Origin of the sequence: Oceanicaulis sp., from assembly GCA_040112665.1 — a bacterium.
Classification (GTDB): Bacteria; Pseudomonadota; Alphaproteobacteria; order Caulobacterales; family Maricaulaceae; genus Oceanicaulis.
Window position 1 is genome coordinate 2,166,589 of sequence record CP157796.1, and the last position, 55,566, is coordinate 2,222,154.

53 protein-coding genes and 4 tRNA genes (1 of these 57 only partly in view) are annotated in these 55,566 nt (G+C 67.4%); 31 read left to right on the forward strand and 26 right to left on the reverse strand.

What is annotated here, in order from left to right; translation table 11 throughout:
• Positions 1-94 precede the first annotated feature (94 nt).
• From ABL308_10560 to ABL308_10590, 7 genes are all read left to right on the forward strand, one after another.
• The gene (locus tag ABL308_10560) at positions 95-1,261 is read left to right on the forward strand and encodes an acyl-CoA dehydrogenase family protein (GenBank protein XBQ15399.1); all 1,167 of its coding nucleotides are present in this window, start codon (positions 95-97) and stop codon (positions 1,259-1,261) included.
• Positions 1,261-1,752 carry a hypothetical protein gene (locus ABL308_10565; GenBank protein XBQ15400.1) on the forward strand — a complete coding sequence of 164 codons (492 nt, stop codon included), beginning with the start codon at positions 1,261-1,263 and terminating at the stop codon, positions 1,750-1,752. The genes ABL308_10560 and ABL308_10565 overlap by 1 nt, the downstream gene beginning before the upstream one ends.
• On the forward strand, positions 1,749-2,957 hold the full coding sequence (locus ABL308_10570; GenBank protein ID XBQ15401.1) for an acetyl-CoA C-acetyltransferase: 1,209 nt from the start codon (positions 1,749-1,751) through the stop codon (positions 2,955-2,957). The genes ABL308_10565 and ABL308_10570 overlap by 4 nt, the downstream gene beginning before the upstream one ends.
• Before the next feature lie 24 nt (positions 2,958-2,981).
• Positions 2,982-5,174 (forward strand): 3-hydroxyacyl-CoA dehydrogenase NAD-binding domain-containing protein, encoded by a 2,193-nt coding sequence (locus tag ABL308_10575; GenBank protein ID XBQ15402.1) that lies wholly within the window; start codon positions 2,982-2,984, stop codon positions 5,172-5,174.
• Positions 5,175-5,519: 345 nt separating this feature from the next.
• Positions 5,520-6,056, forward strand: a complete 537-nt coding sequence (locus tag ABL308_10580) for a DUF4142 domain-containing protein (GenBank protein XBQ15403.1) — start codon at positions 5,520-5,522, stop codon at positions 6,054-6,056.
• Between the two features lie 274 nt (positions 6,057-6,330).
• On the forward strand, positions 6,331-6,798 hold the full coding sequence (locus ABL308_10585) for a hypothetical protein (protein XBQ15404.1): 468 nt from the start codon (positions 6,331-6,333) through the stop codon (positions 6,796-6,798).
• 451 nt (positions 6,799-7,249) lie between these two features.
• Positions 7,250-8,140 carry a LysR family transcriptional regulator gene (locus tag ABL308_10590; GenBank protein ID XBQ15405.1) on the forward strand — a complete coding sequence of 297 codons (891 nt, stop codon included), beginning with the start codon at positions 7,250-7,252 and terminating at the stop codon, positions 8,138-8,140.
• Here ABL308_10590 and pufC read toward each other — a convergent pair.
• From pufC to pufL, 3 genes are read right to left on the reverse strand one after another with little or no spacing between them, the layout of a single operon-like run.
• Positions 8,124-9,254: a photosynthetic reaction center cytochrome PufC gene (gene pufC, locus ABL308_10595; GenBank protein XBQ15406.1), complete on the reverse strand. Its 1,131-nt coding sequence runs from the start codon at positions 9,252-9,254 to the stop codon at positions 8,124-8,126. The genes ABL308_10590 and pufC overlap by 17 nt on opposite strands.
• A complete protein-coding gene (gene pufM / locus ABL308_10600) occupies positions 9,251-10,231 on the reverse strand; it encodes a photosynthetic reaction center subunit M (protein XBQ15407.1) in 981 nt (326 codons plus the stop codon). Before pufM ends, pufC begins: the two co-directional genes overlap by 4 nt.
• Positions 10,231-11,097: a photosynthetic reaction center subunit L gene (gene pufL / locus ABL308_10605; protein XBQ15408.1), complete on the reverse strand. Its 867-nt coding sequence runs from the start codon at positions 11,095-11,097 to the stop codon at positions 10,231-10,233. Before pufL ends, pufM begins: the two co-directional genes overlap by 1 nt.
• 218 nt (positions 11,098-11,315) lie before the next feature.
• On the opposite strand from pufL, the gene puhA reads away from it, so the two are divergent.
• From puhA to puhC, 3 genes are read left to right on the forward strand one after another with little or no spacing between them, the layout of a single operon-like run.
• Positions 11,316-12,089: a photosynthetic reaction center subunit H gene (gene puhA, locus ABL308_10610; GenBank protein ID XBQ15409.1), complete on the forward strand. Its 774-nt coding sequence runs from the start codon at positions 11,316-11,318 to the stop codon at positions 12,087-12,089.
• Positions 12,086-12,715: a photosynthetic complex putative assembly protein PuhB gene (puhB, locus tag ABL308_10615; GenBank protein ID XBQ15410.1), complete on the forward strand. Its 630-nt coding sequence runs from the start codon at positions 12,086-12,088 to the stop codon at positions 12,713-12,715. The genes puhA and puhB overlap by 4 nt, the downstream gene beginning before the upstream one ends.
• A 14-nt stretch (positions 12,716-12,729) precedes the next feature.
• Positions 12,730-13,161, forward strand: a complete 432-nt coding sequence (gene puhC, locus ABL308_10620; protein ID XBQ15411.1) for a photosynthetic complex assembly protein PuhC — start codon at positions 12,730-12,732, stop codon at positions 13,159-13,161.
• A gap of 167 nt (positions 13,162-13,328) precedes the next feature.
• On the opposite strand, the gene ABL308_10625 is transcribed toward puhC, so the two are convergent.
• Positions 13,329-13,413, reverse strand: a tRNA-Arg gene (locus ABL308_10625).
• 159 nt (positions 13,414-13,572) lie between these two features.
• Between ABL308_10625 and ABL308_10630 the strand changes: the two genes are divergently transcribed.
• The gene (locus ABL308_10630; protein ID XBQ15412.1) at positions 13,573-14,760 is read left to right on the forward strand and encodes a site-specific integrase; all 1,188 of its coding nucleotides are present in this window, start codon (positions 13,573-13,575) and stop codon (positions 14,758-14,760) included.
• An 8-nt stretch (positions 14,761-14,768) separates the two neighbouring features.
• On the opposite strand, the gene ABL308_10635 is transcribed toward ABL308_10630, so the two are convergent.
• From ABL308_10635 to ABL308_10665, 7 genes are all read right to left on the reverse strand, one after another.
• Positions 14,769-14,990, reverse strand: coding sequence for a type I restriction-modification enzyme R subunit C-terminal domain-containing protein (locus ABL308_10635; protein ID XBQ17733.1), 222 nt, complete (start codon positions 14,988-14,990; stop codon positions 14,769-14,771).
• A 29-nt stretch (positions 14,991-15,019) separates the two neighbouring features.
• The gene (locus tag ABL308_10640) at positions 15,020-15,856 is read right to left on the reverse strand and encodes a NotI family restriction endonuclease (protein ID XBQ15413.1); all 837 of its coding nucleotides are present in this window, start codon (positions 15,854-15,856) and stop codon (positions 15,020-15,022) included.
• Between the two features lie 16 nt (positions 15,857-15,872).
• On the reverse strand, positions 15,873-17,009 hold the full coding sequence (locus ABL308_10645) for a DNA cytosine methyltransferase (protein XBQ15414.1): 1,137 nt from the start codon (positions 17,007-17,009) through the stop codon (positions 15,873-15,875).
• A 674-nt stretch (positions 17,010-17,683) separates the two neighbouring features.
• Positions 17,684-18,664, reverse strand: coding sequence for a metallophosphoesterase (locus ABL308_10650; protein ID XBQ15415.1), 981 nt, complete (start codon positions 18,662-18,664; stop codon positions 17,684-17,686).
• Positions 18,665-18,697: 33 nt separating this feature from the next.
• Positions 18,698-18,901, reverse strand: coding sequence for a hypothetical protein (locus ABL308_10655; GenBank protein XBQ15416.1), 204 nt, complete (start codon positions 18,899-18,901; stop codon positions 18,698-18,700).
• 112 nt (positions 18,902-19,013) lie between these two features.
• Positions 19,014-19,472 (reverse strand): helix-turn-helix transcriptional regulator, encoded by a 459-nt coding sequence (locus ABL308_10660; protein XBQ15417.1) that lies wholly within the window; start codon positions 19,470-19,472, stop codon positions 19,014-19,016.
• A 481-nt stretch (positions 19,473-19,953) separates the two neighbouring features.
• On the reverse strand, positions 19,954-21,213 hold the full coding sequence (locus ABL308_10665; protein ID XBQ15418.1) for a hypothetical protein: 1,260 nt from the start codon (positions 21,211-21,213) through the stop codon (positions 19,954-19,956).
• Between the two features lie 201 nt (positions 21,214-21,414).
• On the opposite strand from ABL308_10665, the gene ABL308_10670 reads away from it, so the two are divergent.
• Positions 21,415-21,609 carry a helix-turn-helix domain-containing protein gene (locus ABL308_10670; protein ID XBQ15419.1) on the forward strand — a complete coding sequence of 65 codons (195 nt, stop codon included), beginning with the start codon at positions 21,415-21,417 and terminating at the stop codon, positions 21,607-21,609.
• Between the two features lie 282 nt (positions 21,610-21,891).
• On the opposite strand, the gene ABL308_10675 is transcribed toward ABL308_10670, so the two are convergent.
• The 3 genes from ABL308_10675 to ABL308_10685 all read right to left on the reverse strand — a co-directional run bounded on the left by ABL308_10675 (position 21,892) and on the right by ABL308_10685 (position 25,626).
• Positions 21,892-21,968, reverse strand: a tRNA-Arg gene (locus ABL308_10675).
• 101 nt (positions 21,969-22,069) lie between these two features.
• Entirely contained in the window at positions 22,070-23,077 is a 1,008-nt protein-coding gene (locus tag ABL308_10680; GenBank protein XBQ15420.1) for a P1 family peptidase, read from the reverse strand.
• 110 nt (positions 23,078-23,187) lie between these two features.
• The gene (locus tag ABL308_10685) at positions 23,188-25,626 is read right to left on the reverse strand and encodes a TonB-dependent receptor (protein XBQ15421.1); all 2,439 of its coding nucleotides are present in this window, start codon (positions 25,624-25,626) and stop codon (positions 23,188-23,190) included.
• A 197-nt stretch (positions 25,627-25,823) separates the two neighbouring features.
• Between ABL308_10685 and ABL308_10690 the strand changes: the two genes are divergently transcribed.
• Both ABL308_10690 and ggt read left to right on the forward strand, forming a co-directional pair.
• Positions 25,824-26,741 carry a LysR substrate-binding domain-containing protein gene (locus ABL308_10690; protein XBQ15422.1) on the forward strand — a complete coding sequence of 306 codons (918 nt, stop codon included), beginning with the start codon at positions 25,824-25,826 and terminating at the stop codon, positions 26,739-26,741.
• Between the two features lie 29 nt (positions 26,742-26,770).
• Positions 26,771-28,525 carry a gamma-glutamyltransferase gene (ggt, locus tag ABL308_10695; protein ID XBQ15423.1) on the forward strand — a complete coding sequence of 585 codons (1,755 nt, stop codon included), beginning with the start codon at positions 26,771-26,773 and terminating at the stop codon, positions 28,523-28,525.
• Between the two features lie 34 nt (positions 28,526-28,559).
• Here the strand turns inward: ggt and ABL308_10700 are convergent, their stop codons facing one another.
• Together ABL308_10700 and ABL308_10705 are read right to left on the reverse strand one after the other, a co-directional pair.
• Complete coding sequence (locus ABL308_10700; protein XBQ15424.1) at positions 28,560-29,051, reverse strand: hypothetical protein; 492 nt, start codon at positions 29,049-29,051, stop codon at positions 28,560-28,562.
• 70 nt (positions 29,052-29,121) lie between these two features.
• Positions 29,122-29,595, reverse strand: coding sequence for a hypothetical protein (locus tag ABL308_10705; GenBank protein ID XBQ15425.1), 474 nt, complete (start codon positions 29,593-29,595; stop codon positions 29,122-29,124).
• A 128-nt stretch (positions 29,596-29,723) separates the two neighbouring features.
• Here ABL308_10705 and ABL308_10710 point away from each other — a divergent pair, with 128 nt between their 5' ends.
• A complete protein-coding gene (locus ABL308_10710) occupies positions 29,724-30,950 on the forward strand; it encodes a DUF445 domain-containing protein (GenBank protein ID XBQ15426.1) in 1,227 nt (408 codons plus the stop codon).
• Positions 30,951-31,421: 471 nt separating this feature from the next.
• Here the strand turns inward: ABL308_10710 and ABL308_10715 are convergent, their stop codons facing one another.
• The 4 genes from ABL308_10715 to ABL308_10730 all read right to left on the reverse strand — a co-directional run bounded on the left by ABL308_10715 (position 31,422) and on the right by ABL308_10730 (position 36,560).
• Positions 31,422-31,742 (reverse strand): heavy metal-binding domain-containing protein, encoded by a 321-nt coding sequence (locus ABL308_10715; protein XBQ15427.1) that lies wholly within the window; start codon positions 31,740-31,742, stop codon positions 31,422-31,424.
• A 125-nt stretch (positions 31,743-31,867) separates the two neighbouring features.
• Complete coding sequence (locus ABL308_10720) at positions 31,868-32,314, reverse strand: hypothetical protein (GenBank protein XBQ15428.1); 447 nt, start codon at positions 32,312-32,314, stop codon at positions 31,868-31,870.
• A gap of 176 nt (positions 32,315-32,490) precedes the next feature.
• Positions 32,491-34,629 carry a methylmalonyl-CoA mutase gene (gene scpA / locus ABL308_10725; GenBank protein ID XBQ17734.1) on the reverse strand — a complete coding sequence of 713 codons (2,139 nt, stop codon included), beginning with the start codon at positions 34,627-34,629 and terminating at the stop codon, positions 32,491-32,493.
• On the reverse strand, positions 34,626-36,560 hold the full coding sequence (locus ABL308_10730; GenBank protein XBQ15429.1) for a methylmalonyl-CoA mutase subunit beta: 1,935 nt from the start codon (positions 36,558-36,560) through the stop codon (positions 34,626-34,628). Before ABL308_10730 ends, scpA begins: the two co-directional genes overlap by 4 nt.
• A gap of 136 nt (positions 36,561-36,696) precedes the next feature.
• Here ABL308_10730 and ABL308_10735 point away from each other — a divergent pair, with 136 nt between their 5' ends.
• Genes ABL308_10735 through ABL308_10745 form a run of 3 tightly spaced genes read left to right on the forward strand, consistent with a single transcriptional unit; the run spans position 36,697 to position 39,281 of the window.
• Positions 36,697-37,800 (forward strand): DUF2793 domain-containing protein, encoded by a 1,104-nt coding sequence (locus ABL308_10735; GenBank protein XBQ15430.1) that lies wholly within the window; start codon positions 36,697-36,699, stop codon positions 37,798-37,800.
• On the forward strand, positions 37,800-39,005 hold the full coding sequence (locus ABL308_10740; protein ID XBQ15431.1) for a hypothetical protein: 1,206 nt from the start codon (positions 37,800-37,802) through the stop codon (positions 39,003-39,005). Before ABL308_10735 ends, ABL308_10740 begins: the two co-directional genes overlap by 1 nt.
• Positions 39,006-39,014: 9 nt before the next feature.
• On the forward strand, positions 39,015-39,281 hold the full coding sequence (locus tag ABL308_10745; GenBank protein XBQ15432.1) for a hypothetical protein: 267 nt from the start codon (positions 39,015-39,017) through the stop codon (positions 39,279-39,281).
• Between the two features lie 25 nt (positions 39,282-39,306).
• On the opposite strand, the gene ABL308_10750 is transcribed toward ABL308_10745, so the two are convergent.
• Positions 39,307-39,381 (reverse strand) — tRNA-Thr (locus ABL308_10750).
• A 115-nt stretch (positions 39,382-39,496) separates the two neighbouring features.
• Between ABL308_10750 and ABL308_10755 the strand changes: the two genes are divergently transcribed.
• From ABL308_10755 to ABL308_10800, 10 genes are all read left to right on the forward strand, one after another.
• Positions 39,497-39,637 (forward strand): hypothetical protein, encoded by a 141-nt coding sequence (locus tag ABL308_10755; GenBank protein ID XBQ15433.1) that lies wholly within the window; start codon positions 39,497-39,499, stop codon positions 39,635-39,637.
• A gap of 92 nt (positions 39,638-39,729) precedes the next feature.
• A complete protein-coding gene (gene murA, locus ABL308_10760; protein XBQ15434.1) occupies positions 39,730-41,004 on the forward strand; it encodes a UDP-N-acetylglucosamine 1-carboxyvinyltransferase in 1,275 nt (424 codons plus the stop codon).
• Positions 41,005-41,481 carry a DUF2948 family protein gene (locus ABL308_10765; protein XBQ15435.1) on the forward strand — a complete coding sequence of 159 codons (477 nt, stop codon included), beginning with the start codon at positions 41,005-41,007 and terminating at the stop codon, positions 41,479-41,481.
• Entirely contained in the window at positions 41,478-41,951 is a 474-nt protein-coding gene (locus ABL308_10770) for a UPF0262 family protein (GenBank protein XBQ15436.1), read from the forward strand. Before ABL308_10765 ends, ABL308_10770 begins: the two co-directional genes overlap by 4 nt.
• Positions 41,948-42,376, forward strand: a complete 429-nt coding sequence (locus tag ABL308_10775) for a low molecular weight phosphatase family protein (protein XBQ15437.1) — start codon at positions 41,948-41,950, stop codon at positions 42,374-42,376. Before ABL308_10770 ends, ABL308_10775 begins: the two co-directional genes overlap by 4 nt.
• Before the next feature lie 131 nt (positions 42,377-42,507).
• Positions 42,508-42,726, forward strand: coding sequence for a translation initiation factor IF-1 (infA, locus tag ABL308_10780; GenBank protein XBQ15438.1), 219 nt, complete (start codon positions 42,508-42,510; stop codon positions 42,724-42,726).
• A 1-nt stretch (position 42,727) separates the two neighbouring features.
• The gene (locus tag ABL308_10785; protein ID XBQ15439.1) at positions 42,728-43,312 is read left to right on the forward strand and encodes a Maf family nucleotide pyrophosphatase; all 585 of its coding nucleotides are present in this window, start codon (positions 42,728-42,730) and stop codon (positions 43,310-43,312) included.
• Positions 43,309-44,376, forward strand: coding sequence for a ribonuclease E/G (locus ABL308_10790; GenBank protein XBQ15440.1), 1,068 nt, complete (start codon positions 43,309-43,311; stop codon positions 44,374-44,376). The genes ABL308_10785 and ABL308_10790 overlap by 4 nt, the downstream gene beginning before the upstream one ends.
• Positions 44,373-44,573: a DNA gyrase inhibitor YacG gene (gene yacG / locus ABL308_10795; GenBank protein ID XBQ15441.1), complete on the forward strand. Its 201-nt coding sequence runs from the start codon at positions 44,373-44,375 to the stop codon at positions 44,571-44,573. Before ABL308_10790 ends, yacG begins: the two co-directional genes overlap by 4 nt.
• Before the next feature lie 87 nt (positions 44,574-44,660).
• A complete protein-coding gene (locus ABL308_10800) occupies positions 44,661-45,914 on the forward strand; it encodes an alginate export family protein (protein ID XBQ15442.1) in 1,254 nt (417 codons plus the stop codon).
• Positions 45,915-46,097: 183 nt separating this feature from the next.
• Here ABL308_10800 and ABL308_10805 read toward each other — a convergent pair whose 3' ends face one another.
• Positions 46,098-48,761: a TonB-dependent receptor gene (locus tag ABL308_10805; protein XBQ15443.1), complete on the reverse strand. Its 2,664-nt coding sequence runs from the start codon at positions 48,759-48,761 to the stop codon at positions 46,098-46,100.
• A gap of 232 nt (positions 48,762-48,993) precedes the next feature.
• Between ABL308_10805 and ABL308_10810 the strand changes: the two genes are divergently transcribed.
• Both ABL308_10810 and ABL308_10815 read left to right on the forward strand, forming a co-directional pair.
• Positions 48,994-49,069 (forward strand) — tRNA-Phe (locus ABL308_10810).
• A 447-nt stretch (positions 49,070-49,516) separates the two neighbouring features.
• Positions 49,517-50,428, forward strand: a complete 912-nt coding sequence (locus ABL308_10815; protein XBQ15444.1) for a hydrogen peroxide-inducible genes activator — start codon at positions 49,517-49,519, stop codon at positions 50,426-50,428.
• A 15-nt stretch (positions 50,429-50,443) separates the two neighbouring features.
• On the opposite strand, the gene ABL308_10820 is transcribed toward ABL308_10815, so the two are convergent.
• From ABL308_10820 to ABL308_10835, 4 genes are all read right to left on the reverse strand, one after another.
• The gene (locus tag ABL308_10820; GenBank protein XBQ15445.1) at positions 50,444-52,321 is read right to left on the reverse strand and encodes a pyrroloquinoline quinone-dependent dehydrogenase; all 1,878 of its coding nucleotides are present in this window, start codon (positions 52,319-52,321) and stop codon (positions 50,444-50,446) included.
• Positions 52,318-52,656: a hypothetical protein gene (locus ABL308_10825; GenBank protein ID XBQ15446.1), complete on the reverse strand. Its 339-nt coding sequence runs from the start codon at positions 52,654-52,656 to the stop codon at positions 52,318-52,320. The genes ABL308_10820 and ABL308_10825 overlap by 4 nt, the downstream gene beginning before the upstream one ends.
• 98 nt (positions 52,657-52,754) lie before the next feature.
• The gene (locus ABL308_10830; protein ID XBQ15447.1) at positions 52,755-53,525 is read right to left on the reverse strand and encodes a hypothetical protein; all 771 of its coding nucleotides are present in this window, start codon (positions 53,523-53,525) and stop codon (positions 52,755-52,757) included.
• 34 nt (positions 53,526-53,559) lie between these two features.
• Entirely contained in the window at positions 53,560-55,176 is a 1,617-nt protein-coding gene (locus ABL308_10835; protein XBQ15448.1) for a peptidoglycan-binding protein, read from the reverse strand.
• 191 nt (positions 55,177-55,367) lie between these two features.
• Here ABL308_10835 and ABL308_10840 point away from each other — a divergent pair, with 191 nt between their 5' ends.
• Positions 55,368-55,566, forward strand: the 5' portion of a protein-coding gene (locus tag ABL308_10840) for a DUF308 domain-containing protein (GenBank protein ID XBQ15449.1). The gene runs 362 nt beyond the window's last position; only the first 199 of its 561 coding nucleotides appear in the window; it begins with the start codon at positions 55,368-55,370; the stop codon falls past the right edge of the window.

Here is a 55,566-nt window from a genome sequence, read left to right on the forward strand (position 1 = left end):
TCCTCCCCTGCTTGCGGGGGAGGTGGTCCCGAAGGGACCGGAGGGGGCGGCGCCTGCCGCCAGGCGATAACAAGAATTTCGGAGGAGACCGATCATGACCGCTCAGGTCCTCAACGTGCCCAAGCCCGAATGGCTGGACCAGGAAGACGTGAACATTTTCGAGGGCGCGGTGCGCGGCTTCGTGGAGAAGGAATGCCTGCCCCATTCCGAGCGCTGGGAGAAGGAAGGCGTGGTCGACCGCGAGGTCTGGACCAAGGCGGGCGAGGCCGGCCTTCTGTGCCCGGCCTGCCCTGAAGAGTACGGCGGGGCCGGCGGCGACTGGCGGCACGACTACGTGTTTCACATGGTCACCTCCGAGCTCGGCGTGGAAGGCTGGGGCGCGAGCCTGCACAACTCCATCGTTGCGCCGTATGTCTGGCACTACGGCAGCGAGGAGCAGAAAAAGAAGATCCTGCCCAAGCTCGTCAGCGGCGAATATGTCGGCGCGATCGCCATGTCCGAACCCGGCGCGGGCTCGGACCTTCAGGGCGTGAAGACCACAGCGGTCAAGGACGGCAACGGCTACCGCATCAACGGCTCGAAGACCTTCATCACCAACGGCGGCACGGCGAACTTCATCGTGGTGGTCGCCAAGACCGACCCCAAGGCCGGCGCGAAGGGCACCTCGCTGTTCCTGATCGAGACCGACGGGCTGGAGGGCTTCCGGCGCGGGCGCAATCTCGACAAGGTCGGCATGAAGTCCCAGGACACCGCCGAGCTGTTCTTCGAGGACATGTGGGTGCCCTCCGACGCGCTTTTAGGTCCCGAGGAAGGCCGCGGCTTCATCCAGCTGATGGAGCAGCTGCCCCAGGAACGCCTGCAGATCGCGGTGCAGGGCGTGGGCATGATGAAGCGCGCGCTCGCCGAAACGATCGCCTACGTCAAGGAGCGCAAGGCCTTCGGCAAGGCGGTGATCGAGTTCCAGAACACCCAGTTCAAGCTCGCTGAACTCAAGACCAAGGCGACCATCGCCGAGGTGTTCTGCCAGCACTGCTCGGACCTTCTGATCCAGGGCCGGCTCGACGCGGCGACCGCCTCGATGGCGAAATACTGGGTCACCGATATCCAGTGCGAGCTGATCGACGAATGCGTGCAGCTGCACGGCGGCTACGGCTACATGAACGAGTACCCGATCGCGCGCATGTTCCGCGACGCCCGCGTCCAGCGGATCTACGGCGGCACGAACGAGATCATGAAGCTGCTCATCGCGCGGACGCTGTGATGCGGTTCGCCCTTATCCTTCTGGCGGGCGCGGCGCTGGCGGCGTGTTCGGCCGAGGCGCCCGAAGCCCCGTCCGAACCCGTGGCCGAACCGGCGCAGGCTGAAACGCCTGCCGAAACGCCCGCCGAAGAGACGCCTGCGGACGAAGCGCCCGCGCCTGCGCCCGAAGCTGACGCCCGCGCGTATTTCGAACAGACCTTCTCGGGCCGCTGGGGCATGGACGCCTCCTGCGCCGAGGAAGGCATGTTCCGCCTCTCGCCGGCCGATCTCGACCTTTACGAACGCGCCTGCGAGGTGGTGAACCTGACCCGCGAGGGGGACATGATCGCCGCCCGCACGCAATGCATCGTCGAAGGCCAGCCCCAGGCCGAAAACACCCACGTGCTCACACCCGTCTCCGAGGACACCATCACCGTCTCGGACGGGCATTACGAATGGACCCGCCACGCCTGCGGGCCGGTGGAAGCCGAAACACAGGGAGCCCCCCAATGACCGACGCCTATATCTACGACGCCTGCCGCACCCCGCGCGGCAAGGGCAAGAAGAACGGCACGCTGCACGAGATCACGGCGCTGCAGCTCGCCACCCAGCAGCTCGAGGCGATCCGCGAGCGCAACAATCTGGACACCTCCGTCGTCGACGACGTGATCCTGGGCTGCGTGTCGCCGGTGGGCGAGCAGGGCGCGAACATCGCGCGCGCCGCGGCGATCAACGCGCGCTACGCCGAGAGCGTGTCGGGCTTCCAGGTGAACCGGTTCTGCGCTTCGGGCCTTGAGGCCACCAACCTCGCTGCGGCGAAAGTCATGTCCGGCGAGGCCGACATGGCGATCGGCGGCGGCGTCGAGGCGATGAGCCGGGTGCCCATGGGCTCCGACGGCGGCGCGATGGTGGTCGATCCCGAAATGGCCTTCGACCATTACTTCGTGCCCCAGGGCGTGTCGGCTGACCTGATCGCGTCGAAATACGGCTATAGCCGCGACGACGTGGACGCCTATGCGGTGGAATCCCAGAACCGCGCCGAGCGCGCCTGGAAAGAGGGCCGGTTCTCCAAATCGGTCGTGCCGGTGAAGAACCAGCTGGGCCTCACCCAGCTCGATCATGACGAGCACATGCGCCCCGGCACCGACATGCAGTCGCTGGCGAGCCTGAAGCCGAGCTTCAAGGATCTCTCCGCCTTCGTGGGCCTCGATAAGGTCGCGATCCAGAAATACCCCGATGTCGAGCGCATCAACTTCGTCCACCACGCCGGCAACTCGTCGGGCATCGTGGACGGCGCGGCGGCGATCCTGATCGGCACCAAGGAGATGGGCGAGAAGCTGGGCCTCAAGCCCCGCGCGCGCATCCGGGCGATGGCCTCGATCGGGTCTGAACCCACCATCATGCTGACCGGCCCCGCGCCCAGCGCGCGCAAGGCGCTGAAGAAGGCCGGCATGAGCCCCGAGGACATCGATCTTTACGAGATGAACGAGGCCTTCGCCGCGGTCGTCCTGCGCTTCATGGAAGATCTCGGCGTCCCGCACGACAAGACCAACGTCAACGGCGGCGCGATCGCGCTGGGCCACCCTCTGGGCGCTACGGGAGCGATGATCCTGGGGACCGTCCTCGACGAGCTCGAGCGCACCGGCAAGGGCACGGGCCTGGCCACGCTGTGCGTCGGCGGCGGCATGGGCACGGCCACCATCATCGAGCGCGTTTAAGCCGAGCGATTTGAGGACAGAGATATGACCTACACCCACTTCAAATTCGACGTCGACGGCGACGGGATCGCGCTGATCACCTTCGACAGCCCGAACGTCTCGATGAACGTGCTGTCGAACGCCGTCATGGGCGAGATCGACGACATCGTGAACAAGATCGCCTCCGACGGGGCGATCAAGGGCGCGGTGATCACGTCCGGCAAGAAAGCCTTCTGCGCGGGCGCGGACCTCAGCGAGCTGGGCGGCGGCATGGCCGAGCTGTCCGGCCTGTCCGAGGAGGAGGCGAAGGCCAAGCTCTTCGAGACCGCCTATCGTCTGAACCAGACGCTGCGCAATCTCGAGACCTGCGGCAAGCCGATCGCGGCGGCGATCAACGGCCTGGCGCTGGGCGGCGGCTTCGAGGTGACGCTCGCGTGCCATTACCGCGTCATGGCCAGCGACACCGGCGCCAAGCTGGGCCTGCCTGAATCCCTGGTTGGCGTTCTGCCCGGCGGCGGCGGCACCCAGCGCCTGCCGCGCCTGATCGGCGTGATGAACGCCGCCCCGATCATGCTGCAGGGCAAGCAGTTCGACGCCGACAGCGCCAAGGCGCAGGGCGTGGTGCACGAGGTCGCTCCGGCGTCGGAGATCGTCGCCAAGGCCAAGGAGCTGGTCAAAGCCGACCCGATGGGCGGCAAGCAGCCCTGGGATCAGGACAAGTTCAAGATCCCCGGCGGCGGCCCGTTCCACCCCGCCGGCATGCAGGTCTTCGCCGGCGCTTCGCCGATGCTGCTGAAAGAGACCTACGGCAACTATCCGGCTCAGCGTTACATCCTGTCTTGCGTCTACGAGGGCCTGCAGGTCCCGATGGACGCCGCGCTCAGGATCGAGAGCCGGTATTTCACCAAGCTGCTGATGCGGCCTGAAAGCCGGAACATGATCCGCTCGCTCTTCCTGTCCAAGCAGGCGCTTGAAAAGGGCGCCCGCCGGCCGGCCGGTCAGGAGAAGAAGGAACTCAGGAAGATCGGCGTCATCGGCGCAGGCTTCATGGGCGCTGGCGTCGCCACCGTGTCGGCCCAGGCCGGGCTTGAAGTGGTCCTCATCGACAAGGACCAGGAAAGCGCGGACAAGGGCAAGCAGCACGTCGCCGACCACTTCGCCAAGGGCGTGAAGAAGGGCAAGGTGACCGAGGAGGCCGCCAGGGCGAAGACCGATCTCGTCACCGCGACGACGGATTACAGCCTGCTCAAGGACGTCGATCTCGTCGTCGAGGCGGTGTTCGAGAACTCAGAGCTCAAGCACAAGATCACGCAGATGGCCGAAGAGCATCTGCCCGAGACCGCCGTGTTCGGCTCGAACACCTCGACCATTCCGATCACCTCGCTGGCCGAGGCCTCGAAGCGTCCGGAGAACTTCATCGGCATCCACTTCTTCTCGCCGGTCGAGAAGATGATGCTGGTCGAGCTGATCGTGGGCGAGAAGACGGGCGATGCGGCGATCTCGCTGGCGCTCGACTTCGTGGGCAAGATCAAGAAGACCCCGATCGTGGTCGCCGACACGCGCGGCTTCTACGCGAACCGTTGCGTCATGCGCTATATCGAGCAGGGCATGTACATGCTCACCGAGGGCGTCAAACCCGCCCTGATCGAGAACGGCGCGAAGATGGCCGGCATGCCGGTGGGCCCGCTTTCCCTTCAGGACGAGGTCGCGATCGATCTCGGCTACAAGGTGCTGCAGCAGACCAAGAAGGACCTCGGCGACAAGTTCGAGGACACCCCGAACGCCACCGTCATCGAGAAGATGTACGAGCTCGGCCGCTACGGGCGGAAGAACGCCAAGGGCTTCTACGTCTACGGCGAGGACGGCAAGCGGCTCTGGGACGAGCTCGACCAGTTCGCGCCCGGCGGGAAGCTGGCCGAAGACCAGCCCACGGTCGCCGAGATCAAGGACCGCATCCTCTACGCCCAGGCCATCGAGGCCGCGCGCACCATGGAGGAGAACATCGTCGCCGATCCGCGCGAAGCCGATGTCGGCTCGATCCTGGCCTGGGGCTTCGCGCCCTATACCGGCGGGGTGCTGAGCTTCATCGACACCGTGGGCGCGGCGAAGTTCGTGGCCCGGGCCGACGAGCTGAAAGCCAAATACGGCAAGCCCTTCGAAGTCCCGCAGCTCCTGCGCGACATGGCCGCCAAGAACGAAACCTTCTACGGCCGCTTCAAGCCGGCGAAGGCGGCCTAGGGCTCACGCTCTACGGCAGAACGAAGAGCCCCGGCGTGCGATGAGCGCGCCGGGGTTTTTTGTTTTCAGACGGCTGCAGAGACTTCCTTCCCTCCCCTTGATGGGGAGGGTCCGCCCGCAGGGCGGGGGTGGGGTGATGATCGTAGAGCGCCATCCTCTGCAGACGCAGGCGCTCCCCCACCCGTCTCGGCGCTGCGCGCCGATCCACCCTCCCCGCAGAGGGGGAGGGAACACGCGGAGGTCGGCCGCTGCTATAGCATCTGCCTCCCTCCCTCACGGAACATCGCCGCACGCCTGCGTGTTCGCTGAGCAGAGTCCCCCCTCAGCGATCAAAGGAGTTCCCTCATGGCGGAACGACACACAGGCCCGATGAACTTCGTGGACAAGGCGATGGACAAGATCGGCGGCATGCTCGGCAAGACCAAGGCGAGCGGGACCGACGACGCCGGCGAGTTCGTCGAGAACGCCGCGATCGGCAACGCCTACGAGCTCAAGGCCGCCCATATCGCCAAGCAGCGCACGCAGAACCAGCAGGTGCGCGAGTTCGCCGAGCAGATGATCGCCGACCACGAGCACGCCAAAAACGAGCTTCAGTCCACGCTCACCACCCATCCCGACGCGCCGAACACGCCCGACGGGCTGGACAGCCGCCGCGAGCAGATGGTCGAGCATCTTGAAAAGGCGCCCGACGAGGAATTCGACGCGCGCTACGCCGAGCAGCAGGACCTCGCCCACCAGGAGACGGTGAAGCTGTTTGAAAGCTACGCCGATGAGGGCGGCCATGCCGGTCTGAAGCGCTTCGCCGCCCAGATGCTGCCCACCCTGCGCGAGCACTTGGAAAAAGCGCAGGCCCTGCGCAGCCGCCTCGACGGCGCGCACTAGCGCCGAGCGCCTTACTCCCTCCCCTTGATGGGGAGGGTGTCAGGCGAAGCCTGACGGGTGGGGTGAGGATCGTAGAGCGCTGAAACCTGCAGACCTTGGCGCTCCCCCACCCGACCCGGACCTACGGTCCGGCCCACCCTCCCCACAGAGGGGGAGGGAATTAGCCCGGCGGACTCCGCCGCCGGAAACGCACGAAGAAACCCTCGGCGAGCCGGAACCCCGAGCGGCGCGAACGGGTTGATCTTTCAAGCAGACGCGGAAGGAGAGCGACCCGATGGCTTCGCACCGCAGCACTTCGAACGCCCCCGCCGACGATCAGGCCTTTCAGGAAATCTTCGACGAGGACAAGGCGGCGAACGACGCCGAGATCGGCCGTCCGGACCGCGACAAGGAAGACGAGCGCGTCCAGCCCGTCGACCAGGCGCTGACCGGCGCGCGCGGCGAACGCTTCGGCGTGGAGGTCCGCGCCGAGGGCTCCGATCCGGGCCGCCAGGACGAGGACGAACGCCGCGAACGCGCCGCCGAAGAGGCCGCCGAGGACGACGTCCCGGTGCCCAACGGCCCGGCGAGCGACACGCCGCGCAAGCCCACCGACACCGACGTCAAGCACACGCCCGGCCAGACCGCGCCGAAGTCGGACAATAAATCCGGCGACGACGGCACGATGAGCGAGGAGGAGCGGCTCGACGAGGCGATGAAGGAGACCTTTCCCGCCTCCGACCCGCCGCCGACCCAGCCCTAGCGGGCCGGTTTCAGAAGTAAAAACAAGACCGAACGGGGTCCTGTGCAGACAGGGCCCCGTTTTCGTTTTGCAGAGCCGTTCATTTGTGTTAATAAAACATTGAAAAGACGGACCGGCGAAGCCTCGTGTCTTTGCGGTGTCCCCGTGTCTTTAAACAGACCGGGCGTGGGCGCCCTCGTGCGCCGCGACACGTCCGTATGCCGCCCCCGCCTCGCGGGGGAGCCGCCCCGCGCCGCCAGCTCGGGGCCCCGGAAAGACCGCAGTAGAGGCGCGATCACAGCGCAAGCGGCCCTTCCGAGAACAGGGCGACCGCCCGCCGACCGGCCCCCCGCAGCCGGAGCGGGCGGCCCGCCCGCGGCGCGGCGTTTCACAAATCAGTCGACGAAAAGCCGCAGCGCGTCTAGGAACGCCGGTCATACCGGTCATTCCGACCCTCCACGCCCCGGACGCCATGGACCGCATCGACGCGTTTCGCCTTTTCGCCGCCGTCGCCGAGCTCGAGAGCTTCACCCGGGCCGCCGACCGGCTCGGCCTGACGCCGGGCGCCGCGTCCAAGCAGATCGCCGCGCTGGAAGACCGCATGCAGGCGCGCCTGCTCGAACGCACCACGCGCTCTGTCCGGCTGACGGACGCTGGCCGGGCGCTGCTCGACCGGGTGCGGCCCTGGCTTCACGAATACGAGGCGATCGAGAACGGTCTGGTCTCGGCCCAGGCCGCAGCCGCGGGCGTGCTGCGCGTCTCGGCCTCGGTGGATTTCGGCGCGAACCGGCTGATCGAGCCGGTCACCGCCTTCATGGACAAATGGCCCCAGGTGGAGGTTCGCCTCGAACTCGCCGACCGCATGGTCGATCTCGTCGACGAGGGTTACGACCTTGCGGTGCGCATCGGCCATCTCACCGATTCAAGCCTGATCGCGAAGAAGCTCGCCGACGCGCCGCTGACCCTCATCGCGAGCCCGGACTATCTCGCTCGCCACGGCGCGCCGTCCCATCCGTCCGAGTTGTCGCGTCACGCCTGCATCGTGGATCGCAACAAGCCTGCGCCCAATCTCTGGCGCTTCTCGAACGGCGTGGAGACGGTCGAGGCGAAGATCACCGGCCGGCTGAGCCTGAACGGCGCGCGCGCGGCGGTCGCTGCGGCGTGTGCGGGGGCGGGGATCGCCTGCCCGCCGGGCTGGGCGGCGAAGGAGTCCATCGAAGCGGGCCGCTGCGTGCCGGTGCTGGAAGGCTGGGCGCCCGATCATCGCGATCTGTGGGCGGTCTTCCCCTCGAACCGCTATCTCGCCCATAGGGTGAGGCTGTTCGTCGATCACCTGGCCGACTGGTTCAAGGACGGGCTCTAGGCGGCCGGGCGGTCTCGGGCTCGGGGGTTTCGCCGACCAGGCCTGGAAACAGCGAAAGCATCGGCACGCCGCCCAGCGGCTTTCGCTCGCCGACATGGCAGGACATGCAATTTGCCTTGAACGGATCGCCGACAGGGCCGAGCCGGTCTTCAGGCAGGATGTCGGCCAGCGGCTCGATATGGTCGCGATTGATCCGCCGGGTCTGGTGGATGGCGTGGAAGGCGTCCACCCGGTAGGGCGTGCTCTGCTCCCAGTCGTAGAAGGCGCGGGTGTTGTGGCAGAAGGTGCAGTTCTGCCCCAAAGCGTCCGACATCTGCATCATCAGAAGGTAGGTGTTCTCAGCGCGGGTGAAGACCGGGCCTTCCTCGGGCGGCAGCTCAGGCTCGCGCTCAGGCGGGACGATCGCGTCGCGCGCCTGAAGCCCCGCGGCGCGATCGTCCTCGAGCAGGAACAGCTCGAACGCCTCGCGCGGGAAGAAATCCCGGATCGTCGTCGCGGTGCGGATCCAGGGCGGGGGCTCCTGATACCAGCGCTCCTCGGGGCCGGGCCAGTCGCCGGCCTTGTACCAGCCGTACTCGGGCACGTTCTGACCGCGATGGCAGGTGAAGCAGGTCACCCCTTGCGGCCGGATATGGTCCTCCTCGGCGTTGAGTTCCCGGACCATCTTCATCATCTCGCGCGCCACGTCGAACTGGTAGGGCGGCTCGGCGTCGAAATCGGGCAGGCCGTTCGCCGCCTCGGCGTGACAGAAGGTGCAGCCCTCGTTCGGCGCGACCCAGCGGGTGATGGCGACCTGAAGCCGGTCGAACTGGGCCCGGTCGAGATCGCCCAGGACCTGCACGTCGTCATAGACCTCGCCGGCGGTGACGCCTGCGTCCTCGACCAGGGGCGGAACAGGAAACTCCAGCTCGTTCAGAGGGTCGGGCCGCCGGGTGCGGGCGTTCAGCGTGTACATCGAGATCGCCGCGGGGCCGAGCTCCTCGCTCACCCAGGCTTCGTTGGACATGGGCGGGCTGTCCCAGTCCGGCAGCAGGAGCACGGCCAGAAGCCCGCCGCCGCCGAAGAGCGCCACGAGGGTGAAGAACAGGCGCTTGCCCTGGGGATCGCGTTTCATGGGTCCAGCGTCCCCTGTTCTGCGCCCTCGGGCGGAACCAGATCGGGGTACATCTCCGGATAGGTCGGCGCGAGGCCCCATTTCACGCCCCACTCGTACCAATTGTCGACCACCGTGCCGGTCAGAAGGATGCCGATGCCGCCGGTGATCGGGGTGAGGATGGCGAACCAGTAGATCCAGCGATGGATGGACTCGAAATTGGCGTTGAAGCCCATGGTCCAGCGCCAGAACAGCGCGCCGCGCTCGGTCGCCGTGCCGCGATCGGCGATCTCCTCGGCCTCGCGCTCGGCGCCGAAGCGGGCGGTCGCCAGGATCGTGCCGCCATGCATCGCCCAGAGCAAAACCGAGCCGTACAGGAAGACGATGGAGAGGCAGTGGAACGGGTTATAGTAGAAATTCCCGTAAAGCACTGAAATCGTTGCGGTCCAGTTGAGGTGCGGGATGATGCCGAAGGGCGGCGCCTCTTCCCAGCTGCCCATGATCAGCGGCCTGAACAGCCCGATGCACAGAAACAGCCAGATCGCAGAGGCGAACGCCCAGCTGACATGCGTGCCCATGCCCAGCGCCTTGGCGCGGGTGTAGATGCGCGCCCACCAGCACAGCACCGAGATCGTCAGGGTGAACCCGGCCCATTGCCACCAGCCGCCCTCGTTGAGCGGACGCAGGTGGAGCCCCGGCCCGGTGGGCGGATCGAGCCTGTGCCAGCCCATGCCGCGGATGAAGGCGATGAGGTTCCAGTCCGCCTGGGCCCAGAAATTGAAGCCCATGATGCAGATCGAGATCGTGCCGAAGATCAGCGCCGCCCAGCCCCACCAGCCGAAATAGGACCGGCCGATCTGCGGATCGCCGATCCAGCCCAGCCAGGCGGAGAAATACGGCCCGAGAAATCCGAAGCGCTCGCGGCCGGGCACCGGGATCGGCTTGTCGACCGGGCCGCGCATCTGGATCTGGGTGTAGAGCGAGCGGAAACGGGCCATCAGGCGTTCTCCATCTCGCGCGACAGGCCGGGCAGGCCGAGCTCGTCCCAGAAGGGCAGCTGCAGATACCAGTCGTACCAGTACGGCCATCCGCCCGACCAGAACGGCCCGGCGATCAGCATGCACAGCGCGCTCCACAGCCCGGCGTTGATCGCGCAGATCCAGCCCAGCCGGTGAATGCCCAGCGGGCCGATCGAATAGAAGATGATGTCGCGGAAATACTGGTTCTCGTGCTCGCCGAATTTCGCGGTCTCGCGCACGGGATTGTTGACCGTGGACAGGATCACCCCGCCGTGCATGGCCAGGATCAGCGTCGTTCCGAAGAAGAACGACACCGCGATCATGTGCGCCGGATTGTAATGAAAGTGCAGGCCCTGATAGCCGACGTTCGACACCCAATCGAGATGGGCGAATATCCCGTAGGGAAAGCCGTGCCCCCACGCGCCCAGCAGCACCGGCCGGATCACGGTGAGGGTGGAATACGCGAAGATCGCCGCGCTGAACGCGAACGGCACGTGAAGCCCCATGCCCAGCTTGCGCGCGATCTCCACCTGTCTCAGCGCCCAGGAGATGAAGGCGCCGTGCGCGCAGATCGTCACGATGATCCAGGACCCGCCGTCGTAGAAGGGCGCCCAGCCCAGCCCGTAGCTGAGCGGGGGCGGCGCGACGGTCATCTGCCAGACGTTCCACACGCCGGTTTCCGCGATGTCCAGAAACAGGCAGGTCACCCCGACGATCGTGAACAGGATCGTCGTGACGCCGAAAAAGCCGACATAAAAAGGTCCGACCCAGAAGTCGAACGGCGTGCCGCGCACCAGGCCGCCTCCGGCGGCGCGGTATCGCGGCTCGTACGTGAGAAGAGCCATCGCCCCGTCCAGTCAGTTGACACGCCGGACGTAAAGCGTGGGTGACGGACAGGGTTCCTGAATATCTTCGATTTTCTATGGAACGTTCTGGAAAATCGAGAGGGAAACTCTGGCAGTCGTCTGAAAACGCTTGCGAAACAATACCCGTAAAAAATCTGGAACAATCCCCGTTGTCAGAGAGTTCTGACATTGCGTGATATGCGCCATAGGGGCTTTTTATGGAACCGACTCCTGCTTATTCCGGATTCGACGGCGCGATGGCCGCGCTTTTGATCTTTGCGGTCTTCTTTTTCTGGCTGGTGTTCTTTCACCTAAGACCCCAGGACAAACGGGAAGGCTATCCCACGATCCGGCCCGACGGCTCGGTGCCGTTCAGGCAGGGCAAGGGGTTGTTTCCCATGCCCAAGGCCAAGGAAATCCGCCGCCCGCACGGCCAGCCCACGGTCGTCACGCCGCGTTCCGCCTCTCAGGCCGGCCCCCAGCCCGAGGTCATGCCCGAACGAAACGGCAAGCCGCTCCATCCCAGGGTGGACGGCCTGCTCGAAGGGATCGGCCCGGCCGCCTGGTCTGAACGCGAGGACGTCGCCGATCTCAACAAGGAGGGCGATCCCAAGCTCGCCTCCATGTTGCGCGAACCGGAGTATTCCATCCTTGAAGGCTGCCCCGATCCGCGCGGCTGGCCGGTGCAGGGCGGCGATCAGGTGCGGGCCGGGGCCGTGCGCGACATCTGGTTCAACCGCGCGGAATTCTTCCCGCGCTATATGGAAGTGGAGTCCGAGGCCGGCGACTATCTGCTGCCGATCTTTTTCGCCGTCATCGACAGCGAGCTCGAGCTCGTGATCGTGCGCGACATGCCCGGCGAGCGGCTGTCGAACGCCCCGTTCCGCCGCCATGACGACCGGATCACCCTGCTTGAAGAAGACAAGGTCAACGCCTTCTTCGCGGGCGGCCGGTTCTACGGCAATTCGCCGCGCGGAAAGGACGTCGCATGAGCCGGGTCAGCGAAACCGAAGCGTGCGAGGCTCTGCCCGGACCGCTTCCCGAAGGCGAACGCGTGCTCTGGGCGGCGCGGCCGCCTTTCGGCGGCCTTATGCGGCATCTGTTCAAGGGGCGCTGGCTCGCCGGGATCGTCGGCGTGCTGGCGGTCTGGCCGGTGCTCGCCGCGCTCGACGCGGGCTATCCGCTCGCCCGGGCGCTGACCGCCGTGGTGCTGTTCCTGCCGGTCGCCGCGCCCGTGGCCGTGCTGTTGTGGATCTCCGCCAGGCTCGCGGCGCGGCACACGCTCTACGTGGCGACCGACCGGCGGGTGATCCTTCATGTCGGCTATGTCTTCACCCGCACGATCAACCTGCCGCTGACCGAGGTGAGGGACCTTGCGGTGAGAGTGCGCGAGGACGGGCTCGCCGATCTCCAGCTCACCGTCGACCGCACGGCGCCGATCGGATACGCGGCGCTGTTTCCGCATGTGCGGCTTGAGAAGATATTCAGCCCCACCCCGGTGCTGCGCTGCATTCCCGACGGCGAACAGGCCGCCGCCGCGCTCGCCGAGGCGCTGATGCGCGCCCGGCCGGGCTTCGTGGCCGGCGGCGCGGAACGCCCCGCAGCCGAGGCGGCCTGAGCGGGGAGGAGACCATGGATCACGCCGAAGACGACTATCAGATCACGCCCGGCGCGCTGATCGCGGTGGGGCTTCTGGCGCTGGGCGCGATCCTCGTGGCGGTCCTCTCGCCCAGCGCGCTCGGCCCGCCTCAGGCCGAGGCGCTGAACCAGCGCCTCGTCGCGGTCGAGGACACCGTGCAGGACGGCATGGTGCTGCGCGATGCGCAGACCGGCGCGGTGCTGGCCGAGCTGGTGATCGAGGGCGATCTGTTCGCGATGACCGCGCTGCGTTCGGTCACGGGCCGGGTCGGCGCACGGCCCGAAAGCGGCGGGTTCACGGTTCTGGTGATCGAACAGCCCGACGGCACGGGCTTCATCCGCGATCCCGCCACCGGCCGCACCATGCCGCTCTCAGGCTTCGGGCCGGACAACGCCGAGGCGCTGCTGGCGCTGGTGGACGGGTAGGGCTGCCTCACGCTTGCGCGGGCCGCCGGCTCACCGCGCCTCGATGAGCGCCGCCGCCGCTGCGAGATACAGCGCTGCGGTCAGACGGCCCGGCAGCGTCCGCATAGGGTCGGGACGGGCCCATACCCGACCGTATTTGGTCCAACGTTTTTCGTAAACTGAAGTTATGGCGCGCCGGGGAAGATTCGAACTCCCGACCCCCAGATTCGTAGTCTGGTGAAATCTCCTACGTACTCTTTCTTCGATCTACGCACATATGCGCCAACCCTCTGATCGGTATTGGCTTTTCCCGCCCCATCGGTACTTTCGATCTCGTTCGGATGCGCGAGTTTTCGCTCCGAACTGCTTCCACGGTGCTTCCACGAAGCTTCCGGGACGCATGTCAGAGGCCCGAAAGAACAGGAGGGGAACATGTCGAACAAGCTGAAACTCACCAACACCAACGTCCGCGCGCTCGCTACGACCGGACAGGACTACAAGGTTTGGGACACCGAGGTCTCAGGGCTTCATGTCCGCGTCACCAAGGCCGGGTCGAAGTCCTTCGCCTTTTTCTACCGCACGGCGGATGGTCGTCAGCGTTCAATCCGGATCGGCAAGACCACGATGACCGTCACCGAGGCCCGTGAGCGTGCCCGTGCACTGCGTGTTCAGGTGGATCAAGGCGAGGACCCGTCTCAAGAGCGCAAGGGGCGTCTCACCGCGCCGACGATGGCGGACCTGTGGGACGCGTATCTTGAGCAGCACGCCAAGCCCAACAAGAAACCCCGGAGCATCGCCGAGGACGAGCGTCTGTGGCGCATGCACCTTTCGCCCCGTTTCGCCAAGGAGAAGGTGGCCAACGTGAGCGTGGCCGAGGTCCGGACCATGATGTCCAAGATGCGCGACACCCCCGGAGCCGCCAATCGCTCGTTTGCGCTCCTGTCTATGATGTTCACCTTCGCGATCCAGAACGAATGGCGCGAGACCAACCCGTGCCGTGCGGTCAAGAAGTACCCGGAGAACCAGATCGAGCGCTACCTGTCGGCGGAGGAGACCGAACGGCTGCTCGCGGCCTGTGACGCAGACGAGAATGAGACTGCCGCGCGGATCGTGGAGTTTCTGGTTCTCACCGGGGCGCGCAAGAGCGAGGTGTTCTCGATGGAGTGGCGGGACCTTCAGGGTCTGGCGACTGAAACGCCGACTTGGCTGATCCCCGTAGGTCAGCAGAAGGGCGAGCGCCATACCCGCAAAGCTTTTGCCCGCCAGCTTTCGCCCCAAGCGGCTGATCTTCTGCGCCGCTGGAAAGGCGAGTGTCCGACGCCTTCAGTCCGGTACGTTTTCCCTTCGCCCCGGAAGCCGGACCAGCCGGTGCCCTGCATCAAGGGTGCGTGGGATCGCATCCGCCAGCGTGCGAACCTGAAAGACGTGCGGATTCACGATCTCCGGCACTCATTCGCCTCGTTCGCCGTGAACAATGGCGCACCGCTCTACGCGGTGGGCGGAGCGCTCGGCCATAAGGATGTGAAGACGACGCAGCGTTACGCTCACTTGACGGACCAGACCGTGCGTGGGGTCGCCTCTGGCGTTGGCGCAATTGTTGGATCATTCCGGGGGCGGTGAACGCTGGTTCAGACCGCTGCTTCCTGCGGCTCGGTCGGAAGCGCCCTGCGTTCGATTTCGCCTAAAATACTCACCACCTTTTCGGCGTCGGCGTCCTCGAACAGGCCGTCGATGCCGAGGGGGCTGGTGTCTGTGAAAGGCGGCTCGTAGAGACGCCCCGCCTCGACGACGCCGGAGCGCGTCAGCTCTTCAATCAACAGTTCGATGAAGTCGATCTGACTAGCCGAGATCGGCGATCTACGAGGTTAAGCGGTTGGGACTAGCTGTCGAGAACCCTTGCAGGGTTCCGCCGGTGATCGAGCTTCGCTTGTAGCTCGGCGACTATCTCATCTGGCTCGGGAGGGGTTCCTTCCCGCAAGGCGTTCCGCACTTCGTCCCACTCTGAATAGACAACGTTCACGTCGCCAAGCCGGTAGTCATCACCTTGCTTGGCTATTGGATAGGTGAGCCATGTCACTTCACTGTTTGCGCGGGTAGTGGCTCCAAAGGCTGGAAGCGCCCCGAAGAATTGTGTGTCCACTACGACAAAGAAGCGCTTTCCCCAGCGGCGGAACACCGGCACCTTGAGCTGAAGCTGGGGGACCAGGCGCTTTTGCGCCGACGATCGGAAATCTGGACGGCGGTCTGAATTCGGTAGGTCGAGCGTTCTTTCTTGCAGGTAGTGCCGTAGGGGCGAGCGGATTTCACCGCCCGAGAAGTAGACCGCCTGGACTTCGACAGCTGCGAAGTCAGTCACTGTCCCGTCTTCAATCTTCCCAAGGAGGTAGTCGACCTTGCCTATTTTGCGGTCGCTATCCTCTTCGCTCTCGGCTTCGATCTTGAGGATGCGGACTTCGGGAAAGATACCGAAACGCACGTTTTCGCCAAAGGCCAGCCGGGCCGCATCCTTGAAGATGATGTCGCGCTCGATGAAGCGCACCGGACAGAGCGCCGCCGCTTCGTGACCGTCGGAAAGCGAACAGATACCGATTGGGTCAGTCTTGCTCGACTTGGTACATTTGCTGTCACGGAACGGGCAGAGCTTGGCGCTCCTGCTCGTCCAGGCCGCCTCTGTTTGATTGTCGACGCCAAACCCAAAGATTTCAGAAATCAGCATGAAACACCCTTTGCCGCTATTCAGCGGCGGCCACGGGTGTAGCATAGAGGAATTCTTCAGCTTCTAGAATGGCTTCTCCGATCCGGCGACCGAGAAGCGGGGGAACCGCGTTGCCGATCTGGACATACTGCTCTGTACGCGAACCCTCGAAATGAAACCAGTCGGGGAAGGATTGGATGCGCGCCGCTTCGCGAACGGTGATGACCCGATCCTGTTCCGGATGGATGTAGGCCCCCCAATGGAGGTCACACTTGGTGAGAACGGTGCAGGACAGACCGCCCCATGTCATCCGCCCGTAGCGCTTTGTGTGATCGCAGCGACGGGCTTTCTTCATGCCAGCGGGCAACAAATCAATAGGTACGTCGCGCCAGCTGCCACCAGGCGGGATATGCTTCATCCGCTCGATGTTGATCGGTGCGAGCCGTGGTGCAGAATGGTTACGGACAGCGTTCGAGCCGCCGCGTAACATGACCTGGTAGTCTCCCTGAGCTTCACGGGCGTAAGGCTGCACGCCTCTATCCTCGCCGTTTGCGAGAGCTGGCAGGTCACTGATCGCATCTTTGATCGTGTTGAAAGGGATGAGGCCTTCGCCGTGGGTTTTGGTCGGCCAGACGATTGGCAGACCTTCTCGGTTGCCGATGAAGACAACCCGCCGCCGCTCTTGGGGCACGCCATACTCTTCCGCGCGGAGCACCTTATGCTCGACTTTGTAGCCCAGCTTTTTCAGGCCTGAGAGGATCGCGCCGACGGCAGCGCCGTTACCGGCAGAGGTGATGCCAGTGACATTCTCCATGACAACCCAGCGTGGGTTCAGGCCCTCGACCAGACGGAGGTACTCTTTGAAGAGTTGGCTACGCTCGTCGTGCATACCACGCTGATGATTGTATACGCTGAATGCTTGGCAGGGTGGACCGCCGACAAGGCAATCCAGCTCTCCGCGTTTGATACCTGCCGCCGAAAGGAGCGCGTCGGCAGTGATGTCTTGGACCGGGCCAGGCAGAAACTTGGCGTCTTGGTGCGTTGCTGCAAATGTGCGGCCAGCGGCCTCATCGAAGTCATTGCCTGCGAGCACATGGAAACCAGCTTGGCGAAGGCCTTCGGTCAGGCCGCCCGCACCGCAAAACAGATCAATCGCCGTGTAAGTCTTATCCATGCCTGCCCCCTGCAGCTCGCCCAAGGCCAAGGGGCAGCTGTAGCTCTTCGTTCTCGTAGCGTTCACGGAAGTCCGTGACCGCTTTCCTGGTGAGCCAGGAGAGCGATACGTCATGCCGCTCGGCAATTGCAGAGAGAGCTGCATAGTCTGCCTCCGACAAGGAGACCGTGATCCTATGCCCTTTCTTTGCGCTCACCACAATGTATGTTCCCTTAACGTTCTTGTCTAGCATCAATCAACTGGCGTGAATCAGACTGCATCACTTTGCTTCGCTCTGCAAATCATTGATGCGGACCAACAAGCGTTTTCGTGTGGATAGCAACAAGCGTTGGCGGGAGAATGTCGGTCTCAGTCCGTTATATACCGCGATGCGACAGCACTCGGAGGTCCGCTCACTATATGGGTCTCAGCGCGTTTCGACGGATGCATATCCAAGTGCTAGTGATGCGGAGAAGTCATATCGTTTTTCGATAAATCCGTCTTATACACCGCCAATCCTCGCCAGACGCTCACAGGGGCGCGAGGCGTGGTTCGGCATGGAGACCAGCGGACGACCTCAGGGCGCGCGCCTGCGACCGCCAGGGAGCGAATGGCAAGGTGTTAGGTGAGGGTGTCAGCCTGAAACCGCCGACAAGCGGTGAACTTGGGGACAAGAACGGGTCAACTCAGTGCGATCAGTGCCCGACCGAGACAAGCTTCTCACTATTGAGCCGGTCTTCGTCATCCCAACGGTAAGCTGTCAGCAATCCGCCGGGCCTCGCGATGCTGAAGTCGAGGCAGCAGACGTTCGGCTCGCGCGCGATCCAAGGAGTCCCGTGTCGAGGACTGAACCAGTAGTGCCCGAAGAAGACCGGCTTTTCGTCGAGCGGGTATCTCAAGCCGAAGTCCGGCTCTTCCTGAACCATAGCCAGTCTAAGCTTAAAGTCTGGCGGTCCAAGAACCCGGTCGGGCCATGGGCCGTGTTCAACCCACCATGCAATGCGCGCTTCGGTCCGGACGTGTCCGTCCTTGTCTTGGAACGTCACGCCATCCGGCAGGGTCGTCTCTGCGCCCTTGAGCAAGACATCGGTCGCATCGCGCAGTGGATCGCCCTTCGTCGCGGTTCGGTGCCAGAAGGCGTCGTGTTGTGCCCGGCGCTTGGCGGTTGCGTCGTCCAGCGCCTCAATGTGCCGTGCACTCCAACAGGCGTGTACTGCTCGTAGGCCGGGCAGATCGATCCAGAGGGGGAGCGTGCGGAACCATGCGATGTCTTCCTGCATTCGGTCCAAGCCGTCTTGCCGGGTGTGATACTGGCTGAGGAAGGCGAGGTGCTGGCGAAGGTTCTTGTCAGAGCGCGGTCGCAGGTGAAGCCCCTTCGTATCCGGGTGCTCCATCGAGAAGTGGACGGCGTTCAGCTCGTGGTTCCCGGCTAAGCAGACCGCTTCACCGTGCTCGACCATGCGCCGGACCAGCGCGACCACTTCGACGTTGGCCGGTCCTCTGTCGATCAGATCGCCGAGGAAGAGGACCTTTCGTCCTTGAGGGTGCCGGTAGATGCCGCTCAGCGGTTCATATCCGAGCCGCGTAAGAAGCGTTTGCAACGGATCGAGGTGGCCGTGGACATCTCCGATCAGGTCAATGCCGGTTGCATCGTTCAGCAATTGGTCTGGCGTCATTCAGTCTCCTTGATTGGAAGGGTTGGTGGGATGTCAGCGTTTCAGTCGCCTCCGCTCGGCCTGTAATCCAGCGGCCAGAAGCTGCCGGATCGCGTCGGCCCGGCTCACGTTGAGCAGCGGGAATTCCTCTTTGATGATCCCCACGTACTCATCGACCTGAGCGACCAGATCGTCCGGCAGCCGCACCGCCAGCGTGTCCATCGTCGAAGCTTTTTTGGGGCGGCCACGTATCGCCATGCTCGACTCCCGTTCGTTTGTGATTTTTCGTATACGATATATCACGAGAGGAGACAAGCAGGCCTCCGGCGTCATCATAGAAGCCGAAATCTGGTGTTCGCCGGGGTTGGAATCAGGTGAACAGCTTCGCCCGCCCCTCCGGACCGATCAGCATCAGCGACATGATGCGGTCTTGGTCCTCGGTCATGTGCTCGCACGTCATCCCGGCGTCCCGGATGGCCTGAATGTGCCGGAACTCGGCAGGCGTCACGATCCGCGACAGCATTTCGAGATAGGGCTGTGCCTTCACACCCTTCTCCCGCGCGTATTGCTCGACCCACATCGGGAAGAGGTGTTCGAGCGGGGTGTTGGTGAGGCGGGCGATCCCCTTCAGCGCGTGGAGGGCGACACGGGTCTTTCCGGTCTTCCACATCGCCACAATGTTCGAGCGCTCATAGCCAAGCTCGGCAGCGATCTCGGCGTTGGTCATGCCGGACAGCTCGGCAAGGTTCTCGTTCAGCCACTCCGCGAGAGCGTAGCTCGTGCCGGTGTTGACGGAAGTCTGCGGACGGCCGGGGCCAGTCTTCTTCATGATTTCTCCTTCGTTTGTTGATCCGAACGCTTGAAACCGCGTCACGAAGGAGAGTGTATTCATGGTGAATAGGGGGTCTCGCGGGAAACGCGAGCTGACTGCATTACGAGCGATGCCAAACGATCTGCTTGTCCGCGATACCCCGAACCTATGTCTGCGAAACCACGATCTCAGGCCCTGAAAGCGATCAGGAGGCCGGAATTACTAGCCCGTCCACGGTTCACTTCGTGGGATCGCGGACACTCTGAGACCCGGCAGGCGCAAAAGCCTTGTGTGACGAAACACCGTGTCGGGCTGCTTGAACGTGACGAAACACCGTGGGCGGGCCTTATAGCGGATACCTCAAAGACCATAAGTCTTTGATTTTGCTGAGCCGGACATCCAGCGCCTATAAGAGTACCGGGAGCATCCACGGTCTATCGTCACACAACGATGCGCGACACGGTGTTTCGTCACGTTAGTCCGAAATTGGTGCTTTGCTTCAGATCACAAGCGCCGAATGGGCCGCCATCGCTCTCTGCCCAAGCGTCCGGGTGTGAGCATAAGGCTGCTTCAACTTCATCTGTTTCATTGTCGTCCGGCGATACTTTTCGGTGTAGCCACCCGGCCAGAACGCGCCGTTCGTCAGCGGCTGAATGTCCACGATCCGAGCACGCCCCGGTCCGTCAAGCGGCAATCCGGAAAGCACTTCACCCGCGTGTCTGACAGCCTTGCGGTTCCCTGGCGTGTCTTCGAGGTCAATCACCCCATGCAGGTGGGGCTTCTGGCCCAACCCCTGTTCGAGAACGATCAGAAAGTCCGGCGTGTGCCCAAGCGCAGTGTTAAGGTATTCGCTTAAGGCCTTTTGAAGATAGGAGGCCTTGCCACGATCAGATGGACACCGAGCAAGCCGGGCCTCTGACAGATCGATGGTGATCGACAAGCCACGTCCTTCAGCTTCAATCGTCTGTGCCATCAGCCCACATCTCTGAGGGACACTGAGGTCACGCCAGCGCCGGGGGAGGGTCGTGATCGGCGAGGCGGAAGAAGAGGAAGGGGGTGTAACTGTACGCGCCTTGCGGCCAGACTTCCGCCTGCTCCGTTTTGCCTTTGGTGGAAGGCCGTCCGAGGTGATCGTCGTGCCATAGCGCGTCCGGCAGCTGGCCAATTTGCCAGAAACAACGGCCTCGACCTCCGCTTTGTGGCGGAGGTGGCGTTCGTATGCGTCACGCTCGCGCTTCAGCTCCTTGGGGTAAAGGCGTGCGGCGTGATAGGCGTCCGCAAGCGTCAAGGCGGCGACCCATGCCGCTTGATCCCCGTCGTCCGAGCCGGTGCCGGTGATCGACACGAGTGCGGGATTGTCAGTTTCGACCGTAATGCCGAAATCCTCGTCCGGTCCGGGATTGTTGACCGGATCGGCTTTCCATGCGGCCTTGGCCTTGTTCAGCTTGTCCGTGGAATACGAGCGCGTCGCCGCCTCTGCGATCCGGACCATTTCAAGTGCGGCCTCTGCGACCTTCTCATCAAGCTTATCTTGCGTGATCGTGACGAGCTGCGGCTTCCCGACTTGGCGCGCGATGCCCTCGGCGAGATTGAGGCCGCTGTAATAGTAGTCGGGTGCCTCGCGGAGCCACCGGCGAAAGTCTCGCCTGAGCGCGGTCGGGCTGTTGATCGAACGAAGTACGAGTCTCTTACCGAGAAGATGGTCTGGCAGCCTGTCGCGTAAGACCGCGATCTTGTTCATGTCGTACATCTGATTCATCGCATCCTCCCTGTCTACACCCCCAAAGGGATTTTCTTACACGTATCCCGCCGACCGAAAATGCTATCCATCTGCCGTATATGCAGATTTTGCCTCTCCATTTCCCCAAGGACATACGCCGGAGAGTGTGCTTTCTTCAATCCACGCCGCCGACGCGGCGAACTCAAGCGAAAGGAACCGCAGCAGAAGAAAGGAGTGCGTATGAACGACAATCACGTGTACCTGACCACCAAGGAAGCGGCCCGGATCGTGGGCTTCTCACACCGGACCCTCGAAGGGATGCGGTGGCGGGGCCGCGGGCCTCGTCACATGGAGCTGCCCAATGGTCGTATCCGCTACCGGAAACAGGACCTGATCGAATGGATCGAGAACGGATCGGAGCCGGAAGCCGCATAGGCCGGTTCCAAGACCAAGAGTGAGCCGCCCTCGGTGTTGCCGGGGGCGGTTTTCGTTTCAGCGCCATATGGGCCGGATCGATTCGGGATGCGGTGCGAACCCGAAGCATCAGGGTCCTTGAGAAGCCAATCTTCTAGGACTTCTCCCCCTGCGACCGATGCTCGCAGATCAGGACACTCTCAAATGAGAGCGGCTGCTTCCACAGTGCTTCCACGCATGGTGTGCGGTCAACATGCCGAGAAGCATGAGATGCAGAAATCTTCTTTATTTCAATGGGTTAGGTGGCGCGCCGGGGAAGATTCGAACTCCCGACCCCCAGATTCGTAGTCTGGTGCTCTATCCAGCTGAGCTACCGGCGCCTGCCGTCTCGAGCCGGGCGGGGCCCGGCGAGAGGCGCGGAACCTAGCCTCGGCTTTTCAGCTTTGCAAGCGCTTGTGGCCGGGCTTGTGCAGCGGCCGGTTCAGCTTAGCTTGCGGGCGGCGTGAACGCCCCTGGCGACCGCGCGCGCCAGCGTGTCCGCACCCAGCGATCCGAGGCGCGCGAGCGTGATCGGGCGCGGCTCGGCGACCTTGTGCGCGCCGGTGGCCAGCGCGAAGACCACGTCGCCGTCCAGCGGGGTGTGCACCGGCCGGATCGCGCGGGCGAGCCCGTCCTGGGCCATCACCGCGAAGCGGCGCGCTTCGTCGCGGGTGAGGGCCGCGTCTGTGGCGACGACCGCGAGCGTGGTCTGGGTGCGCCGGTCGGCGGGCGGGGCGGGGTTCATCTTCGCCGCGCCCCAGTCCTCGGCGCCGAAGCGGGCGGACGGATCGGGCCGGCCGGCGCCGAACTCCCCGTCCATCTCGAACGGCCAGGCCCAGTACACGTCATCCTGTCCGGGCATCGTCACCGAGCCGAAGCTGTTCACTGCAACCAGCGCCGCCACCGTGATCCCGTCTTCGGTTTTTACGCTCGCAGACCCGATCGCGCCGGGATGCGCCCCGGCGCTCGCACCATAGCCCGCTCCGGCGCGGCCCAGGCGCACCGGCGCGCCGCGGCGTGCGTCGTCGAGCGCGGCGAAGCCGAGCGCGCGATAGGGCGGCTCGCGCGCCCAGGCCTTGTCCCCGCCGTTCGCGAGATCATAAAGGCAGGCCGCCGGCACGATCGGGGAGACCGGCACGCCGGGCGTTTCGAACAGCTCGAACCCGGTGCGTGTCTCGCCAAGAGCCGCGGTGACCGCGTCGGCGGCGGCGAGGCCGTAGACCGAGCCGCCCGACAGCGCGATCGCGTTCACCGTCTCCACGAGCCCGCCAGGGTTCATCACGTCGGTCTCCCGCGTGCAGGCGCCGCCGCCGCGCACGTCGACCGCGGCGATCGCCGGCCGGTCGCACACGATGATCGTGGTGCCGGTGCGCACGGCCTCGTTCTCGGCCTGGCCGACCCTGAGGCCGGCGATGTCGGTGAGGTCGTTGTTCAGCGCCGGTCCGGCCATGGCGGGTTCCTCTCGAGGGGGCGACAGGAACGAAGACTAGCGAGGTTCGGTCCACGGAAAAGCCCCGCCCGGGCGAAGCCGGACGGGGCCTTTCCTGTCAGGCGCTCAGCCTACCAGCTGTAGCGGGCGCGGGCGTAGAGATACCGGCCCGAGAAGCCGAACGGGGAGAAGCCCGAGAACGGGAAGATCCGCCCGAAGGTGGAATCCAGCGCCGGGGTCTCCGCAGTGGTGTCCGGATACTCGTCGAACAGGTTGTTCGCGCCGAAAGCCAGCGTCAGGCCTTCGGTGACGTTCGCGGAGAACTCCGCGTCCACCAGCGTCTTGGGCGAGAGCGTTTCATCGAACGCCGGGTTGGAGTTCGGATCGATCGTTTCGCCATAGCGCGTGGCGCGCACGAAGCCGCCGAAATCGCCGCGGGTCCAGTCGACCGACGCGATCAGCTTGTTGTCGGGCTGGCCCTCTTCAAAGCGGGCGATCTCGCGCCGGGCGAACAGCGTCACGCCGGGCAGGACCGGGCTCGTGGGCGCGGCGGTGACTTCGGTTTCGGTCTGGTTATAGCCGAAGGAGAAGTCGAACTCGCCGAAGTCTGCGGTGTCGAGCGCATAGGTCGCCACCACGTCGAAGCCGCGGGTCTCGGTCTCCACCCCGTTGATGAAGAAGCGCGCCCGCGTCACCCCGGTCACGCCCGCCGCCGTCAGGAGGCTCTCCACCGTCGCGCCGGAGAGGTTCTCCGAAAGCACGATGCGGTTGTCGATGTCGATGGCGTAGGCGTCGACGGTCAGGGCGAAATCGCCCGCGGTGAACACGAAGCCGCCGGAGATGTTGGTGGACTCTTCAGCGTCCAGCGGTTCGCCGCCGAGCGCTGCGGCCACCGCGCTGTCGGCGGGGAAGGTGCCCACTTCGGCCGGAACCGGCGGGGTCCCGGCGAAGACCGTGGCGGTCGAGGTGAAATAGGCCTGCTGCAAAGACGGCGCCCGGAAGCCGTTGGACACCGCGCCGCGCACGGCGAAGTTCTCGGTCAGCTCGTAACGGGCGGCGAGCTTGCCGGTCAGGGTCTCGCCGAAGTCCGAATAGGTCTCCCCGCGCACCGCGGCGGTCACGAGCAGCCGGTCGGTGACGTCCGCTTCCAGGTCGAGATAGAGACCGAACGCGTCGCGGTCCTCGTCGACCTCGTTGGCGGGCTGGAAGCCGGGGAAGACCTGGCTGCCGGCGGGCAGGGCCGGATCGCCGGAGATGTAGCTGGCCGGCTCGCCGGCTTCGATCTCATAGCCTTCCAGACGGTATTCCGCGCCGAACGCGACCGAGAGCGGACCGGCGAAAGCGGCGAGGTCGTACTCGCGCTGGAAGTCGGCGTTGGCGGTGAGCTGATCATAGATCAGTGCGCCAGCGTCGAACGAGGTCGGAGACGCCGCGCCCAGCGAGGTGTTGAGGGAGTTCTCCACGCCGTAGGCCAGCTCGTTGCGGCCATAGCCCAGCGAGAAGTCGTAGCCCCACGCGCCCCAGTCGCCGCGGATCCCGCCCAGCGCCGAATAGTCCTCGATGTCGGTGACGATCAGCGGCAGGAAGCCGTCAGGATAGATCGCGAGCGTGTTGCGGCTGTCGAGCGCGCGGCGATAGAAGCCGGCGGCCTCGCCGTCGCGCTGCTGGTAGCTCGCCCAGCCATAGAGTTCCGCGCCGCTTTCAAGATCGATCCCGGCGTTCGCGAAGACCGAGAGCGCCTCCGCCTTCGCAAGGCCGAAGCGGTGATTGATCCGGTCGAAGCTCGTCTCGCGCGGATCGAGCGACCCGCCGACCAGCGGGTATTGCTGGCGGCTGTCCGGGCCGGCGCGGTTGGTCGGCTCGCGGTCGAGATATTCCGCCGACAGGGTGAGGAAGCCGTTCGGGCCCAGCGGCAGGCCGATCCAGCCGGAGATGTTCACCGTCTCGCCGTCCGACGCCGTGCGGCCCTGCTCGATCAGCGGAATATCGGTGGCGTAGCGGCCGTAGGTGGCGGTGACCTGACCGCCCTCGCTGGCCTCGCGCAGGCCGACATTGATCACGCCCGCGATGGCGTCCGAACCGTATTGCGCCGAGGCGCCGTCGCGCAGCACCTGCACCTGGGAGATCGCGCTGACCGGAATGGTGTTGAGGTCCACCGCAGCCGAGCCGCGGCCGACCGAACCGCCGAGATTCACCAGAGCCGACGCGTGACGGCGGCGCTCATTGACCAGCACGAGGGTCTGGTCCGGGCCCAGGCCGCGGAGCGTGGCCGGGCGGACATGGTCGGTGCCGTCGGTGATCGAGGGCGAGGGGAAGTTGAACGAGGGCAGGCTGGCGGCCAGCGCAGCGTTCAGCTCCGTGATGCCGGTGTTTTCCAGCTGGCCGATATTGATCACGTCGACCGGCGCGGCGGTTTCAAGCGCGGTGCGCGATTGCGCGCGCGTGCCCACGACGACGATCGTGTCGCGGTTTTCCGCTTCAGGCTCCGGCCCCGGCGCGGGCGGTTCCTGGCTCCAGCCGGCGCCTGCAGTAAGCGCAGCTAATGATACGGCTGTCAGTAGCGTCTTCATCTGGGTCTCCCCCTTCACGAGGCGTCGCCGCGGGATCCGCCTTCGGCGGCCGCGGTGCGCTGAAAACCGTGGTCAAAATACCACTATACACACAGCCGTTGCGGGTTATGCTCGGCTGTGACGTATAGACCCTGCGCCTCGCTGCGATGCAGCACAATTAAGTAGTTCTGATGGACGCTTCAGAAAAACTAAACACAGTGACCCTTGAAACCCTCCCGCTGAACGCTATGCGGGCGTTCGAGGCGGTCGCGCGTCTGGGCTCGGTCGCTGCGGCGTCTGCGGAGCTGGCGGTGACCAGCGGGGCGGTCTCCCAGCAGATCCGGCTGCTTGAAACCGTGCTGGGTGCGAAGCTCGTCGCGCGGGCGGGCCGCGGCATGACGCTGACCGCAGAAGGCCAGGCGGTGGCCGAGCTGATCGCCGAACCGTTTCGCGGGCTCAGGGAGGCGAGCCGGCGGTTGGGACGGTGCGACGAAGCCGAGCTGATCCGGCTGGGCGCCCCCGGCGCCTTCGCCGCGCGCTGGCTGGCGCCGCGCATCCAGCGCTTCGAGGCGCGGGGAGAGGGATTCCCCGTGCGGCTGATCAGCGATCCCGACGCAAGCGCGCTCGACCGGTTCCAGATCGATCTCGAGGTTCGCTACGCCGCGAAAGCCGCCGCCGGGGCGAACGCGGTGCGGCTTCTGACCGATTCTTACGCCGCTCTGATCACGCCGGGTGCGCTGGACAGCGCTTCGGGCGACGGCTGGCGGGAGCTCGTCCGGACCTGCCGGCTCATTCAATGCGACGAGGCGGACAGCGCCGGGCTGGACTGGAAGAGCTGGCTGGCGCGGCGGGGGATCGAACGCGAGGACGCCCATCTCGGCGACCGCTACGCCCTGTTCGATCACGCTGTCAGCGCGGCCGCCGCCGGGCGCGGTCTCGCGCTCGCCCCACGCTCCATCGCCGAACCGGCGGTGGAGACAGGACGGCTCGCCACGATCGTCGCGGCGGGTGTGGAGCCCGCAGAAGGCGGCTATGATCTCGTCTGGCCCGAAGGTCGCGGCTTGCGCGCGCCGGGCCGGGCGCTCAAAACCTATCTCATCGAAGAAAGCCGGCCGTTCGAAAACGCCGGGGTCTGACCCCGCCGGCCCTTTAGGAAGGCATGTCCATGATCTGCAGACTGAGCTCCGCCGCGCTGGCCGCCCTCTCGCTCGCCGCATGCGGCGGGGAGGAGGACGACCTGACCCTCGACCAGGCGCCCGAACGCGTCGCCGGGGACACCGACCTGTCCGAGCGCGAGGATTTCGGCGGCATGGTCGCAGCCGCCAATCCCGACGCGGTGGCCGCGGGAATCGAGATCCTGCGCGCGGGCGGCGACGCGGTGGACGCCGCGATCGCGGTGCAGGCCGTGCTGAGCCTGGTCGAGCCGCAAAGCTCGGGCATCGGCGGGGGCGGGTTCATGCTGCGCTACGATGCGGAGGCCGGCGAGATCACCGTCTATGACGGCCGGGAGACCGCGCCCGCAGCGGCCACCGAGGACATGTTCCTTAACGAGGACGGCCAGCCGCTGGGCTTCGTGGAGGCCTGGCGTTCGGGCCTGTCGACCGGGGTGCCGGGACTCATCGCCATGATGCGCCTCGCGCATGAACAGCACGGCGAGATCGAGTGGGCGCGCAGTTTCGATCCGGCGATCGCGCTGGCCGAAAACGGCTTCGAGGTCGCCCCGCGCCTGAATTCGATCGCAGGGCGCATGGCGCAGTTCACCGATATCGAGGAGACCGGCGCGGCGTCGGGCTATCTGTTCGACGCGGAAGGCGCGCCCTGGCCGGTCGGTCATGTGCTGACCAATCCTGATTACGCCGAAAGCCTGCGGCTGATCGCGGCGGACTGGCGCAGCTTCTATGAGGGCTCGATCGCCGAGGAGATCGTCGCGGTTGCAGGGCAGGGGCCGCGGCCGGGCCGCCTGACGCTTGAAGACATGGCGGGCTTCGAGGCCGGGCGGCGCGAGCCGGTCTGCGGGACCTACCGGACGTTTCAGGTCTGCTCGGCTCCGCCGCCGTCCTCGGGCGGGGTCGCGGTCAACGCCGCGCTGGGGATCCTCGAACGCTTCGCCATGGCCGAGCACGGCCCGGACACCGCCGACGGCTGGGCGCTGTTCATCGAGGCGAGCCGGCTCGCCTACGCCGACCGTGACCGCTACGTGGGCGACGACGCCTTCGCCGACGTGCCGGTGCAGGGGCTGATCGACCCGGTCTATCTCTCAGAGCGCGCCGGGCTGATCGACATGGGTGAAGCGATCGAAACCGTGCAGGCGGGCACGCCGCCGGGCGCCGCGCCCCAGCCTGAAGACGCCACCGAAGATGCCCCGGGCACCACGCATTTCGTGATCGTGGATGCGGACGGCGACGTGGTCTCGATGACCTCCAGCGTGGAGAGTCCGTTCGGCTCGGGCCGCATGGCGGGCGGGTTCTTCCTCAACAACCAGCTCACCGATTTCGCCTTCGAACCGCGCGCCGAGGACGGCGCGCTGCGCCCCAACGCGGTTCAGCCGGGGAAGCGGCCGCGCTCGTCGATGAGCCCGACCATCGTGCTGGACGAGACCGGCGCCTTCCACCTCGCCACCGGCAGCCCCGGCGGCAATTCCATCATCGCCTACACGGTCAAGAGCCTGGTCGCGATGATCGACTGGCGGATGAGCCCGGAAGACGCCGCCGCCCTGCCCAACGTGGTCGCGCGCGGCGACGTGGTGCGCATCGAGGAGGGCTTCCCGCAGGCGATCATCGAAGAGCTGCGCAGCCGCGGCTTCACCATCGAAGGCGGCCGGGGCGAGAACTCCGGCATCCACATCGTGAAGGTGGGCGAGGACGGCGAACTCATCGGCGCCGCCGACCCCCGCCGCGACGGCGTGGTGATGCAGCCCTGAGGCCCCTGTACTCTGCGACCCCAGGCGCGTCCGGTCAGTAGATCGGGCGCGCCACGGCGGCGGCGTCATAGGCGCCTTCGGGGCGCGGCTCGCCGGCGCCGGCGATGATCTCCAGCGAGACGATCTCGCGGCGCTGCTGGCCGGGGCTGAGCGAAACGCCGATGCCCACGCCCGTACCGCCGAAGCCGCCCGACCCCCAGCTGCGCCCGACCGTGCCGCCCACGCGCACAGGCGAGCGGTCCGAGCCTTCCGCGTCAAAGCGGCGGTCGACGACTTCGAACCACTCATAGCCGTTCTGAAGCGCCAGCTCGGCGGCGCGGCGCAGGGCGAGGCGCTCGACCTCGTCGCGGCTGGCGCCGCCGCCGCCCGCGAAGCTCACCCGCCAGCGGTCGTCCTCGATGCGGATCTGGTCATAGCCGATCCCCGCGCTCGAACCGGCCAGCGGGCCGTAGGTGGTCTGGGTCGGCGCACAGGCGGCGAGGGCGGCTGCAAGGGCGGCGGCGGGAAGAAGGGCGAAGCGGGACATGCATGCTCTCCGGTCTGGCTTTGTCGCGCACTATAACGCGAAATGAGGCGGCGCGGCGCCCTGAGGCCGGTCAGCGCCGGGCGAAGCTTGCAAAGACGAGCGCCGCGATCAGCCCCGACCCTGCGCCGATCGCCGGCAGAGCCAGCGCCGCGCCGAGCTCGGGCAGGGTGAGCGCGCCGGGCGGTGTTCCGCCTGCCAGGCCCTCGAGAAAGCCGCCGGGATGGACCCGGTCGAGATAGACGCCCATCGCGGCGAACCCGGCGACCATGCCGGATATCCAGCCCCCCGCGATCCCGAACCCGATCGCGCCGAACCCGATCCGGAGCAGCAGGAACACCAGCGCGGCGGGATAGGCGAACATCAATGCGCTGAGCCAGATCGCGCCGGCCATGGGCAAGAGCTCGCCCAGCGGCAGGGCCGCGCCGTCAGGGTCGACCAGCACGAAATGAACCATCATCGCAGCCACGCAGACCACGGCCCCGAACGCGGGCGCGATGATCAGCCCGGCGAGCACGCCCTGCGGCCCGGCGCTGTGTGAAGCCATGAAACGCCCCCGTTTCCCCTGAATGGGCATATTAGCCCGCGTGAGAGGGGAAGGGAAATGACTGACCGCACGGCTTGCCCGTGCCGGCCGGGCGCGCCACCTAATCGGGTGAGCCGCGTTGGACCGCCATGACCGATCCCGCTTTGCGCATGAAGATCGCCGCCGGCGCAGCCCTTGTGGCGATGCTGTTTTTATTCGCCGCCACCCATGTCTGGGGAAGCGACGACGGGGTGTGGGGTTATGTCCGCGCCTTCGCCGAGGCCGGGCTGATCGGCGGGCTGGCGGACTGGTTCGCGGTGACCGCGCTGTTCCGCCGGCCGCTGGGCCTGCCCATCCCGCACACGGCGGTGATCCCCAACAACCAGCAGCGCATCGCCGACGCGGTCGGCCGCTTCATCGCGGAAAACTTTCTCGATCCGCGCCTTGTGGAGACCCGGCTCGACGGCGCCGATCCCGGCCGGCGCGTGGGCGAAATGCTCGCCGACCGGTCGCAGGCGACGGGGATCGCGCGAGGGATCGTCCAGGCCGCGCCTGATCTCGTCGCCATGGTCGACGACCAGGCTGTCGCGAAATTCTGGCGCGAGCAGATCGGCCGGCAGGCCAGCGGCGCGCGGGTCGGCCCGGCCGTGGGGTCGGTGATCGACGCGCTGACCGCCGGGGGCAAGCACCAGATCCTGGTCGACGCGGCGGTGAAGGAGGGGTTCTCCCTGCTCGAAGCCAATGAAGACCGCCTGCGCAGCGCCATAAGGGCGCAGTCCGGCGCGCTGCTGCGCTTCACCCGGCTGGACGAGCGCGTCTCCAACGCCGTCATCGCCGCGGTCGAGGACCTGCTGCACGAGGTGGCGAACGATCCCGATCACGAGCTGCGCCGCCGCGCCGCCGACGCCGCCTCCGGCTTTGCGCGCGACCTGAAAGAGGACGCGGCCATGCAGGCCCGGGTGGAGCGGGTGATCTCCGACACGCTCACTCACCCGGCGCTCACCGACTTCACCGAACGCGGCTGGGCCCAGGCGAAAGCCGCCCTCATCGCCGACGCCGCCAAGGGCGCGGACAGCCGCGCGGCGAAAGCGCTGACCGACGCGCTGGTGGGGCTGGGTCAGGCGATCCTCAACGACGCCGAAAGCCGCGCCGCCTTCAACCGGCGCCTCACGCCGCTGCTCGTGCACCTGGCCGAACGCCACGGCCCGGACGTCGCGCGCCTGGTCTCTGAAACCATCTCCAGCTGGGACGCGGCCACGGTGGTCGACAAGATCGAAGCCGGTGTGGGCCGGGATCTTCAATACATCCGCCTGAACGGCACCCTCATCGGCGGCCTGATCGGCGTGGTCATCCACGCGATCGTGGAGCTGGTTTAGGTTGTGTTTCAGGTGGTTGCGGGTGACGCTGAGATAACTCCCTCCCCTGGACGGGGAGGGTCCGGCCGCAGGCCGGGGGTGGGGGTGAGCGCCGGTGCGCGCAGCGCATCAATCGATCCGGGGGATCGATTGAAGGCGGCGAACGGGCCGGCAGGCCCCGGAAGGGACCGTAGGGCGACCACACCTGCAGACACTGGCGCTCCCCCACCCGACCCGGACCTTCGGTCCGGCCCACCCTCCCCACAGAGGGGGAGGGAATTCCAGCGGCGACCGGGTCTCACTCTTTTGAGATCGCTAATCCTCCTTCCCTCCCCTTGACGGGGAGGGTCCGGCCGAAGGCCGGGGGTGGGGGTGAGCGCCGGTGCGCGGAGCGCATCAATCGATCCGGTGGATCGATTGAAGGCGGCGAACGGGCCGGCAGGCCCCGGAAGGGATCGTAGGGCGCCGCGAGGGCCGCGCTCGAAAGCCCGCTCAGCCCAGCTTCACCGCCGTGCCCGAGGCGCTGACCATCAGCATCGAGCCCTGTTCGCCGATCACCTCATAGTCGAGATCGACCCCGACCACCGCGTCCGCGCCGCGCGAGCGGGCCTCCTCCTCGAGTTCGCGCATCGCGGTCTCACGGGCCTCGCGCAGGGATTTTTCGTAGGAGCCCGACCGGCCGCCGACGATGTCGCGGATGCCGGCGAACAGGTCGCGGAACAGGTGCGCGCCCAGGATCGCCTCGCCGGTGACGACGCCCTTGTACTCGTGGATATGGCTGCCTTCGACGGTGTGGGTGGTGGTGACGATCATGACGACCTCGATCTGATGCTGAAACCGGTCATCCCGACGATGATCGCGCCGGGTCTGACGATGAACCCGACGAAGCCTAAACGGGGAGAGGGCGGGGCAGAAGACCGGGACCGATTACGGTTCCTTCACAGGTGAAGGACATCCGCCGGCTCGGCCTCCCAGGGAGGAGGCGCGCCGCGGTCGATCAGCGCCAGAGCGGCGGCGACCGCCGTGTCGCGATCGCCGACCGCGCCGCGCAGCCGGTCCGCGATCCAGCGGCGCAGCGCGGGCAGGGCGGCTGAAAGCTCCGCCAGCCGCCCGAACTTGCGCGCGGCGGCCTGCGCGCTCCAGTCGGGGTGATAGCGGTATTGCTTGCGCCTCTTGGCGTCCCGCCCGGTCGCCTGCAGATGCCCGTGCGCCAACGGGCTCATCCACACGTCCTCCCAGGCCGGCGGCGCCGCCAGCGCCTTCAGCCGCGCCCGCTCGTCCGGACAGGTGATGCGCACGCCCCGGGGATCGAAAAACGTAAAACCCCGCCCGCACCGCCGCCGCGTCACGCCGGGCCTGTCGTCCGGGTAGTAGATGAGATCCATGCCGCAGCGAACGGGGCGGGAGGCGGCGGGGTTCCGGGCGAATCAGGTCACCCGCATGAATTCCCGGCCAAGCCCCGATAGGGGCGCCGGGCCGGGACCTCGTCGGGAGTTCGCCCGGGAGGTCCCGGATCTTCGGCCTTCGGCCTCGTCCGGGAATTCATAATCGATTCCGAGGGCTAACTCGCGCGCTTTTCCAGCAACCCGATCAACTCCACCGCGCCGTCTGCGATCACGGTGCCTGGCGGGTAGACGGCCGCCGCGCCCATCTCTTTCAGGGTGGGCACGTCTTCGGGCGGGATGACGCCGCCGACGATGATCAGCATGTCGCCGCGCCCTTGCGCTTGAAGTTCTTTCTTGAGCTCGGGCACCAGGGTGAGGTGGCCGGCGGCGAGCGAGGAGGCGGCGACGACGTGGACGTCGTTCTCCACCGCCTGGCGGGCGGCTTCCTCGGGGGTCTGGAAGAGCGGGCCGATATCGACGTCCCAGCCTAGATCGGCGAAGGCGCTGGCGACGACCTTCTGGCCGCGGTCATGGCCGTCCTGGCCCATTTTCGCGATCAGGATCCGCGGGCGGCGGCCCTCGGCCTCGGCGAAGCGGTCGGCGGCCTCGATGGCCGCCTTGACCTTCTGGTCGTCTCCGGACGCTTTCAAGAACACCCCCTGAACCGATTTGATCTCGGCCTTGTGCCGGCCGAACACGGCCTCCATGGCGTTGCTCATTTCACCCACCGTCGCGCCGGCGCGGGCGGCCTCGACGCACGCCGCCAGCAGGTTGGCCGAGCCCGAGGCGGCCTCGGTCAGCGCCTTGAGCGCAGCGTCGGTCTTCGCGCCGTCGCGCTCGGCGCGCAGGCGCTGGAGCTTTTCAAGCTGTTCGTTGCGGACCTTCTTGTTGTCCACCTTCAGAACCGGCACGTCCTCAGGCTCGGTCAGGCGGAACTTGTTCACGCCCACGATAGTCTGAAGCCCTGAATCGATGCGGGCCTGGGCGCGGGCGGCGGCTTCCTCGATGCGGAGCTTGGGCACGCCTTCCTCGATCGCCTTCGTCATGCCGCCGAGCTCGTCGATCTCGGCGATGTGGGCCAGCGCCCGGGCGGCGAGATCATGGGTCAGCCGCTCGACATAATAGCTGCCGCCCCAGGGATCGATCGCGTCGGTGAGATGCGCCTCGCTGTCGAGCACCAGCTGGGTGTTGCGCGCGATGCGGGCGGAGAAATCGGTGGGCAAAGCGAGCGCTTCATCAAGGCTGTTGGTGTGAAGGCTCTGGGTGTGGCCGTCCACTGCGGCCATCGCCTCCACGGCCGTGCGCGCGACATTGTTGTAGACGTCCTGGGCGGTCAGCGACCAGCCCGAGGTCTGGCAGTGCGTGCGCAGCGACAGCGATTTGGCGTTCTTCGGATCGAAGCGATCCTTCATCAGCTTCGCCCAGAGCAGGCGCGCGGCGCGCAGCTTGGCCACCTCCATGAAATAATTCATGGAAACGCCCCAGAAAAAGCTCAGCCGCGGGGCGAAGGCGTCCACGTCCAGCCCCGCCTGCACGCCCGCCTTCACGTATTCCAGACCGTCCGCGATCGTGTAGGCCAGCTCGATATCGGCGGGCGCGCCGGCCTCCTGCATGTGATAGCCGGAGATCGAGATGGAGTTGAAGCGCGGCATCTCCTCAGCCGTGTAGGCGAAGATGTCGGAGATGATGCGCATGGAGGGCTTGGGCGGGTAGATATAGGTGTTGCGCACCATGAATTCTTTCAGGATATCGTTCTGGATAGTGCCTGAAAGTTTCGCGTGCGAAACGCCTTGCTCCTCGGCGGCGACGATGTAGAGCGCCATCACCGGCAGGACCGCGCCGTTCATCGTCATCGATACGCTCATCTGGTCGAGCGGTATCCCGTCGAAAAGCTGGCGCATGTCTAGAATGGAATCGATCGCCACCCCGGCCATGCCGACATCGCCGATCACCCGGGGATTGTCGCTGTCGTATCCGCGATGGGTGGCGAGATCGAAGGCCACCGAGAGCCCGCGCTGACCGGCGGCGAGATTGCGCCTGTAGAAAGCGTTTGAATCCGCCGCGGTGGAGAAGCCGGCGTACTGGCGCACCGTCCAGGGCCGCTGCACGTACATGGTCGGATAGGGCCCGCGGTGAAACGGCGCGAGGCCGGGCAGGGCGTCGGTGAAATCGAGCGCGTCGCGGTCGGCGGCGGTGTAGGACGGCTTGATCGCTATCCCTTCGGCCGGCGTCCAGCTGTCCCCGGACGCGCCGGGCGCGCCGGCGGGCCGGGGCGCGCCGAGATCGATTTTCGTGAAATCAGGGTGAGCCATCAGGAAACTCCCGCGGCGGCGTGCGCGCGTCGGCCGTCTTCAAGGCTGTCGCTTCGCATGTGAATGAAGTGATCTATGCCGGCGTAATCGGATGGACGCCCGGCGATCCAGACCTCCGACGCGCCGCCGGCTTTCAGCAGTTTCGCCAGCGCCTCGGCCTTCTCGGCGTAGGCGTCGTCGGTCCCGCAGATCACCGCGAGCCGCGCGCCCGATGCTGCGAAGGCGTCCGCGCAGGCGCCGAGGCTGTCGTGAGCGATCGCGTCCGGGGTGTCGATCCCGAACACGGCGAGCCGGTTCTTCGCAAATCCCGCCCGCGCGTTGAACGCGGCCATCGGGCCGATCGTGGCGAGGAAAGCGCGCGGCCGCGCCCCGGTCTTCTCCACGAATCCGTCCGCCGCGTCGCGCAACGCCTCGAACGGCTCGGCCAGGCGGATCGGCGCGATCGGTTCGAACGCCGGCTCGGGCAGATCCAGCACCCGCACCTGAGCGCCCGACTTCGCCGCTTTGACCTTGTCTTCAAAGGCTTGCGGCTCGATCGCTGGCGCGTCGAGCGACGGCGGGGTGTAGTTCGCTTGCGCAGTATCGACCGGCCTGGCGTCGAGTTCTGGATACTGGCTGACCCCGATCAGGCTTTCTTTCCCGGCGGCATAAAGCTTCAGCCGGGCCTCGCGCACCTGGGCGATTTCGCTTTGAAGCCAACCGCTTGTGACGGTCTCGAACAGACCGCCGCGCCGCTCGATCTCCTGAAAAATCCCCCAGGCTTTCCCCGCCAGACGCGCGGCGAGGGTCTCATGCAGGAAGCCCCCGCCGGCAGGGTCGGCGACCTTGCCCAGATGGCTCTCCTCCATCAGCATCACCTGAAGATTGCGAGCAAGCCTGCGGGCGAATTTCGTAGGCCCGCCAAGCGCTTCGGTGAAGGGGCGCACGGTGATCGCGTCCGCCCCGCCCGCCGCCGCAGCCAACCCTGCGCAGGCGTTGCGGACGAGGTTGGTGTAGGGATCGCGCGCGGTCAGCATCCGCCGGCTCGTCACCGCATGCTGCGCCATTGTGCGCCGGTCTTCGGAAACGCCGAACGCTTCCAGCACCTTGGCCCAGACCCGCCGCGCCGCCCTGAGCTTGGCGACGCCGAGATGGACGTCCGCATCCACCGCGAGTGAAAACTCAAGCGCGCCAGCGGCCTGGTCCGGGCTCAGCCCGTGATTGATGAAGGCGCGCATATAGCTCGCCCCGCCCGCGCAGACGAAAGCCAGCTCCTGCGCCTCGGACCCGCCGGCCTCATGCGGCGCTGTGGCGGTGATCGAGACGGTCTTCAGGCCGGGGAAGTTCGTAGCGCAGTAAGCGGCGGCTTCGGCAGTGCGTTTCAGCCGTTCGGGCAAATCTTTAGCGCCGCCGCCGGCCAGCGATTTCTGCCCGATCGGCGACAGACCCAGCCCGCCCTTTATGGCCTTGGGATCGAGCCCGCTGTCTTCGAGCAGCGCGATCAGAAGCGCGGCGTGCTGCGGCGCCATGCGGCTGGGCGAAAGGTGCACGCCGGCGAGATCGAGCATCACCCCGTCGAGCGCGGCCTTGAGTTCGTCCAGCGTACGCGCCGCGCAGCCGGTTTCCCCAAGCGGATCAAGCCTAAGCGTGATCTCGCTCGCCCCGCCGCCGAGCTCGTCGAGGATGGCCTGGTTCGCCGCCTTCGGATCGGGATCGGCGACGGTCTGGCGGATCTGCCAGGGCAGGTAGGGATCGCGCGACGCCGCCGCGCCGGTCTCGCCGGCCTCGGCGAGGTCCTCGCGGGTGAAGAGCGGGCCGCGCTCGATGCCGTCCAGCGTCTTGCGGACCAGCGTTTGCAGCGGCGCGCCCTTGAGCGCGGCTTCGGCCTCCTGCGTCCAGCGGGCGCGGTCGGCGGCGGGGAAATCCCCCGCGAAATCGATGACAGAGTCGGTCATGGCGTCTGCCTACACCGCAGGCGGGGCTGAGAAAAGCCGCGCGCGGCGCGCAGGACAGGCCGTGCGCGCGTCCGCCCCGCCGCGGGCCGGGCTTAGCCTTTGCGGCGATGACGAAACCCGACGGAGATCGCCGCTCATGTCCGACCTGACCCCGCGCCTGGGCCTGCCCTGGCTGATGCCCGCCCAGGCCCAGAAACACGTCACGGTGAACGAGGCGCTCGGCCGGCTCGACGCGCTGGTCCAGGCCCGCGCTGTCAGCCGGACCGCCGCCGACGAACCCGCCGAGCCCGAAGAGGGCGACGCATGGATCCTGCCCGCTGCGCCGTCCGGCGCGGCGTGGGACGGCTTCGCAGAGCACGACCTCGTCTGGTTTCAGGACGGCGCCTGGCGGCGTGCGGCGCCGCAGACCGGTCTCGTGGCGTTTGTGGAGGACGCGGCCGAACTTGTGGTGTTCGACGGATCGGACTGGCGCTCGCTCGCCGACACGCTGGCGTCGCTGGCGAACCTCGAAAGCCTCGGGGTGGGCACCGCGCCGGACGCCTCGAACCCCTTCGCCGCCAAGCTTAACGCTGCGCTCTGGACCGCGCGCTACGCGGCCGAGGGCGGCAGCGGGGATCTGCGCTACACGCTCAACAAGGAAGCGCCGGGCGGCGTGCTCTCCCTGCTCATGCAGTCGAACTGGTCGGGCCGGGCGGAGTTCGGGCTCGTCGGCGGCGACGACGTCTCGCTGCGGGTCTCTCCCGACGGGACGAGCTGGACCGAGGCGCTGTCGGTCGACCGGGCGACCGGTGCGGTCGCCATCGCCGAGGCCGCCGTGTCGGGCGGGTCGGTGACCGGGCTGGCCGAGCTTGCGCTGGCCGAGGGCGGGGCGCTGACCCTGGGCGACGGCCTCGCCGATCTCGTCCGCCGCGACCGGCTGGGCACGGCGGCTTTCTTCGACGCCGAGGCCTTCAGGCTCTCGCCAGTTATCGAAGCGTCCGGCGCGATCGACCTCTCCCCCGACGATCTCGGGCGGCTGATCGTGAAGACCGGCGCAGGCGCGGTACGCCTGCCCGACGGCGCGATCCTGCCCTCAGGCTGGCGCGTGCGGGTCAAGAACCGGTCCGGCGCGGCGGTCGATCTCGATCCCGGCGCGAGCGGAACCGTCGACGGCGCGGCCCCCGGCGCCGCGCTCAGCCTCGCCGACGGCGCAGCCGCCGAACTCGTCCACGCCGGTGCGAACGACTGGGAGAGCGTCTGATGATCACACTCGATTTTCTTTCCGGCCTCGGCGCCGATCCGCGGCTCGTCACCGCGCGCGCCTCGCGCGCCTGGGCGCCGACCGGCTGGAGCTTCACCGACGGGGCGGGCTTCGGTCCGCTCATCGGCTTCGGGCCGCGCACGGCGCGCCTGGTGCGCGGCGAAGGCCTGCTCGTCGAGCCGGCCAGCACCAACCATCTGCGCAATCCGCGCGGCGAGGGCGCTTCGGGCGCGACCCCGCCGACCCATTGGGCGGTCGGGGCGAGCGGCGGGATGAGCTGGAGCTTCACCCACGGGACCGAACAGGGCTGGCCCTATGTCGACGTGACCCTGAGCGGAACGGCCGTCGGCGACGCCAGGCTCGATTTCGAGGGCTTCACCCAGATTCCGGCGCTGACCGGCCAGGACTGGACACTGTCGGCGGGGCTGAGGGTGATCTCCGGCGCCGTGCCCGGCGACCCCAAGCTCGGCATGTTCGAGCGCGCCTCGACCGGATCGACCGTCACCTCCGCGCTGCAATCCGTCACGCCGGACGCGACGCGGCGGCGCTTCGTGTTCTCACGCACCTTCGAGGGCGGGGCGAATGTCGCTGCAGCGCATCCGTGCCTCTATATCGACAATCCGGCAGGCGCGGTGGCGTGCGTGCTGCGCATTTACGCGCCGCAGATGGAGCGGGCCGCGCGGGCCAGCTCGCCGGTCCTGCCTCCGGCCGGCGCGCCCGGCGCGGCGACGCGGGATGCGGACGGGGTCGATCTGGCTTTGCCGCCGGATTTCGACTTCCAAAGCTTCTCGCTGATCTCCGAAGTCGCGCTCGGCCCGGCGCCGGCTGCCGGCACGCCCTTCATGATCGCGCTCGAAACCGCCGCCGGCACGTCCGACTACACGGCGCTCTACGACGGGGCCTCCGGCCTGACCCAGCGCGTGAACGCGGGCGGCTCGGCGGCGGGTCTGGCGAGCGTCGCCCCGCGCGGCGCAGCCGGCGCGATCCGCCGCTTCGCCATGCGCTGCGCGCCTGACGACATGGCCTTCGCCTGGGACGGCGGCGGGTTTTCAGCGGACAGCTCAGGCGGCTCGGGCGGGGCGGCTTATGTCCGGCTCTCGCTGGGAGACGTCCAGGGCGGCTCGCAATGGCCCGGCCGGATCAGACAGGTCCGGCTTACGCCCGACGCGCTCGACGACGCCGCGCTGCAGCGGCTGGCGGGATAGGAGGCTCTCATGACCGCTTGTTTTTACGCCTGGCCGGACATCGAGACGGCCGAAACCGAGGGTGCGATGATCGACGCCCGTCCCGCGCCGGGCTGGACCGACGCCGCCGGCCCGGTCTGGCTCACCCGCCCGGTCATCGAGATCGGCGGCGAGGGCGAACCCGTCCTCGTCACGCCCGGCCAGGCCAGCGATCCGGTGGTGCTCGTGCGCACGGGGCAAGCCGCAGCGCTCGCCCACCGGCGGATCACCCCGGACGGGCATGCGGGACTGGCGTGAGGCGGGGATATCAGAAGAAAGAAAATGGTGCCGCTAGAGTGAATTGAACACTCGACCTCTCCCTTACCAAGGGAACGCTCTACCCCTGAGCTATAGCGGCGCGACGGTGCGAGGCGGTTCGGCCTCCGGCGTCGGAGCGGGGGCTATACCCCATCGCGCCGGGCTCGCCAAGGGTGGGCTTGACGCTTCTTGCAGAGGGCCGCACATCTCGGGCGATGACCCGCAAGACCGATCAGAAGCCGCCCTCCGGCGAGACCGCCGACGAGCGTGAAAAACGCCTCGCGGAGGCGCTGCGCGCCAATCTGCGCCGGCGCAAAGCTGCGAAAAAACCTGAAAAGGACGACCCTGCGCCGTGATTTCGCCGCACGCAGGGCTGGGCTTGCGCGTTAGGATGCCCGCAAGGACGAACGGCGCGCGCCGCGCGTGATTTGAGAAAGGACATTGCCTCATGGACCGTATTGTCATCCGCGGCGGCAAGCCGTTGAACGGGCAAATCGAGATTTCCGGCGCCAAGAATTCCGCGCTCAAGCTGATGGCCGCCTGCCTTCTCACCGGCGAGACGCTGACCCTGACGCGCATGCCGCGGCTGGCCGACACGCGCTTTCTTGGAAAGCTGCTCGAACATCTCGGCGTCGAGGTGCGCGAGGAGGAGCCCGCGCGCACGGTGCTGAAGGTCGGCGACATTCGCGAGCCCTACGCGCCCTATGACCTCGTCAGGAAGATGCGCGCGAGCTTCAACGTGCTCGGCCCGCTGGTCGCCCGCGAACGAAAGGCGCGCGTGTCGCTGCCCGGCGGCTGTGCGATCGGCGCCCGGCCGGTGAACCTGCATCTCGAAGCGCTCGAAGCGCTGGGCGCCGAGATCGAGGTGGAGTCCGGCTATGTGAACGCACGCGCGCCCGGCGGGCTGAAAGGCGGGCGGGTGGTCTTCCCGATGGTCTCTGTCGGCGCGACCGAGCACGCCATGCTGGCCGCCGTGCTGGCGAACGGCGAAACGGTGCTTGAGAACTGCGCGCGCGAGCCAGAGATCGCCGACCTCGCCGGGTGCCTGAACACGATGGGTGCAAAGATCGAGGGCGCAGGCGATTCGGTCATCCGCATCCAGGGCGTCGACGCGCTTTCCGGCGCGGAGTGGGAGGTCTGCCCAGACCGGATCGAGACCGGCACCTTCGCCATCGCCGCAGCCGCCACGGGCGGCGAAGTGACGCTGAACGGCGCGGTGCACGACCATAACGGCGCGCTCTGGCATGCGCTGGCGCGCGCGGGCGCCGCGGTGACGCTGGAAGACGGCGCGGTGACGATGAAGCGCGAGCCGGGGCCGCTGAAGCCGGTGGACGTGACGACCGCGCCCTATCCGGGCTTTCCCACCGATCTGCAGGCGCAGTTCATGGCGCTGATGGCGCTGGCCGACGGCGCCAGCGTGATCCGCGAGACGATCTTCGAGAACCGCTTCATGCACGCGCCCGAGCTCGCGCGTCTGAGCGCGAACATCCAGGTGCGCGGCAACGAGGCGATCGTGCGCGGTCCGGCGAAGCTCAAGGGCGCGCCGGTCATGGCGACCGATCTCAGGGCTTCGGTCAGCCTTGTCATTGCAGGCCTCGCCGCCGAAGGTGAGACCGAAGTGAATCGCATCTACCATCTCGACCGCGGCTTCGAGCGGCTCGAGGAGAAGCTGTCCGCCTGCGGCGCAGACATCCGCCGCGAGCGCGAGAAGGAGAGCGCCTGAATGGGCGAGGCGAAACCGCTACGACTGATCGCCCAGGACGCGGCCGACGTGCCGCCGGTCTCTGCCGCGCTTCAGGACGCGGTCGGCAAGATCGGCGACTTCGCCTACGAGCCGGCGCAGCGGCGTTTCACCCTGGCGCTGAACCGCTATCGCTGGGAAGGCTCGCCCAGGGGCCGCGGCGAGCGCGTGCGCACCGCGATCCAGGCCGGCTCGGTCACGGCGGCCAGATCCAAGCGCCTGAAACAGGGCGCATCGGACGCGGTCGTGTGTCTTCTGTCGGTGGTGTTCGAGGAGGCCGAGCCGCCGGGCGGTGCGCTGATCTTCACCTTCGCCGGCGGGGGCGAGCTGCGCCTGGACGTCGAGTGCGTCGATCTGGTGCTCGCCGACGTCTCCGAGCCCTGGCGCGCCGCGGCGCGTCCGGCCCATCCCGAGGACGACGCGGCCGGGGCCGGAGACGCGGAGCGCGCGAAACGATGAGCGAGCATCGCCTGATCTCGGTGGAGCTGGACTCCGAGACCATCGGCAAGGCTGACGAGAACGTCGAGCACGAGCGCCGCGTGGCGATCGCCGATCTTCTGGATTCAAACGAGTTCAGGCCGGCCGGCGCCGAGGCCGGACCCTATGCGCTCAGGCTCGCCATCGAGGACCAGAAGCTGGTCTTCGACGTGAAGACCGAGGACGGCGCGCCGGTACGCATGTTCGTGTTCTCGCTCGGCCCGCTCCGGCGCATCATCAAGGACTATTTCCTGATGTGCGAGAGCTATTACGCCGCCGTCCGCGACGCGCCGCTGGGCCAGATCGAGGCGATCGACATGGGCCGGCGCGGGGTCCACAACGAAGGCTCGGTGCTGCTGCGCGAGCGGCTCGACGGCAAGATCGAGGTCGATTTCGACACCGCCCGCCGCCTGTTCACCCTGATCTGCGCGCTGCACCGGAGAGGGGCGTGACCGCACCCGCCGTGATCTTCGTGTGCGGCCGCAACGCCGTGCGCTCGCCCATGGCCGAAGCGCTCTACCGGCGCCTGGTGGGCGAGGGCGCGCGGGCGAGCTCCTGCGGGGTGGAGCCCGCCGGCATGGCAGACGGCTACATGATCTCGGTCATGGCCGAGCTGGGCGAGGACCTCTCCGACTTCGACTGCCGCGATCTGGCGGACGCGCGCGAGGATCCGGCCGATCTCGTGGTCTGCCTCGCTGCAGACGTCGACGCCGAGGCGCGCGCCTTCGCTGAAAAGCGCGGCGCGCGGTACGCGCTCTGGCCGATCGAGGACCCCACGCGGGCCGACGGCGATCGCTTTCTGAAGCTCGCCGCCTACCGCGCCGCGCGCGATGCGATCGAGGCGCGGATAAGCGCGCTGGGCGCCGAATCCGCTTAGCAAGGCGTTCGGCGCTCGACGGGGACCCGGGTCCGCGCCTATATAGCGCCCGGAACGGGCGGGGCCCGGTGCGCTTTACCGCTGCTGCACCGGAGGCGCCCGCTTTTACAGGGTGAACCGAGAGGAGCCGCATGGCGAAGGAAGAACTTCTGGAGTTTCCCGGCGAGGTCGTCGAGCTGTTGCCGAACGCGACCTTCAAGGTGAAGCTGGAAAACGATCACGAGATCATCGCGCACACCGCCGGCAAGATGCGCAAGAACCGCATCCGCGTGCTGGCCGGCGACAAGGTGCTGGTCGAGATGACGCCCTATGACCTGACCAAGGGGCGCATCACCTATCGCTTCAAGTAGCGTGACCGCCGCGAGCGGCCGTCCGCCGCTGGTGCTGGCGAGCGCCTCGCCGCGCCGCCGCGATCTGCTCGAACAGATCGGCGCGCCGCCCGACCATATCGCCCCCGCCGACATCGACGAGACCGAACGCCCCGGGGAGACCCCGCGGGCGCTCGCCCTGCGTCTGGCGGAAGGCAAGCTCGCCGCGTCGCGCCATCCCGGCGCCTATGTGCTTGCGAGCGACACCGTGGTCGGCGTCGGACGCCGCATCCTGCCCAAGACCGAGACGCGAGAGGCCGCCGAAGCCTGTCTCAGGCTGATGAGCGGGCGCAATCACCGGGTCTTCACCGGGATCGCAGCAAGGGCGCCGGACGGCCGCGAAGCGAGCCGGGTGGTTCAGACCCGCGTGGCGTTCAAGCGCCTCGACGAGGCGGAGATCGCCGCCTATCTCGACAGCGGGGAATGGAAGGGCAAGGCGGGCGGCTACGGCATTCAGGGCCGGGCGGGCGCCTATATCGAGAACCTCATCGGGTCGTATACCGGCGTGGTCGGTCTGCCCGTCTATGAAACCCGGCAATTGCTGGTCGGGCTGGGATACCGGTTTTGAGAATCGTCGCCTCTGACAATATCGGCGAGACCCGCGCTGCGGTGATCGACGGGGACCGCGCCATCGAGCTGTATCTCGAGCGCTGGAGCGAGCGCGGCGCGCGGGCGGTCCGCGGCGAGGTCTACCGCGCGCGCGTGCTGACGATCGACAAGGGGCTGAACGGCGCGTTCTGCGAGATCGGGCGCGGCCCGGTCTGCTTCCTGCCCTTCGGCAAGGCCGGCCGGCCCGACGCGGTCCGCGAGGGCGCCGCGATCGGCGTTCAGATCGCGCGCGAGGAGTTTCAGGAAAAGGGTCCGACCCTGTCCCTGTTCGAGGTCGAGGACGGGCCCGCGCCTGCTGCGGTCGTCACTGCGCCGCCGCTGGCCGAGCGGCTTTCGATGATGTTCGACGCGCCGGTGCGCACCCCGAAGGAGGCCGAAATCGATCTCGACGATCTGTTCGACGCGGCCCTCGAACCGGTCGTGGCCTTGCCCGGCGGCGGGCGGCTGGTGATCGAACCGGTGACCGCCATGACCGTGATCGACGTGGACGCGCGCGGCCGCCAGGCGCCGGGCGGATCGGCCAAGCTCGCGCTCGATCTCAACCGCGCCGCCGCGCGCGAGGCGGCCCGGCAGATCCGCCTGCGCGGCCTGGGCGGGGTGGTCGCGATCGACTTCCTGCCGCTGAAGAAAAAAGCCGATCAGGCTACGCTCGACCAGACCCTGAGGGGCGCGTTCAGGAACGATCCGGCCAAGGTCGACATCGCGCCGGCCAGCCGGTTCGCGGTGGTCGAGCTCGCCCGCCAGCGCCTGGGACGGGCGCTGCACGAAATCTGCTGGGAGCGATTCGGCGTGCCCACGGTGCAGACCGCCGCGCTCGCCGCCTTGCGCGGGCTGGAGCGCGAGGCGCGCGCCGACCGCGCCGCAAGGCTGGAACTGCGCGCGGGGCTCGAGATTTACGACTGGCTCGACGCCGACCCGATCGGCTGGCGCAAGGAAGCGTCCCGCCGCTACGGGGCGCGGTTCGAGCTGATCCGTGACGCCGAAAGGGAGGTGCGCGGTCACGCCGTGCGCCCGCTGCGATGACCGAGACCAAGGCCCTGCCGCCCTGTCCGATGTGCAAGAAGCCCGGCGTGCGCGCCTTCCGGCCGTTCTGCTCGAAGCGCTGCGCTGACGCCGATCTCGGCAAATGGTTCTCCGGGGCCTATGCGGTGCCTGGCGAGCCGGTCGATCCCGAAGCCCTGCCGCCCGACGCGCGCGGCGAGGAAGACCCTGATCGGTGACCAGCGGAGCGCAGTTCAAAGCGGTCTGCAGCAAGATTTTAACCGTGGTTCGCCTATACGCGCGGCTGGGTATCTTGGGAGGGGATCATGATGATCGAAGCCGCACTCGCCGCCGTCGCGCTAGCCGCAGAGCCGGTCTTTACGTTCGAAGGCTCCACGCGCGTGCGCTACGAGACGCTGAGCGCGCCGTTCCGGGCGGGCCGGCAGGGCTCCGATCAGCAGCTGAGCTGGCGTACGCGGATCCTCGGCGAATACGACGCCGGCGCGGTGACCTTCGGGATCGAAGGGTTCGACAGCCGCGCCTATCTGACCGACGACGGCTCGTTCCTCAGCTCGACCGCGATCAACACGCTCGACGTGCTGCAGGCCTATGTGAGGCTCGACCATGAGAAGGGCGCGCTTCAGGCCGGCCGGTTCGTGATGAATGTCGGCTCGCGCCGGCTCGCGGGCGAAAACTCGTTTCGCAACTGGCCGAGCGCGTTCGAGGGCGTGCGCGGCGAATACGCGCTTTCCGACGATCTGACCTTCGAAGCCTTCTACACCGCGCCGGTCGAACGCCGTCCGGGCGACCGCGCCGCGCTGCTCGACAATGACCAGGAGTTCGACGAGGCGGATTGGGACACGCGCTTCTGGGCGGCGCATCTGACGCACGGCAACCTGTTTTCCGGCGTGGACGGGGAGGTCTATCTCTTCGGTCTGAACGAAGACGGCGGGGACGATCTCTACACGCTCGGCGGTCGGCTTGAGCGCGGGGCGGAAGCCGGTGCGTTCGATTTCGATCTCGAGCTCATGTGGCAGACGGGCGAAACCGGCGCCGGGCTCGACGTCTCCGCCGCCAATCTGCACGCCGAGGCGGGCTACAGCTTCGCCGGCGCCTGGTCGCCGCGGCTTTCCGCCCAGCTCATCTACGCCACCGGCGATGAAAATCCCGCCGACGCGGAGTTCAACCGGTTCGACCGGCTTTACGGGCTCAGGCGCGGCCAGCTGGGGCAGACCGGGATCATGGGGCCGCTGGATATCGAGAACATCGTCGCGCTGGGCGGCCGGCTGGAGGTCGCGCGCGGGCCGGTGACTGCGCATGTCCTGCTGCAGACCGTCTCGCTGGCGTCGGACACCGACCGCTGGCGGCGGGCGGGGCTGCGCGATGTGACCGGCGGGTCGGGAGACCATGTCGGCGAGGTGATCGACACCCGCCTGCGCTGGTGGATCGCCCCGGACCGGCTGAGGCTCGAAGCCGGCGCGGCGGTCCTCTTCAAGGGCGAGTTCGCGAAGACCGCCCCCGGCGCCCCGGACGACGATACCCCGGTTTACAGCTATCTGATGCTGACGAAGTATTTCTGAGCGAGCGCTACACCGTCACTCCCTCCCCTTGATGGGGAGGGTCCGGCCGAAGGCCGGGGGTGGGGGTGAGCGCCGGTGCGCGGAGCGCATCAATCGATCCGGTGGATCGATTGAAGGCGGCGAACGGGCCGGCAGGCCCCGGACGGGATCGTAGAGCGCCGTACTCTGAAAGCCGAGAACCCCCTACCGCTCCACCCTCAGCCGCAGATACAGAACGCGCCCCCGCGCATCGTGCATCTTGGTGTCGTAGCCCAGGGGCGTGCGTACGAAGGGCGCGGCTTCGTCGGTGAGGTTGATCGCGCCGACGGTCAGCGCCGCGCCGCCGAAGTCATAGCCCGCCTGGGCGTCCAGCACGGTCCAGGCGCCGATCTCTGCGCCGGCGTTCTCGTCGTCGTCATAGGCCGAGACATGGCGGGCCTGAAGCCGCGCGCTCCACGCGCCGAGGGTCCAGTCCGCATAGGCCGTCGCCCGGTATTCGGGCAGCGAGCGGGCGAAATTGGTGAAGTTGCGATCCCCGGCGGCGTCGATCTCGGTGTTCAGCACCGGATCGACCAGCGTGAATTCGTCGATATAGACCGCGTCCGCACCGAACCCGACCGCGCCCCAGCCGATATCGATCGGCGCGCGGGCGAGGCTGAGATCGAGGCCCTGGGCCTGCACGCTCGGAGCGTTGACGAAGCGGGCGCGCACCAGCGTGACGTCGCCGGCGGTGCTGGTCTCGACACGCGGATCGTTGAAGACCCCGTCATCGGCGAGGTCGGCGGCGAGGATGGCGTTCGCGCTCTCCTCCACGATCAGGTCCTCGACCTCGATGCGCCACAGATCGGCGCGGACCGACCAGCCGTTCGCCGCGTAGTCCGCCGACAGGGTGAAGGTGTCGGCGGTTTCGGGATCGAGCGTGGGATCGCCGATCGTGCGCACGGGACGGAACAGCGATTGCGCGCCGATGGTCAGGCTCTGAAGCGTCGTCGTCGCGCTCACCTGCTGATGCAGGCTCGGCGCGCGGAAGGACCGGCTCCAGCCCGCCGAAAGGGTCAGCGCGCCGGTCGCGTCGAACGCGAGGGCGAGCTTGGGATCGAGCGAGCTGAAGGCTTCAAGGTCTTCATACCGCGCAGCCGCCTGAACCCGCAGCCTGGCGCTGAGCGGCACGACGGTCTCGGCGAAGGCGCTGGCCACGTCGCGCTCGCCGTCATAGTCCGGCCCGCCGACGATGAAGAGGAAGGCGTCGTTGTTGAAGGTCTCGCCGTGATCGACGTCGAGCGTTTCGCGCCGCAGCTGGGCGCCGAGCACCAGGGAGGCCGGACCGCCCGGCGCGGTGAAGGCCGCGTCCGTGCTCATCACCGCCTCGGCGCTGGTCAGCGTGGCTTCGCTGTTGCGTACGTCCTGGCCGATCATCCAGTTCAGAAGCGCCGGATCGTTATAGCGCGGGTCGGACGGATCGGTGACGATCGCGCCCGAGCCGAACGGGTTGAACCAGGCGCACCCGTTCGCCCCCGGCGTCGCGCCCGTGCAGGACGGCCCGCCCAGGCCTGCGAGCGCGGCGTCGAGCCGGTCGGCGACCGTGTCGGTGATCGTCGCAGTCAGCGTGTTCTCCGAGTGATTGACCGTCAGGACGCCCGTCCAGTCGCGGTCCAGCAAGGCGAAGTCGCGGCTGAGCTCGGCGTCGATGCGCCAGGTGTCGTGCTCGAAGCTGCGGCGGGCCGCGCCGGCGTCCACGCCTTGCGGCCGGCCCAGCCAGGTCACGTCGCGGCCGAAATAATTGCCTGGGTTCGCGGCGGGGATGGTCGGAAAGCTGAGCGCGGGCAAAGACGGGGAGTTGCCGCGGGTGAGCTCCTGATCGGCGAGCGCCGCCCGGATCACCAGCCGCGTCTCGCCCAGATCGGCGGTGAGCGCGGAGAAGGCGTTCAGGCGCGTCTCGTCGGGCACGAGCGAGAAGAACTGGCCGTAATCGAGCCGGCAGAAGCCCGGCGTGCCGAAGGCGGTGTCCGCGCCGAGCACCAGCGGGATCCCGCCGCCCGCGGCGCAGTCCTGGTCGATGATCGCCTGCGGCCCGCCGGACGGGGTGGTCACTTCAAACCCGCCGCCGGGCGCCTGGATGTAGTACGCGCCGGGCTGGCCGAGCGCGCTGAGGCCGGTGCCGGGGATGAAGTCGGTTTCAAACCCTTCCACGCCGTCGGTGTCGCGCCAGCTGATCGCGCCGGTCAGATGCAGGTTTGCGGCGATCTGTCCGCCTGCAATGGCCGAGACGATCGAGGTGAAGCCCGCCCCGCCGAAGCTGTCGGGCCCGCGCGCCTCGATCTCGGCGGCGAAGCCTTCGTGGCCGTCGCGGGTGATGACGTTGACCACGCCCGAAAGCGCGTCCGAGCCGTAAAGCGGGCTGGCGCCGTCTTTGAGGATCTCGACCCGGTCGATCGCGATGTCGGGCACGAGCGCGTTCAGATCGACGAAGCTCGCCCCGTCGTCGCTGGCCACGCTGGCGGGCGTTTGGCGCTGGCCGTTGATCAGCACCAGCGTCGCGCCGAGCCCGAGCCCGCGCAGATTGACGCTGGACGTGCCCGAGGTGTCGTTCTGGGTGCCCGGATCGTCGTTGAACTCAGAGCCCACCACGGCCGGATCGAAGGCCAGCGCATCGCCCAGATCGGCGAGCCCGCCCGCACGCAGCGCCTGCCCGGTCAGCACGGTAACCGGCCGGTCGCCCGCCTCGGCGCCCGCCGCCCGTCCGCCGGTGACGACGATCACGTCGCGCGGCGCCGCGGCGGTTTCCTCAGCCTGCTGAGCCAGAGCCGGACCTTCGCCGAGCACGAGCAGGAGGGCGGCGGCGCTGGCCGCGGTGCTGAACGATTTCATGGGCGTGGCTCTCCCCGGATCCCGGACGGCGCGCGGCGGGTCCGAGGACGGGCGCGCGCTGAATATGACATTCAGTCTGAAGCGGGGCGGGACCTAGCAGCGCCCATCCGCCCCGGCAAGACCGGCCCTGTCACGACCCCGTCAGCGCAGGTGCGAAACAGGCGTTGCCAGAGAAAAACGACCGCCCTATAACCGCCGTCCTCAGCGCGGGGGCGCGAGCCGCCCCCACGCCGCCCAGGTAGCTCAGTTGGTAGAGCAGCGGATTGAAAATCCGCGTGTCGGTGGTTCGATTCCGCCCCTGGGCACCATTTCTCTTGGTCTCCCTCGCCTCCGCACGGTCGATCCTCGCTGGCGCTGCGGACCGACGGTCGCCCTCGCGAACCGGTCCGGTTCGAGCTGGGTCCTCCATCCCGCACCAGTTTCCTTTCAAAGCGGCCCTATCCGCTGCAACGCAAAGCGCCGGCCTCTTTCGAAGCCGGCGCGCGGTCGGTTCAGCCTTTCGGCGTCGCGCTTAGCGGACCCAGCGAAGCTTCCGCCTGCGCAGATGGCGGCGCATCACCGGGGAGGCGGCCTGGGCGCCGCCGGAAGCCGTCCGGTTGGGGCTCGCTGGCAGGACGGGAGCGGCGGGGACGGTGCGGGGGATCATTTCGGGTCTCCTTTTCTGTCTCGATCCGAGGAAACCCTAGCCGAGCGGCTTTCATCGCGAAAATATAAGTTTTAGATTTCCGACTGAGCTTTTGCCTATGGAGGGGCGGATGCGTCCGACGCTGCGTCAGATGGAGTACATGCTTGCGGTCGCCGATCTCGGCCGGTTCGGCGAGGCGTCCAAAGCGCTCAATGTGAGCCAGCCCAGCCTGTCCGCCCAGGTGCAGGAGGCTGAAGCGGCGCTGGGTGTCGCGGTCTTCGAACGCAGCCGGAGCGGAGCGATCCTGACCCCGGTGGGTGTCGAGATCGTCCGCCGGGTGCGGCTGATCCTGCGCCAGGTCGAGGATCTCCACGCCGTCGCCGCCCATGGCGGATCGGGCCTTTACGGGCGGCTGCGGATGGGCGTTCTGCCCACGATAGGCCCGTATTTGCTGCCGCTGGCGACCGCGGCCATGCACGCGGCCTATCCGGAGCTGCGTCTGAACATCCGCGACGACCGGCCCGACATGCTGCAGGATAGGCTGATGGACGGCCGGCTGGACGCGCTGATCTCGACGCCGGAGGAGCATCCGGGCGCTGAGAGTCTCATGCTTTTCAAGGAGCGTCTGTTCGCGTGCTGCGCCGACGACGACGCGCTCGGCGCGAGCACGCGACCGCTCGGTCTCGCCGACCTCCGCGGCCGCACCTTGCTCACGCTCGGTCACGGCCACCGGCTGACCACGCTGGTCCATGAGATCGCCAGCCGTTCAGTCGCCTATGTCAGCCATGAATACGAGGGCACCAGCCTTGACGCGATCCGGCACATGGCCGGGCTCGGCGCGGGCGTGGCGGTCATGCCGGAGCTTTATGTCCGGTGCGTGGGTCATCGCGACGACAACGTCGTCTTCCGTGCGATCGACGATCCGCTGGCCGTCCGGCAGATCGCCATGTGCTGGCGGCAGGGCAGTCCGCTGGCGGACGGGCTGGGCGAGCTCGGCGCCTTGCTGGCGGACGCCGGACGAAAAGCGTTCAGCGCGGCGTGAGGGGGGCGCCCGCCCTCACTCCGGCAAACGATACGCGACGACCTGGTCTGAGACTTCCGGTTTGAGGATCGAGTTTCCGCCGACGGCGAAGACGACATAGTCCACGCCTTCATGGGTGAAGACGGCCGGGTTGGACACCGCGGGCGCCTCGACGAGGTCGGCCCAGAGCTCTTCGCCGGTGGCCGCGTCGATCGCGCGGATGCGGGAGTCCACCGAGGCGCCGATGAAGATCACCCCGCCTGCGGTCGCCACCGGTCCGCCGAGCGTCGGGGTGCCCCAGCTTTCAAGCCCGTAAAAGCCGTTGAACTGGGCGCGGCCGAACGGCTCTTCGTAGAGCCGTTCGCCGGTGCGCAGATCATAGGCGGAGATCGTGCCGAAGGGCGGCTCCCAGCAGGGCATGCCGAGCCAGTTGCGCCAGCCTGACAGATAGATGCCGTAGGGCGCGTCTTCCTGGGGGTAGTAGCCCTGCTCGTTGCCGCTGCCGCCCTGAATCTCCTCGTACTCCTCGCGCGGGACCAGGCGGATGAGCTGCACCACGCGCGAGGCGTTCACGTAAAGCGTGTCGGTGCGCGGATCGACCGCGACGCCGCCCCAATTCGTCACCCCGGCGGTGCCCGGATAGAACAGCGTCATGGTTTCCGAGGGCGGGGTGTAAAGGCCCTCATAGACGAAATTCTCCCGATCGCGCGAGCACTGACCGAAGCTTGCGATGTCCGCGAGCCACCACACGTCGGGCATCTCGAGCGGCGCCATGGGCGGCGGGTTCGGGACGTAAGGCTGGGTGGGCGCGGCCTCTTCGCCTTGCGCGGAGCTGCGGGGCGTCGGGCGCTCCTCCACGGGGAAGAGCGGCTCGCCGGTCCGGCGGTCGAGCACGAAGAGGAAGCCCTGCTTGGTGGCCTGGATCACGGCGGGGACCGTCCCGCCGGCGGCGTTGATGTCGACCAACGTCGGCGCGGACGGCGTGTCGTAGTCCCAGATGTCGTGATGGACGTGCTGGAAGCTCCAGACGATCTCGCCGGTCTCCAGATCGAGCGCGGTGACGGATGTGGCGTGCTCCATCGGCTCGAGCCGGTTTCCGCCCCAATAGTTCGGGCTCGGCGAGGAGATCGGCGCGTAGACCATCCCCAGCTCGGTATCCACCGTCATCGCGGTCCAGATGTTCGCCGTGCCCGCCTCGTCGATCATGTTTTCGGGGATGAAGCTCGCCTCCCATTCGAGCTCGCCGGTGCGCGCATCGACCGCCAGAAGATTGCCGGGAGGGGCGACCGAATAGGCCCAGTCCTTGCCCGCCCAGCCCATCAGCAGCGTGTCGCCGGCGACCGTAGGCGGCTGCAGCAGCGAGAAGGGGAATTTGTCGTTGACGGTGTTCCACTGATTGACGTTCAGCACCCCGCCGTCGCCGAAGTCTTCGCAAAGCTCGCCGGTGTCGGCGTCCACCGCGTGGAGTTCCGCGTCCATGGTGCCGATATAGACCCGCCTGGCGCACGCGCCGGTCCCGCCGCCGTCCCAGTAGGCGACGCCGCGGTTCTTCAGCGCGGGCTGGGTGAGGGCGGCGAGCTCGGACTGGCTGTCATAGCTCCAGCGCTCCTGCCCGGTTGCCGGGTCGAGCGCGATGATGCGGTAGAAGGGCGTGCCCAGATAAAGCGTCTCGTTGGCGTAGACGGGCGTGGCCGACCAGACGGTGGCGGGCAACTCGCCCGACCCGTCCGAGACGTCGCCGGTGTGATACTCCCAGGCGCGTTCGAGATCGCCGACCGTTTCGGGCGTGAAGCTGTCGGCGGCCGAGAATTTCGTGGATGCGGCGTCGCCGTGAAAATGCGTCCAGCTCGGCTGTTGAGCCGCCGCGGAGAACGGGACGAGGCCGAACGCGAGAAGCGTGAGGATGCGGATCATGATGACTCCCGCCAGGACATGACGGCCGCCGCGATGAGCGCTGCGAGCGCGACAAGCATCGCGACCAGAAAGCCGTATTGCATGAGAAAGAAGGCTGCGAGCGCGGTCAGGGCGGCGCCGATCCCGATCAGGATCAGCAGGGCCGCAAGAAGGCCGCCGCGCACCGCGGGCACGGCGGCGACCCCGAGCCCCAGCGTGACGCAGACCGCGCCGATCAGCGCCAGAAGCGCGCCGCGCGTCCCGTCCACGCCGGTGTGCGTGCCGAAATAGGCGAGCGCGGCGAGCACCACGCCGATGAGGGCGGGCAGGCCGGCGGCGAGATAGCGTTTGCGCATCTATGACACTCCAGGCGGCGGTTCTTGCGCCGCGCTTCGCCGAAGAAAGACGGCGGCTCCCGGGCTGAAGCCGCCGTCGTTTTAACTGGCGCTCCGCCTCAGTAGTGGCGGTACCGGCTGGGCCTGCGGTAGTCGCAGGTCGTGGTGGTGAACACGTCGCCCAGCACGGTGTCGCACTCCTCCTCGTAGCGGGAGTGATGGCCGCAATACCCGTCCCGGCAGTCGTCGTACCGGTGGGGATTGTGGGGATGCGGATGGGGATGGCCGCGGCGATGGTGCGGGCGGTGATAGCCCCAGTCGCAATCGTCGCAGGTCTCTGCGATGCGCAGGCGGATCTCGGCGAGCCGGCTGGACAGGGCGGTGAACTCGCGGCGGGCGTCACGCCAGTTGTCCGCCGAGTTCATGCACGCGCCCTCCTGATAGCCCTGGTTCTGCATGCACATCTGGTAGGACTGGCAGGACGAGGTCGCGAAGCGGTAGGCCGCGTCGAGATCGGACGAGAAGGCCTGCACCAGCTCGACCGTTTCGGTCTGCGGGCCGTAGGGCCGCTCGGTGACCTGTTCGCGGATCGTGGCGCGTTCGCGCTCGCGGCTGCCGTAGTCGGGGCCGTAATAGGTGTAGGCTCCGGCGTATCCGGCGCGCTCGATCTCGGTGCGCATCTCGTTGCGCGCCTCGGTCAGGGAGTCGATCGAGCAGATCGCCTGGGCGGTTTCCGCGCCCTGTTCGGTCGGGCGCGGCGGCGCGGGCGGGCCGTAATACGGGTCATGACGTCCGTAGCGGTCGTACGGATCGTGATACTCGGGATACTTCGCCGCACACCCTGCGATCAGGGCGGTGGCGATCAGAACGAGGCTTGCGCGTAAAAACATGTCGGGTCTCCGCAATCGGCGGGGAGGGAGGGGCTCACAGCGGCTCGCGGCGCGTGCCCCGTTCGGGTTCCAGGCAGGCGAGTTCGGTCGGCGAGAAGCGATCGACGTCGATCTGGCTGCGCCATTCGAGATAGAAGGCGCCGCTTCCCTCCGCCGCAGCTTCTTCAAGGCGGTTGGAGATGGCGATCCAGCGGCTTTCCGCGGTGGGATGGTCCCAGAATTCGCGGTGGTCGCGCCAGCGCATGGCCACCGGGTGACCCAGCGCCGCCGCGTCACGCAGATAGGCGTCCGCGCGCTCGGGGTTCTCGATCAGCCCGCACAGGCGGTAGCTGCCCAGAACCGCGCCGGTGCCGTAGACCAGAGCGAGATTGAAGTAGGCGTCCGCGTCGTCGCGGCGCGCGGCGGTCTCGAACCATTCGAGCGACAGGTCCGGATTGCGCGCCACGCCCAGGCCCGTCGCGTACATGATCCCCAGCGCGTTCTGCAGGTGCGGATCGCGCGCGGTCTGCGCGGCGTGACAGACCAGAAGCGTGGTCTGGCGCGGGCTCAGCGAGCCGGTCTCGTCATAGCCGAGCTCGCGCTGGAAGCCGCGCACCGCGTCACGCGTGGCCGGGCCGTAACGGCCGTCGACTTCCGCCGAGTAGTAGCCTAGCGCGGCCAGCGCGGCCTGGCGCAGTTTCAGGCTGATCACGTCGCCGAGTTCTTCAGGGCCGCGGCGGGAGATGCGCGACAGGCTCTCGCCGTCGGGCGAAGACTCGCACTGGACCATGTGCGCCTGCAGCCGGCGCTGGGCCATCAGCGCGGATTGCGCGCCGAAGGGCCGGCCCCAGTCGATGGAGTAGTTCCAGTACCGCATGGCCCGGCGCACCGAGCTGGCGTCGTAGCGCACGAAGCCGCGGTCGTAATCGAGATCGTCGATCGCCCGGGCGTCGTCGCCCTGCTGGGCGAAGGGCAGGTCGACCCAGTCGGTCCCGCGCTGCAGGTCGACAGTGGCGAGTTCGGCGTCGCCGCGCAGCAGCCAGTAGCGCGCGCCGTCATTATAGAGGCGGGCGGCCTGCTCGCGGGTCATGCAGCCTTCGCCGATGCCCCGGCCGCGAATGCAGATCGGGCGCGGCTCGCCTTCACGGATGGCGTAGCGCCAGGGCCCGCGCGGGAAGCGGTCGCCGCCGCGCCCCCAGCCGCCGAAGGCCGGCTCTCGGGTGGGCTCGGGCCGCCACCAGTCGTCACGACCGCCGTAAAGCGGATCGCGGTCGCCATAGCCGGGCCCGTAGCCGGGCGTCGGCGCGACGATGTCTTCTTCGGGCTGGAACAGGTCGAGATTGCAGCGCCGTGCGGCCTGCTCGAACACGCCCATCCGTTCGTCGTGGAAGCTCGTGCGGAGCCGGTCTGAATTGCTGTAAAAGCCCTGGCCGGCCATGTCGCGATAGCGCCGCCAGTCTTCCCGGTCGAGCGCTTCCTGGACCTGGTCGACATAGCAGCGGCAATCCAGCGAGGAATGCGAGTAGCGCGTGTCGTAAAGGCAGGCCTCGTAGACCTGCTCTCCGCGCTGCTCGATGAGGTCGCAACCGGCGAGCAGGACGGGCAGGCACAGCGCGGCGAGGCCGGCTTTGACACCGGCTGCAGCGTTGGAAACTTGTGTGACGCGGACCATGAAAGTCCCCCTCTCGTCTCGCTGGGGTTAACGCGGCTTAACCGGTCCGGTTCACCGAAATTCCGCCTCTTCGCCATGGAACCGGCGCCGAACCGCAGGGCTCCGCCTTCTCCGGAAGCGCCTGTTTGCAGGGCTGGAACAGGCCCGGACGCAGGCGGGTTGGAAGCGGTGACGCCGCAATGGAGACCGTCATGGCAGCAAGCTTCGAGACCGCCGAAACACCGATCGCGAAGAACACGCCTCAATCGCGCGGCGCGGCCATCGGGCTCGGGGTCGCGCTTCTGATCGTGGGGGTGCTGGCGATCATTTTTCCCGCCGTCGCGACCGTGACGCTGAGCCTGGTCATAGGCGCCGCGCTGGTGGTTTACGGCCTGGTGCAGATCATCGACG

Coding starts and splice junctions, on each gene's coding strand:
- ABL308_10560 (XBQ15399.1), top strand. CDS start 95: ATGACCGCTCAGGTCCTCAACGTGCCCAAGCCCGAATGGCTGGACCAG.
- ABL308_10565 (XBQ15400.1), top strand. CDS start 1,261: ATGCGGTTCGCCCTTATCCTTCTGGCGGGCGCGGCGCTGGCGGCGTGT.
- ABL308_10570 (XBQ15401.1), top strand. CDS start 1,749: ATGACCGACGCCTATATCTACGACGCCTGCCGCACCCCGCGCGGCAAG.
- ABL308_10575 (XBQ15402.1), top strand. CDS start 2,982: ATGACCTACACCCACTTCAAATTCGACGTCGACGGCGACGGGATCGCG.
- ABL308_10580 (XBQ15403.1), top strand. CDS start 5,520: ATGGCGGAACGACACACAGGCCCGATGAACTTCGTGGACAAGGCGATG.
- ABL308_10585 (XBQ15404.1), top strand. CDS start 6,331: ATGGCTTCGCACCGCAGCACTTCGAACGCCCCCGCCGACGATCAGGCC.
- ABL308_10590 (XBQ15405.1), top strand. CDS start 7,250: ATGGACCGCATCGACGCGTTTCGCCTTTTCGCCGCCGTCGCCGAGCTC.
- pufC (XBQ15406.1), bottom strand. CDS start 9,254: ATGAAACGCGATCCCCAGGGCAAGCGCCTGTTCTTCACCCTCGTGGCG.
- pufM (XBQ15407.1), bottom strand. CDS start 10,231: ATGGCCCGTTTCCGCTCGCTCTACACCCAGATCCAGATGCGCGGCCCG.
- pufL (XBQ15408.1), bottom strand. CDS start 11,097: ATGGCTCTTCTCACGTACGAGCCGCGATACCGCGCCGCCGGAGGCGGC.
- puhA (XBQ15409.1), top strand. CDS start 11,316: ATGGAACCGACTCCTGCTTATTCCGGATTCGACGGCGCGATGGCCGCG.
- puhB (XBQ15410.1), top strand. CDS start 12,086: ATGAGCCGGGTCAGCGAAACCGAAGCGTGCGAGGCTCTGCCCGGACCG.
- puhC (XBQ15411.1), top strand. CDS start 12,730: ATGGATCACGCCGAAGACGACTATCAGATCACGCCCGGCGCGCTGATC.
- ABL308_10630 (XBQ15412.1), top strand. CDS start 13,573: ATGTCGAACAAGCTGAAACTCACCAACACCAACGTCCGCGCGCTCGCT.
- ABL308_10640 (XBQ15413.1), bottom strand. CDS start 15,856: ATGCTGATTTCTGAAATCTTTGGGTTTGGCGTCGACAATCAAACAGAG.
- ABL308_10645 (XBQ15414.1), bottom strand. CDS start 17,009: ATGGATAAGACTTACACGGCGATTGATCTGTTTTGCGGTGCGGGCGGC.
- ABL308_10650 (XBQ15415.1), bottom strand. CDS start 18,664: ATGACGCCAGACCAATTGCTGAACGATGCAACCGGCATTGACCTGATC.
- ABL308_10655 (XBQ15416.1), bottom strand. CDS start 18,901: ATGGCGATACGTGGCCGCCCCAAAAAAGCTTCGACGATGGACACGCTG.
- ABL308_10660 (XBQ15417.1), bottom strand. CDS start 19,472: ATGAAGAAGACTGGCCCCGGCCGTCCGCAGACTTCCGTCAACACCGGC.
- ABL308_10665 (XBQ15418.1), bottom strand. CDS start 21,213: ATGAATCAGATGTACGACATGAACAAGATCGCGGTCTTACGCGACAGG.
- ABL308_10670 (XBQ15419.1), top strand. CDS start 21,415: ATGAACGACAATCACGTGTACCTGACCACCAAGGAAGCGGCCCGGATC.
- ABL308_10680 (XBQ15420.1), bottom strand. CDS start 23,077: ATGGCCGGACCGGCGCTGAACAACGACCTCACCGACATCGCCGGCCTC.
- ABL308_10685 (XBQ15421.1), bottom strand. CDS start 25,626: ATGAAGACGCTACTGACAGCCGTATCATTAGCTGCGCTTACTGCAGGC.
- ggt (XBQ15423.1), top strand. CDS start 26,771: ATGATCTGCAGACTGAGCTCCGCCGCGCTGGCCGCCCTCTCGCTCGCC.
- ABL308_10700 (XBQ15424.1), bottom strand. CDS start 29,051: ATGTCCCGCTTCGCCCTTCTTCCCGCCGCCGCCCTTGCAGCCGCCCTC.
- ABL308_10705 (XBQ15425.1), bottom strand. CDS start 29,595: ATGGCTTCACACAGCGCCGGGCCGCAGGGCGTGCTCGCCGGGCTGATC.
- ABL308_10710 (XBQ15426.1), top strand. CDS start 29,724: ATGACCGATCCCGCTTTGCGCATGAAGATCGCCGCCGGCGCAGCCCTT.
- ABL308_10715 (XBQ15427.1), bottom strand. CDS start 31,742: ATGATCGTCACCACCACCCACACCGTCGAAGGCAGCCATATCCACGAG.
- ABL308_10720 (XBQ15428.1), bottom strand. CDS start 32,314: ATGGATCTCATCTACTACCCGGACGACAGGCCCGGCGTGACGCGGCGG.
- ABL308_10730 (XBQ15429.1), bottom strand. CDS start 36,560: ATGACCGACTCTGTCATCGATTTCGCGGGGGATTTCCCCGCCGCCGAC.
- ABL308_10735 (XBQ15430.1), top strand. CDS start 36,697: ATGTCCGACCTGACCCCGCGCCTGGGCCTGCCCTGGCTGATGCCCGCC.
- ABL308_10740 (XBQ15431.1), top strand. CDS start 37,800: ATGATCACACTCGATTTTCTTTCCGGCCTCGGCGCCGATCCGCGGCTC.
- ABL308_10745 (XBQ15432.1), top strand. CDS start 39,015: ATGACCGCTTGTTTTTACGCCTGGCCGGACATCGAGACGGCCGAAACC.
- ABL308_10755 (XBQ15433.1), top strand. CDS start 39,497: ATGACCCGCAAGACCGATCAGAAGCCGCCCTCCGGCGAGACCGCCGAC.
- murA (XBQ15434.1), top strand. CDS start 39,730: ATGGACCGTATTGTCATCCGCGGCGGCAAGCCGTTGAACGGGCAAATC.
- ABL308_10765 (XBQ15435.1), top strand. CDS start 41,005: ATGGGCGAGGCGAAACCGCTACGACTGATCGCCCAGGACGCGGCCGAC.
- ABL308_10770 (XBQ15436.1), top strand. CDS start 41,478: ATGAGCGAGCATCGCCTGATCTCGGTGGAGCTGGACTCCGAGACCATC.
- infA (XBQ15438.1), top strand. CDS start 42,508: ATGGCGAAGGAAGAACTTCTGGAGTTTCCCGGCGAGGTCGTCGAGCTG.
- yacG (XBQ15441.1), top strand. CDS start 44,373: ATGACCGAGACCAAGGCCCTGCCGCCCTGTCCGATGTGCAAGAAGCCC.
- ABL308_10800 (XBQ15442.1), top strand. CDS start 44,661: ATGATGATCGAAGCCGCACTCGCCGCCGTCGCGCTAGCCGCAGAGCCG.
- ABL308_10805 (XBQ15443.1), bottom strand. CDS start 48,761: ATGAAATCGTTCAGCACCGCGGCCAGCGCCGCCGCCCTCCTGCTCGTG.
- ABL308_10815 (XBQ15444.1), top strand. CDS start 49,517: ATGCGTCCGACGCTGCGTCAGATGGAGTACATGCTTGCGGTCGCCGAT.
- ABL308_10820 (XBQ15445.1), bottom strand. CDS start 52,321: ATGATCCGCATCCTCACGCTTCTCGCGTTCGGCCTCGTCCCGTTCTCC.
- ABL308_10825 (XBQ15446.1), bottom strand. CDS start 52,656: ATGCGCAAACGCTATCTCGCCGCCGGCCTGCCCGCCCTCATCGGCGTG.
- ABL308_10830 (XBQ15447.1), bottom strand. CDS start 53,525: ATGTTTTTACGCGCAAGCCTCGTTCTGATCGCCACCGCCCTGATCGCA.
- ABL308_10835 (XBQ15448.1), bottom strand. CDS start 55,176: ATGGTCCGCGTCACACAAGTTTCCAACGCTGCAGCCGGTGTCAAAGCC.